General features: G+C 75.0%; 31 protein-coding genes (1 of these 31 only partly in view). 8 read left to right on the plus strand and 23 right to left on the minus strand.

Translation table 11 applies throughout. The features are described 5' to 3' along the window. Nucleotides 1-1498, minus strand: the 5' portion of a protein-coding gene (locus ACFYUZ_RS21725) for an ATP-binding protein (RefSeq protein ID WP_389311596.1). The gene continues 560 nt to the left of window position 1, outside the view; 1498 of the gene's 2058 nt are visible here — the first part of the coding sequence; it begins with the start codon at nt 1496-1498; its stop codon lies off the left edge, out of view. A gap of 415 nt (nt 1499-1913) precedes the next feature. On the opposite strand from ACFYUZ_RS21725, the gene ACFYUZ_RS21730 reads away from it, so the two are divergent. Beyond that, nucleotides 1914-2873: a terpene cyclase gene (locus ACFYUZ_RS21730; RefSeq protein ID WP_389311597.1), complete on the plus strand. Its 960-nt coding sequence runs from the start codon at nt 1914-1916 to the stop codon at nt 2871-2873. A gap of 110 nt (nt 2874-2983) precedes the next feature. On the opposite strand, the gene ACFYUZ_RS21735 is transcribed toward ACFYUZ_RS21730, so the two are convergent. After that, on the minus strand, nt 2984-3907 hold the full coding sequence (locus tag ACFYUZ_RS21735) for a zinc-binding alcohol dehydrogenase family protein (protein ID WP_389311599.1): 924 nt from the start codon (nt 3905-3907) through the stop codon (nt 2984-2986). Nucleotides 3908-4023: 116 nt separating this feature from the next. Between ACFYUZ_RS21735 and ACFYUZ_RS21740 the strand changes: the two genes are divergently transcribed. Continuing rightward, on the plus strand, nt 4024-4470 hold the full coding sequence (locus tag ACFYUZ_RS21740) for a MarR family winged helix-turn-helix transcriptional regulator (protein WP_389311601.1): 447 nt from the start codon (nt 4024-4026) through the stop codon (nt 4468-4470). A 33-nt stretch (nt 4471-4503) separates the two neighbouring features. Here ACFYUZ_RS21740 and ACFYUZ_RS21745 read toward each other — a convergent pair whose 3' ends face one another. Further along, nucleotides 4504-5076, minus strand: a complete 573-nt coding sequence (locus tag ACFYUZ_RS21745; protein WP_389311603.1) for a TetR/AcrR family transcriptional regulator — start codon at nt 5074-5076, stop codon at nt 4504-4506. Between the two features lie 91 nt (nt 5077-5167). On the opposite strand from ACFYUZ_RS21745, the gene ACFYUZ_RS21750 reads away from it, so the two are divergent. Together ACFYUZ_RS21750 and ACFYUZ_RS21755 are read left to right on the plus strand one after the other, a co-directional pair. Then, nucleotides 5168-5563, plus strand: a complete 396-nt coding sequence (locus ACFYUZ_RS21750) for a nuclear transport factor 2 family protein (protein WP_389311605.1) — start codon at nt 5168-5170, stop codon at nt 5561-5563. An 80-nt stretch (nt 5564-5643) separates the two neighbouring features. Then, nucleotides 5644-6654 (plus strand): NAD(P)-dependent alcohol dehydrogenase, encoded by a 1011-nt coding sequence (locus tag ACFYUZ_RS21755; protein WP_389311606.1) that lies wholly within the window; start codon nt 5644-5646, stop codon nt 6652-6654. Between the two features lie 22 nt (nt 6655-6676). On the opposite strand, the gene ACFYUZ_RS21760 is transcribed toward ACFYUZ_RS21755, so the two are convergent. Both ACFYUZ_RS21760 and ACFYUZ_RS21765 read right to left on the minus strand, forming a co-directional pair. Then, nucleotides 6677-7468: a hypothetical protein gene (locus ACFYUZ_RS21760; RefSeq protein ID WP_389311608.1), complete on the minus strand. Its 792-nt coding sequence runs from the start codon at nt 7466-7468 to the stop codon at nt 6677-6679. 183 nt (nt 7469-7651) lie between these two features. After that, complete coding sequence (locus tag ACFYUZ_RS21765) at nt 7652-7924, minus strand: hypothetical protein (protein WP_389311610.1); 273 nt, start codon at nt 7922-7924, stop codon at nt 7652-7654. Nucleotides 7925-8160: 236 nt separating this feature from the next. Here ACFYUZ_RS21765 and ACFYUZ_RS21770 point away from each other — a divergent pair, with 236 nt between their 5' ends. Both ACFYUZ_RS21770 and ACFYUZ_RS21775 read left to right on the plus strand, forming a co-directional pair. After that, nucleotides 8161-9090: a Rieske 2Fe-2S domain-containing protein gene (locus ACFYUZ_RS21770; protein WP_389311611.1), complete on the plus strand. Its 930-nt coding sequence runs from the start codon at nt 8161-8163 to the stop codon at nt 9088-9090. Between the two features lie 554 nt (nt 9091-9644). Then, on the plus strand, nt 9645-11108 hold the full coding sequence (locus tag ACFYUZ_RS21775; RefSeq protein WP_389311613.1) for an aminotransferase class I/II-fold pyridoxal phosphate-dependent enzyme: 1464 nt from the start codon (nt 9645-9647) through the stop codon (nt 11106-11108). Between the two features lie 269 nt (nt 11109-11377). Here the strand turns inward: ACFYUZ_RS21775 and ACFYUZ_RS21780 are convergent, their stop codons facing one another. From ACFYUZ_RS21780 to ACFYUZ_RS21790, 3 genes are all read right to left on the minus strand, one after another. Further along, nucleotides 11378-12109 (minus strand): GAF domain-containing protein, encoded by a 732-nt coding sequence (locus ACFYUZ_RS21780; RefSeq protein ID WP_389311615.1) that lies wholly within the window; start codon nt 12107-12109, stop codon nt 11378-11380. A 39-nt stretch (nt 12110-12148) separates the two neighbouring features. Continuing rightward, nucleotides 12149-12916, minus strand: coding sequence for a GAF and ANTAR domain-containing protein (locus tag ACFYUZ_RS21785; RefSeq protein ID WP_389311617.1), 768 nt, complete (start codon nt 12914-12916; stop codon nt 12149-12151). A gap of 85 nt (nt 12917-13001) precedes the next feature. Further along, entirely contained in the window at nt 13002-13415 is a 414-nt protein-coding gene (locus ACFYUZ_RS21790) for a hypothetical protein (protein WP_389311619.1), read from the minus strand. A 288-nt stretch (nt 13416-13703) separates the two neighbouring features. Here ACFYUZ_RS21790 and ACFYUZ_RS21795 point away from each other — a divergent pair, with 288 nt between their 5' ends. Then, nucleotides 13704-16148, plus strand: a complete 2445-nt coding sequence (locus ACFYUZ_RS21795; RefSeq protein WP_389311621.1) for a SpoIIE family protein phosphatase — start codon at nt 13704-13706, stop codon at nt 16146-16148. A gap of 112 nt (nt 16149-16260) precedes the next feature. Then, nucleotides 16261-17220, plus strand: coding sequence for an LLM class F420-dependent oxidoreductase (locus ACFYUZ_RS21800; RefSeq protein ID WP_389311623.1), 960 nt, complete (start codon nt 16261-16263; stop codon nt 17218-17220). A gap of 39 nt (nt 17221-17259) precedes the next feature. Here the strand turns inward: ACFYUZ_RS21800 and ACFYUZ_RS21805 are convergent, their stop codons facing one another. The 15 genes from ACFYUZ_RS21805 to ACFYUZ_RS21875 form a co-directional block, all read right to left on the minus strand. Beyond that, a complete protein-coding gene (locus ACFYUZ_RS21805) occupies nt 17260-18003 on the minus strand; it encodes a 4'-phosphopantetheinyl transferase family protein (RefSeq protein WP_389311625.1) in 744 nt (247 codons plus the stop codon). A 7-nt stretch (nt 18004-18010) separates the two neighbouring features. Then, nucleotides 18011-19303, minus strand: a complete 1293-nt coding sequence (locus tag ACFYUZ_RS21810) for an MFS transporter (protein ID WP_389311627.1) — start codon at nt 19301-19303, stop codon at nt 18011-18013. A gap of 69 nt (nt 19304-19372) precedes the next feature. Then, complete coding sequence (locus ACFYUZ_RS21815; RefSeq protein WP_389311629.1) at nt 19373-19726, minus strand: hypothetical protein; 354 nt, start codon at nt 19724-19726, stop codon at nt 19373-19375. Beyond that, entirely contained in the window at nt 19723-21033 is a 1311-nt protein-coding gene (locus tag ACFYUZ_RS21820; RefSeq protein WP_389311631.1) for a glutamate synthase-related protein, read from the minus strand. The genes ACFYUZ_RS21815 and ACFYUZ_RS21820 overlap by 4 nt, the downstream gene beginning before the upstream one ends. Next, nucleotides 21030-22034 carry an asparagine synthetase A gene (locus ACFYUZ_RS21825; protein WP_389311632.1) on the minus strand — a complete coding sequence of 335 codons (1005 nt, stop codon included), beginning with the start codon at nt 22032-22034 and terminating at the stop codon, nt 21030-21032. Before ACFYUZ_RS21825 ends, ACFYUZ_RS21820 begins: the two co-directional genes overlap by 4 nt. 174 nt (nt 22035-22208) lie before the next feature. Further along, nucleotides 22209-23477: a methylaspartate mutase gene (locus ACFYUZ_RS21830; protein ID WP_389311679.1), complete on the minus strand. Its 1269-nt coding sequence runs from the start codon at nt 23475-23477 to the stop codon at nt 22209-22211. Nucleotides 23478-23524: 47 nt separating this feature from the next. After that, on the minus strand, nt 23525-23935 hold the full coding sequence (locus tag ACFYUZ_RS21835; protein WP_389311634.1) for a cobalamin B12-binding domain-containing protein: 411 nt from the start codon (nt 23933-23935) through the stop codon (nt 23525-23527). A 163-nt stretch (nt 23936-24098) separates the two neighbouring features. Next, nucleotides 24099-24314, minus strand: a complete 216-nt coding sequence (locus tag ACFYUZ_RS21840; protein ID WP_389311636.1) for an MbtH family protein — start codon at nt 24312-24314, stop codon at nt 24099-24101. After that, complete coding sequence (locus ACFYUZ_RS21845) at nt 24311-31447, minus strand: amino acid adenylation domain-containing protein (RefSeq protein WP_389311638.1); 7137 nt, start codon at nt 31445-31447, stop codon at nt 24311-24313. Before ACFYUZ_RS21845 ends, ACFYUZ_RS21840 begins: the two co-directional genes overlap by 4 nt. A gap of 173 nt (nt 31448-31620) precedes the next feature. Continuing rightward, complete coding sequence (locus ACFYUZ_RS21850; RefSeq protein WP_389311640.1) at nt 31621-32838, minus strand: MFS transporter; 1218 nt, start codon at nt 32836-32838, stop codon at nt 31621-31623. 160 nt (nt 32839-32998) lie between these two features. Further along, nucleotides 32999-38509: a condensation domain-containing protein gene (locus ACFYUZ_RS21855; protein ID WP_389311642.1), complete on the minus strand. Its 5511-nt coding sequence runs from the start codon at nt 38507-38509 to the stop codon at nt 32999-33001. A 113-nt stretch (nt 38510-38622) separates the two neighbouring features. Continuing rightward, entirely contained in the window at nt 38623-40500 is a 1878-nt protein-coding gene (locus tag ACFYUZ_RS21860) for an amino acid adenylation domain-containing protein (protein WP_389311644.1), read from the minus strand. A gap of 8 nt (nt 40501-40508) precedes the next feature. Then, entirely contained in the window at nt 40509-41543 is a 1035-nt protein-coding gene (locus ACFYUZ_RS21865; protein ID WP_389311646.1) for a TauD/TfdA family dioxygenase, read from the minus strand. 48 nt (nt 41544-41591) lie between these two features. Then, the gene (locus tag ACFYUZ_RS21870; protein ID WP_389311648.1) at nt 41592-42377 is read right to left on the minus strand and encodes a thioesterase II family protein; all 786 of its coding nucleotides are present in this window, start codon (nt 42375-42377) and stop codon (nt 41592-41594) included. After that, nucleotides 42377-42972 (minus strand): phosphopantetheine-binding protein (locus ACFYUZ_RS21875; RefSeq protein WP_389311650.1); only part of this gene is annotated, 596 nt, incomplete at its 5' end. The genes ACFYUZ_RS21875 and ACFYUZ_RS21870, both read right to left, overlap by 1 nt.

A 42972-nucleotide genomic window follows, 5' to 3' on the forward strand; every position in this document is an offset into this window, starting at 1 on the left:
GGTGGTGCGCCGTGCCCGGGTCCCACGCCGAGCTGAGCCAGGCCGCGAGCCATCGGCCCCGCGCCACGAGCGGGCCGTCGGCGGGCAGCCGGGGCAGCAGTCCGAGCAGGCGGTCGCTGCCTTCTCGGGCGTGGTCGTGGACCGCCCACCAGAACCACAGGTGGAGCATGGTCTCCAGGGCCGTCTCGGCGTGGACGGTCCCGTCGCCGGCGCGGTGCACGAGGGCCATCAGGTCGTCGTGTTCGTCCTGGACGGTCTGGAGCGCCTGCCGCTGCAGACCGGTGTTCCACAGGGTCTCGGCGACGGCCGCCACACCACGGAAGTGGACGGCGTGCCGGTCCCGCGTCGCCGGCCGCTCGCCCGCCGCCGCGAGGCGTTCCGCACCGAAGTCGCGGGCGGCACGGGCCATGCGGTAGCGGGGCGGGCGCACCGCGCCCGCCTCCCCGAGCGTCTGGAGCACGCCCGTGGCGCTCAACGTCGCCAGGGCGGGGGGCACCTCGTGCGGTACGAGGTCGGAGCCCAGGCACACGAACACCGCCGCCGCCTCCGTGAAGGGCCCGGTGAAGACGCTGAGCCGACGCCAGACCTTGCGCTGGGCCGGTTCGCACAGGGCGTGGACGGCCCCGATGGAGGTGCGCAGCGTGCGGTGCCGCAGCAGGAGCGGATCCGGGTCGGACAGCCGGCACTGGCCGGTTTCGAGGTGGGCGGCCAGCTCCTCCATCGTCCACTCCCCCAGTCGGCCCGCGGCGAGTTCGAGGGCCAGGGGGACGCCTTCGAGCAGTCGGCACACCCGGGCCACGGCCGCCGGATCGGGTTCCTCGGTCCATCCGCGCTCCCGTGCGCGGGAGACGAGGAGCTCCGCGGCGGGGGACGCGCCCGGCCGGCCCGGCGCCGGCTCCACGGGCAGGGGCGCCAGTCGGACCACCTGTTCGTCCCCGAGGCCGAGCGGCCGCCGCGCGGTCACCAGGACGCGTACCGCCCGCTGGTCCATCAGCAGGGTCTGGACCAGGCCGATGCACTCCGTGTGGACGGGGTCGACGTCGTCCAGGAGCAGGAGCACCTCGCCCGCCGGGGCGGGCCGAGCGGGCGCGGCGGGCTCCTCGGGTGCCGGCTCCCGGGGCAGGCCGGCGCCGCTCAGGGCGCGGGCGACGTCCCGGGGCAGGCCCGCGCCGCTCAGGGCGCGGGCGACGTCCCGGGGCAGGCCCGCGCCGCTCAGGGCCCGGGCGACCCGCGCGGTCAGCGCCCGGCGTCCGACGGGGATCCCGTCGTGCCAGCGCACCCGCACCACCGTCCGCGCGGGGCCGCCGGGGGACGGCGCGAGGGCGGCCAGGGCCAGCCGGCTCTTGCCCGTCCCGGCCGCTCCGGTCACGGTGACAAGCCGGTGCCCGGACACGGCGGCCCGGAGCGCGGCGAGCTCCCCGTCGCGTCCGACCAGGGCGTGACCGTCCCGGAAGCGGTCCACGAACCGGGCGTCGCGCCCCTCGTCCCGATTCCACATCTCCGGCACCGCGCACCATCCAGATCTTCGCTCTCGCCATCGACCCACCGGGATCGGGAGTCGATACAGAACCCGCAGGTCCCGGATGCAGAACCGTCACTGCACCGGGCGTCACGGCAACCCCAACGCGCTCCCCCGTCCACGGGTGGCGCGAACAGGGGACGAACCACCCGTCGCAACGAACGGCGGAACACATGACCGACACGACGACCCCTCGCCCACCACGACGGCCCACAGGTGCCGACGGCCACGGACCCGACCGGAGATCTCTCTCCCTGCCCCGGCCGATCCGGACGCCGTACTTCCACTGGCTTGAAAGCGATCTGCTTGCCACTCCTGGCAGTTGATGATCGATTCAAGTAATCTTCGATCGCGCCGGGGGCGTCACGGGATGACCCGGGATCAGAACCTGGGGGTGCCAGTGTCCAACGCCACCACGCTCGACCTGCCTTTTCCGCCTCGCAGCAACCCGAACCAGGCATCCGTCGCGCAGCGCCACCGGGACTGGCTCCTCCACCACGAGGGCCTCGCCGTCACCATCGCCCTGTCGGCGTACGAGAAGTGGGACGTACCCCGTCTCGCCGCGTTCACCAGCCCGGACTCCGCCGCCGACGACCTCGTCCTCGCCGCGGACCTGCTCGGCTTCTACTTCCTCTTCGACGACCGGTTCGACTCCGGCCTCGGCCGGTCCCCGGCCCGAGTGGCCGAGATGTGCACCCGCCTGACGGGCCTTCTGCACGGGAACGGCCCCGAGCCCGGCGCCCGTACCGCCGTCGAGCAGGCCTTCGCCGACCTCTGGGAGCGCAGCGTGCGCGGCATGTCGGCCCGGTGGCTCGCCCGGTCCGCCTACAACTGGGAGTGGTACTTCGCCTGCCATCCCGCCGAGGCCGCCGGCCGGCTCACCGGGCGCCTCCCCGACCGGGAGAGCTATCTGGCGCTCCGCCGGGGCACGGCCGCCATGGAGACCCTCTTCGACATGGTCGAGCGGCTCAACCGGTTCGAGCTGCCGCAGGAGGTGCTGCACCATCCGGCCTTCCGGCGGATGCGCCAACTGGCGGCCGACATACCGTCGTTCACCAACGACGTGCACTCGTACGCGCAGGAACTCGCCCGTGGTGACGTCGCCAACATCGTGATGATCGTCCGCGAGGAGCTCGACAGCACCCCCGACGAGGCGGCCGTCGAAGTGATGCGCGAGGCACAGGCGATGGTCGACCGCTTCGTGGAGCTGTCCTCCGAAGTCCCCGAGATATGCGACCTCCTGGGCCTCGCCCCGGCCGCCCGGGAGGCGGCCCGTCGGTACGTCGACGGACTCGCCGCCTGGATAGCCGGCTACCACCGCTGGGAGATCGACACGGGTCGCTACGCCCACTGAGCCCGCCCCCCTTCGCCGCCGCACCCCGCCCCGCCCCCGTTCCCGCCGCCCTCCCCACTCCCACTCCCACTCCCGCTCCCAGGGGGTGAGGACGACCTCGGCTCCCGCGCTCAGGGGATGAGCACGACCTTGCCGAGATTGCGCCGGGACTCGACGAGTTCATGGGCGCGCGCCGCCTCGGCGAGCGGGATCTCGGCGGCGACGCGGGGGCGGAGCGTGCGGTCGCGGTGGAGTTCCCACAGCTCGTCGATCCGGCGCGCGTACGCCTCGGGCTCGGCCCGGGCGAGGGCCGCCATCTGGAAGCCGATGACCGAGGCGCTCCTGACCAGCAGTTCGTACGCGTCGATCGTGCCGCCGCCCGAGCTGAAGGCGACCAGACGGCCGCCGGGCGCGAGGGCCCGCACCGCGGGGCCCAGGAGCTCTCCACCGACCCCGTCGACGACGACGTCGACCGGTTCGCCCCAGGACCCGTCCCCGTAGAGCACGACCTCGTCGGCACCGAGGGAGCGCACGAACTCCGCCTTCTCCGCGCTGCCGACGGCCGCGACCACGCGGGAGGCCCCGCCCGCCCCGGCGCACTGCAGGGCGAGGGTGCCGACCGCACTGGCCGCCGCGGTGACCATGACGGCGTCGCCGGGACGGGGGCGGCCCGCCTCGTAGGCACCGCGCGCCACCAGTCCGCTGCGGACCAGGGCCACGGCGTCGACGGCCGTCGCCCGGTCGGGGATGCGGGAGGCCATCGCCTGGTGGACGACGGACAGTTCGGCGTAGGCGTGGGAGAAGCAGAGGCCGGTGACGCGGTCGCCCACGGAGAAGGCCGTGACGCCTTCCCCGACGGCGGCGACGACCCCGGCCACCTCGCCGCCGAGCGGACCGGGCTCGACGCCCTCGCGCACCTTCCGTACGGCGGGCAGCGTGACTCCGACCGCCTCGTTGCGGACCAGCAGTTCACCGGGGCCGGGATCCGGGACGGGGGCCTCCTCGACGAAGAGGACCTCGGGGCCGCCGGTCACCTCGTACCGGACACGACGCATGGACACCTCCAGGGCGACACGGGCAGGGCGTTTCGAATTCATTGGGATACCCAACGAATCTCACCGTAAGGGAGAGACCGTTGGGAGGTCCAATGAATTCGGGATAGCCTGGCCCCATGGCCCCCACGGAAGACCCGCAGCACGCCCTGGCGCACATCCAGTCCCTGCCGAGCTGGCTGCTCGGCCGCGTGGCGGCGCGCGGGCGGAGTCTGGTCGCCGAGGCGATCGCCGAGGAGGGGCTGAAGCTCCCGCAGCACGCCGTGCTCGCGGCGGTGGCGGCACACGGCCCGGTCGCCCAGGCGGACCTGGGGCGCAGCCTGGGCTTCGACGCGAAGGACGTGGTCCTCCTGCTCAACCACCTGGAGGAAGCCGGGCTCGCGCGGCGGCAGCCCGATCCGCGGGACCGCCGCAAGAACGCGGTGACGGTGACGCCGGAGGGCGTGCGGACCCTGGAGCGGTGCGCGGAACTGGCCGAGCGGGCCAACTCCGCGCTGCTGGCACCGCTCGGCGCGACAGAGGTCCGACAGCTGATGGAACTGCTGACCCGGGTGCACGAGGCGTAGCCCCGCCCCGGCGCCCGGCCCGGAGGACGCCCCCTACGCGAGGCCGGCGTCGATGACGTGCCCGGCCAGGGCGCGGGCCGCGGCGGCGGGCTCGACGTCGGGCCGGGTCGCACCGGCGGCGAGGAGGCCGTCGACGAGGATGAGCAGCTGGTCGGCGGCGAAGCCGGGCCGCGCGTGCCCGAGGGCGGTGAACTCGTCCGAGAACAGGCCCCGGAGGGTGCGCCGGTACTCCCTGGTGACCTCGTGGCCGGGGTGCTCCGGATCCGTGAGCGCGAGGTCGGCGGCGAGATAGCGGCAGCCGTGGAAGTCCGGGTCGGCGGCGATGCGGCCGAGCCGGTCGACGACCGCGAGGAGCCGGGCCCGGGGGTCGTCCCCCGCGGCGTCCATGGTGGCGCGGTAGCGCTCGACGTCCTCGGCGGTACTGCGGCGCAGCACCTCGGCGATGAGGCCGTCCTTGCCGCCGAAGTGCTCGTACAGCGAGCGGCGGGCGACACCGGCCTCCTTGAGCAGGGCGTCCACGCCGACGCCGACGCCCTGACGGTAGGTCAACTCCTGCGCGGCCAGCAGGAGTCGCTCGCGGGGGCCCGGCTTCACGGAAGTGCTCATGAGGTGATTCTGCGGCACTTGACACGGTAGATCAACCGGTCTATCTCTATGCCTCGTAGACCGAACGGTCTATCTCTTCTGAGGAGGCGTCATGTCCGTGCGCACCACCGCCGAAGTCATCGCCCGCTTCAACCGCGCGTTCACCGACCGCGAGGCCGGCCTCCTGGCCGATCTGATCGCCGAGGACTGCGTCATGGAGAGCGTCCGGCCCGCGCCGCGCGGGGAGCGGGTCGCCGGGCGCGAAGCCTGTACGGAGTGGTGGACCGCCCTCGTGGACGACGACACCGCGCGGTTCACCCCGCAGGAGGTCATCGTGGCCGGTGACCGCGCGACGATCGTGTGGACCTACCGCTTCGGCGACGGACCCGACCAGTGGGTGCAGGGCGTCAACGTGATGCGCGTGACGGACGGTCTGATCGTCGAGGCGCTCGGCTTCGGCAAGTCGGCCGGGGAGATGCGACCGGCCGCCGGGTCCGACGCCGCATGAGGCCCGGACCGGGCCGCCCGGCCCCTGCCGCGGTCACCCCCCTCCCCCACGCCACCCGCGTCTCACGAAGGGCACGCCCCATGCGGAGCTACCACCTCTCGCACAGCGGGGCCGGACTCTCCGGCCTCACCGTCCGCGAGCACGACGTCCCCGTGCCCGGCCCCGGCCAGGCCCTGGTGGCGGTGCGCGCGACGTCCCTGAGCTTCCGCGAGCTCATGGTGCTCGACGGGACCTACGTCCTCCCGGTCGAGCCGGACGTCGTCCCCCTCTCCGACGGGGCCGGCGAGGTGGTCGCGGCCGGCCCGGACACCGACGCGGTACGCGTCGGGGACCGCGTCGCCGCCACGCTCTTCCCGTCCTGGCAGGACGGCCCCTTCGCCGTCGAGCACCTCGCGCAGCGCGGCGGCTCCCTGGACGGCATGCTCACCGAGTACGCCCTGGTCGACGCGGACTCGCTCGTGACCGTGCCCGCCCACCTGACGTACGAGGAGGCCGCCACCCTCCCCTGTGTGGCGGTCACGGCGTGGAACGCGCTGACCGGCGGCGGCGCGGGGGTCCGGCCCGGCGACACCGTCGTCGTGCAGGGCTCCGGCGGCGTCTCCCTCTTCGCCCTCCAGTTCGCCAAGGCGCTCGGGGCGCGCGTGATCGCCACGACCGGCGGCCCCGCCAAGGCCGCGCGGCTGCGCGAGCTCGGCGCCGACGCCGTCGTCGACTACGCGGCCGAGCCCGACTGGGCCGCCGCGGTCCGCTCCCTCACCGGAGGGCGGGGAGCCGACCGCGTCGTCGACGTCGCCGGGCTCCTCCACGAGTCCGTCCGCGCCGTCGCCCTGGCGGGCACCATCGCGTGCGTCGGCTTCACGGGCAGGAGCGCCCCGCCGCTCGACCCGTACGCCCTCTTCGCCTCCGGCGCCACCCTCCGCAGCGTGGCGGTCGGCAGTCGCGCCCAGTTCACCGACATGAACGCCCTGATCGAGGCAGACGGACTGCGACCGGTCATCGACCGCGTCTTCCCCTTCGACGAGGCCGTCGACGCCTACCGCCACTACGCCGGCGGCACGGCCTTCGGCAAAGTGGTCATCAGCCACCCCTGACCCCGGCGCCGCGCCTCGCCGCTCACCGGTCCCAGTACTGGGCGAGCGCCCCCTCGCGGTACGGAGCGGGGCTCACGCTCAGGTCGCCCGCGAACGGGCGGTCGAGGACGAAGACCAGCAGCAGGCTGAAGCCGATGAGGCCGGCGACGGAGGCGACGAAGAGGAGCTGGATCCGGAGCTTGCGCATGCCGTAGAGGAAGGTGAGCGGGACGAGGACGACGGCGCCGCCGAAGGCCAGGACCTGGAGCAGGGGCGGGAGTTCCTGCTGGGCCATGTTCAGACGGGCGCGGCGCTGGGCGGCGACGTCGTTGAGATGGGTGACGGCCTGCTCGTAGAAGACCTCTTCGCGAGGGGAGGCCGGGTCGTACGCCTGGAGGACGCCGAAGGCGGTCCGGAGGTGCGTCTCCGTGGCGCCGTAGCTCGGCTCTCCGGCGCGCATGCGGGGCCACTGGTCCTCGACGACCGCGTGGACGTAGCCGCTGAGGGCCGCGTCGAGGTCGGCGCGGACCGCGGGCGGGAAGGCGGCGGCGTCACGGGCGATGAGCGCGGTGTCGGTGGCCTCGCTGGCGACGATGGTCTGCGTGCTGTCCAGCTGGGTCCAGAGAGTGACGATGACGAAGGCCAGGATGATCCCGTAGATCGCGCCGAACATCCCCAGCGTCACCCCGACCATGTCGTTGTGCTCCCCCCGGGCCAGCGACGGGTACCTGCGGCGGAGCAGCACGCTGCCGGCCACGGCGAGGACGACGGTCCCGCCGACGGTGACCACGGCGAGGGTGAAGGTGCTGAAGTGGTTGAGGAGCCAGAGCGACATGTGCGGGGAGTCTAGGTGCGGCGCGCGGTCGCCCCCGCCGCCCGAGGGCGATCGGAGCGAATGATCACTCGCCCGTGTCGGCGATGGAACACGCTGTCGCAACAGAGGTGCGGCACGGGGGACTTCACGCCGGCGGGGGCACGGGGCCCCGAACGGCACCGAGGGCGCCGCCGGCCCCGGGCGTCACACCGCGCCGGACGGACCGACGACCGGGGCCGGGCCGACGACCGTCAGGGGGATGCCCAGGCCCTCGCACATCCGCCGGGCGCGGGCGAGCGCGCTGAGCGACGCGGGCGAGGGATCGGCGGTGGGCAGCTGCATCCTGACCAGACGGGGGCGATGCGCCAGGAGGAGCGTCTCGATCTGCAGGGCCGCCGCGGCACGGCTGGGGACGTCCAGGTCGTGCAGGAGTGCCAGGTGCAGGACTCCGTCCTCGACCAGATGCCTGATGAGCATGGCTCCTCCTGCTCCGGATCCCGCTCCTCGCCGCAGGGCGCTCCGTTTCCCGAGAGCACGGCAGAGGGCGACACGAGCATTATCTGCACAAAGCGCCGTCATCGGCAGTCGCAGCGCACACGCCCGGTGGTTCCGGCGCGCCGGAGGGCGACGGCCCGCTCCTGCGGGCGCGCTCCCCCGCCGGATCCGTCCGCGCGGGCCCGTTTCCGGTCGACGCCACGGGTAACACGCCAGCCATGGTCACCCAAGACATTCCCCGCCGCACCCTCGCGCTCGCCCGAGCGGCGCTGCCTTCGGCCAAAGGGCCGGGGCGCGTCCTGGCGGTGATGGAGAGGGTCGAGAACTCCGCCCGGTGCGACCGGGTCGCCGACGTCCTGCGGCGTGCCGTGCACGGCCTCCCGCTCGGCCGGGCCCGGGACGTCCTCCACGGCCGCTGGCTCGGCCATCCGGTCCATCCGCTCCTCGTGCAGCTCCCCGTCGGGGCCTGGCTGTCGGCGGCCGTGCTCGACCTCCTCCCCGGCGAACGCCGGGCGGCGCGCTTCCTCATCGGCGCCGGCCTGGTGGGGGCGCTGCCGTCCGCCCTGTCGGGCTGGACCGACTGGGCGGAGCTGCGCCGCCCGCAGCTGCGGGTGGGGCTCGTCCACGCCGCCGCGAACATCACCGGCGTGGCCCTCTACGCGGCCTCCTTCTCGGCCCGGTGCCGGGGACGGCACTGGCGCGGGAAGGCGTGGGCGTTCTGCGGTCTCGCCGCGATCGGCACCGGTGGGGCGATCGGCGGCCATCTGGCGTACCGGCAGTCCGCGGGGGCGAACCACGCCGAGGAGGTCGCCGACCTGGTCGAGCCGGGCTGGCACGACCTCGGCGAGGTGGCCTCGCTGCCCGAGGGCCGGCCCCGGCGGGGCCGCATCGGCGAGGTGCCCGTCGTGATCGTGCGGGACGCGGACGGCGAGGTCCGGGTCCTGGCCGCCCGGTGCAGTCACATGGGCGGCCCGCTCGACGAGGGCGCCGTCGTCGACGGCTGCGTCCGCTGCCCCTGGCACGGCAGCACCTTCCGGCTGTCGGACGGCTGGAACGTGACCGGGCCCGCCACGGCGCCGCAGCCCGCCTTCGAGACGCGCACCGTCGAGGGCCGCCTCGAAGCCCGGCTCCGCACGCGCCTCGCCTAGGCCGTGTCCGGAAAGTCCCGCCTGGGCCGCGACGCCTGGCACGCACGGTCGGCGCGAGCGGGTCCCCGGGCCCGAGCGCCTGGTTCGGGTCGTCGACGCGAGCAGGGCGCCGAGGCCTGCGGTGTCCGCACGAGAGGGAATCCCGCCGGTGGAGGCTCCGGGGGCTCAGGGGGCCCGTGACCGGCGGAAGCCCCGAGGCCCGAGCCCTCCGTGGCCGAGCCCCGCGTGCCCGAGCCCCCGTGCGAGCGAAAGCTCCGGGTGCTTGGGCCGTTCGGGCTGTGCTCCCCCGGGTCCGGCGGCGTCGCTTCGCCGCCTCCACTCCCCGCGCCCCGGCCGCCACCCGGCCGTGGAGGGGAACCGGCGGGCGGCGGCTTCGGGGTACCCCACGCCGCACGTGCCCCGTCCGCGTCGCTTCATGCCGCCCTCGCGCGAGCGGCTGCCGGGCCCGCCCCCCTGGTCGCGTGCCCGTTTCCGGGAGGGGGTCCAGGGCAGACGCGCAGAGGCCACGGCAGTGTGCCCCCGCCGGAGGGCGGGCGGACCGAACCGGAGGAACCATGGACCACTCGCACGCACCCGTACTCGAGGCACTGCAGGACTTCCGGCGCCGGGGGGACGTCGTCTTCGGTCCGCCGGGACACAAGCAGGGCCGCGGGGTGGACCCCAGGGTGGCCGCCGTGGTCGGAGCCGACGTCTTCCGGTCGGACGTGCTGATGATGAACGGCCTGGACGACCGCAGGATGTCCCAGGGGGTGCTGGAGCAGGCCCAGGAGCTGATGGCCGACGCGGTCGGCGCGGAGAAGGCCTTCTTCTCGACCTGCGGGAGCTCGCTGTCGGTGAAGACCGCGATGCTCGCCGTCGCGGGGCCGGGCGAGAAGCTGCTCGTCTCCCGCAACGCGCACAAGTCCGTGATCGCGGCGGTGATCGTCAACGGGGTCGAGCCCGTCTGGGTGCACCCGAAGTTCGACGCCGACCGGCACATGGCCCATCCGCCCGAGCCCGACGACGTCCGCCGCAGGCTCGAGGAGCACCCGGACGCCAAGGGGATGCTGTTGATCACCCCCACCGACTGGGGGACCTGCGCCGACGTGCGGGGCGTGGCCGAGGTGTGTCACGCCGCCGGCGTGCCGCTGATCGTCGACGAGGCGTGGGGCGCGCACCTGCCGTTCCACCCCGACCTGCCGGTCTGGGGCATCGACGGGGGCGCCGATCTGGTGATCACCAGCGTGCACAAGATGGGCGGGGCGATCGAGCAGAGTTCCGTCTTCCACCTCCAGCACGACCGGGTGTCGCCCGAGGTGCTCAAGCAGCGGGAGGACCTGCTCGGGACGACGAGCGCCTCCACGCTGGTGTACGCGACGCTCGACGGCTGGCGGCGTCAGATGGCCGAGCACGGCAGGGAGCTGCTCGACGGCGCGCTGCGGCGGGCCCTGCGGGTGCGCGAGGCCGCCGCGGGGCTGCCGGGGCTGGAACCGATGGGTGCCGAGGTCGTGGAGGCGGGGCTCGCCGCCGACCACGACCCCCTCAAGATCGTCGTCGACGTCCGGGGCCTCGGCATCAGCGGGATGCAGGCGGCGGAGTGGCTGCGGGACAACTGCCGCGTCGACGTGGGCGGTTCCGACACGTGCCGGATCTCCGCGTCGATCACGCACGCGGACGACGACCGGACGGAACAGCGGCTGGTGGAGGCGCTGCGCGCCCTGGTGGACGGCGCCGACGGGATCACGCCGCGTCCGACCGTACGGCTGCCGGTGCCCGGAGCGCTGGAGCTGGAGCAGGTGTGCCTGCCGCGCGACGCCTTCTTCGGGCCCGCGGAGCACGTGGCGGCGGAGGACGCGGTCGGCCGGATCTCGGCGGAGACGCTCAGCCCGTATCCGCCGGGGGTGCCGGCGGTGGCGCCCGGCGAGCTGATCAACGCCGAGGTGGTGGACTACCTGCGCAGTGGGATCGAGCACGGTCTGCTCGTGCCCGACGCCGCCGACCCGTCGCTGAAGACGTTCCGGGTGGCGGCGCGAGGCTGACGGTGCGAGGCGCCGGCGCGTGAGCGGACGGCCGCCGTCCACCGGTGCGGCCCGGTCTCGCGAGGCCCCCGGGCGCCCGGCCCGGCGTGGACCGGGGCATCCGCACGGCCGAGGCGCCGGGCCGAGGCGCAGGACCGCCGGGTCCGCGACCCGTCAGGACCACGGCGCCATGGCCTCGGACCGCCGGGCCCACGACCCGTCGGACCGCCGGGTCCACGGCCGGACCGCCGGCCCCACCCCGTCAGACCGCCGGATCCCCCGTCAGCCCGTCAGCCCGCCGGGTTCATGACCGTGGCGACCTCCGTCCGGCGTCGTACGAGTTCTTCGGCGACGTCCGTGGGGCGTCGGTGGTGCAGGGCGGCGTAGGCCCGGAGGCGGCGGGCCGCCTCGCGCGGGGTGATGTCCTCGGTGGCGGCGATCATGCCCGCCGCGGTGTCGAGGAGGGCCTTCGCGGCGAGCGCGGCGTGGCTGCGGGTGGCGATGTCCGTGGGGCGGACGAGGTCGCGGCTCCAGGTGACGACCCCCGCCGAGGCGACGTTGGCGAGCCCGCGCAGGAGCGTCGTCTCCGACGGGGAGAGCGAGGTGGCGGTGTGGGAGAGGAGGTTGAGCGCGCCGATGCGCTGCCCGCGCACCTGCAGCGGCAGGGCGTGGACGCTCGCGTATCCGGCGGCGCGGGCGACGGGGACGAAGGACGGCCAGCGCTCCTCGTGCGCGGCGAGGTCGACCACGTGGACCGGGTCGCCCGTCGCGTACGCGTCGACGCAGGGGCCCTCGTCGATCTGGGCCTGGAAGAGCTCGGTGACCGCCGCGCGGTCGTCGGTGGCCACGACCGGCCGCAGCCTCCCCCGGGTGTTGGCGAGCATGACGCCGGCCGCGTCCACCGGGGTCAGCCGGACGCAGTGGTCGACGAGCCTGCGCAGCAGGGTGGGCGGGTCGACGTCCTCGGAGAGGGTGTCGGCGAGGCTCACGAACGCCTCGGTGAGTTGCTGTTCGCGATTCATGCCGAACCACCCCTTCGCTGCTCGGGCCGGCGCACGGACCTACTCATGGAACCTGATCCTTCCGGCGATGACGTCACGAGCCGCTTCGGTGACGCTCTGGGCATGGGCGAAGGCGTGGGCCCGGAGGCGGGCGAGGGCGTGCTCGGGACCGACCCCGAGGTGCACCATGATCATTCCCGTGGCCTGGTGGACCTCTTCGTGGTCGTTCTCCGCCCCGTCCAGCCAGGTCGGTGCGAAGGGGGCGTCCCGGTCGCCCTGCATGCCGTGCAGGGACAGCAGGGCGCTCGTGATGGCCTCCGACACGGGGAACGCGAAGGACTGGTCCTGCTCGGAGAGCGGACCGGGCGTGTCGCGGTAGAGGTCGAGCGTGCCGATGGCGAGGCCTCCCGCGCCGAGCGGGAGGGAGAAGACGGCCCGCACCCCCAGCTCGACGGCCTGCTGGGCGAAGACCGGCCACCGGCGGGCGTCCGTTCCCTCGGTCAGGTCGGCCGCGAGCACGGGGGCCGCCGCCCGGCTCGCGGTCTGGCAGGGACCGTCGCCCAGCGTGTACTGGGCTTCCGCGAGCCGTCCGGCCACCGGGTCGCTCGACCACCACAGCGCGCCCGTGTCGCCGCCTCCGTAGAGGGAGATCGAGGCGCCGGTGATGTCGAGCAGGTCCACACAGGCCCGGCAGAGGACCGCGGGGGCCTCGGCCGCGGACAGGCCCTCGACGGAGAAGAGGTCGACCAGGCGTTTCGCCCTCCCGGTGCCGGACCGCGCGCCGGCGTCGGCCTGTCGTCCCTCGTCCTCCGGCCTGCCCTGGTCCACGATCGTCACCTCCACCCGTCAGGCCCGTCCCGCATCTTCCCCCATACGGCGCCCGAAACCGGAACCGCCCTGTCGTGTCACGGTGTCAGGGGGGCGGGAGCCCGCCGCCGCGAGCCCGGCGGGCGCCCACCGCGCGCTGGAGCACCATCCTGCCGACGAGGGCGCGGCGGAAGTCCCCGGCCACGGGAACGGCCGTTTCCCGGTCGAGCTCCGCGGGGACCAGGAGCGGCGCCGGCGGCGAGCGCTGGGCGTGGACACCGCCGACGGTCGCGAGGTGCACGGACCGGTCCAGCGCCCAGCGGCGCACCTGGGCGACCAGATCCTCCGTCCGTACGAGGTCGACGTCGAGGAGGAGGTACTCGATGCCGTCCGGCAGCGCCTCCAGCTCCCGGGCCAGGAGGCGGCGGCCGTCGTCGGGCGTCATCTCCTGGGCGGGGCCGGCCGGCGTCACGACGGCGAGGGGACCGAAGGTCTGGATCTGTACGCGGTAGGACTTCATCGGGCTCCCCCTCGGGGGGTGGAGCCCAGGGCAGCTGCTGCACGGCTGTCCGGAGCACGGTGCATGCCGTGCGTGCTGCGGCTTCCAGAGCCGTCAGGCGCGCGACCGACGGGGGCGCGTCCCACGGGGAGGCGCCGGGGTTCTCAGAGCGACGGGACCGATCGGTTCCTCCCTTCCACCATCCCACACGGGGCGCGGTACGGAACGCGTCGTGGTCGAGGAATCACGGCGGGCCGTACCCGCCGAACAACGGGTGCGTTCCGGGCGGGGCGTGGCATGCTCAAACATATGGAGGGCGATTTCACGGCCCCCGACGCGGGCGAGGGGGCGGCACCCGAGGTGCGCGCGTTGGCGAAGGTCGTGGCACGGCTGCGCGCCGAGGTCGTGGACCTGGAGGGCGGCGCCTCGATGACGGCCGTCCTCGAACGGGCCAAGGGCGTGGTCATGGCCCAGGCCGGGGTGCCGGCGGAAGCCGCGTACCAGCTGCTGCTCGACCGCGCCGAGCAGCACCGCAGAACCCTCCTGGAAGAGTGCTGGATCACCCTGGGCCGCCTCGGGGAGGGGGGCGCGGCGACCTCCGTGCGGCCCGCGGCGCCCCCGGCCGGTCCGCATCGGGGGGAGGCCCCGTCGCCCTTCAGCACCCCTCGCTACGTCGTCGGCGGGGCCCGGCCGGCCGGTCACGGCAGGGTGCTGGCCCAGCTGGCCCGGGGACTGGCGGACGCACGGACCCCGGACGACGTCGCGGAGCTCCTCCTGACGGCCCTGGGCGAGCCCGAGGACGTGGCCGGGGTGATGGTCTACACCGTGGCGGCGGCCGGGAACCTGGAGCTGGTCGGCAGCGCAGGCGTCTCCGCCGAGCTCGCCGGGCAGTGGAGCAGCATCCCGCCCCTCAGCGGCGTCGCCGCGCTGGAGGCCGTCGACGCCCAGGAGGCGGTCTGGCTGGAGGACCTGCGGCGGGACGGCGACCGCTACCTCCTGATCGGGGACCCGCCCGGGCGATGGCCCTCCCGGGCCTGGCTCCCCGTCCCGGGCAGTCTGCCGATGACGACGGTCGTGGGCTTCTTCCGCACCCGCCCGGGGCCCTTCGACGGCCGGACCCGGACGCTGCTGCGGCGGGCCGTCAGACTCTGCGCCGGTCCCCTGCGGGAGGACCGGGGCCCGCTCGGAGGCGACACGTCCGGTGAGGACGTCGCCGCCGTCCAGGCGGTCCTGGACGCCCTGCCCGGCCCCGCGGTCCTCCTCGCCCCGCTGCGCTCGGAGACCGGTGACGTCGAGGACTACCTGATCGAGGCGGCGACGCCCGGGGCGGTCGACGTGGCCGGGCGGCGCGGCAAGGAGCTGGTGGGCCGGCGGATCCTGGAGACGTACCCCACGGTGGCGGGCACCGCCCTGTGGGACGGATACCTGGACACGCTGGTCACGGGGTCGGTCTACGAGGGCGATCCCTTCACGTACGAGGAGGTGACCGCCGGCGTCCAGCAGAGATCCGTGTACTCGGTCCGCGCCTCGCGGCTCGGCGGACGCCTCGTGGTCTCCTGGGTCCGCCACGACACCAGCGAGCGCGAGGCCCGCCTGCTGGCAGACATGCAGCGCCTGGGAAACCTGGGCTGGGCGGGCTGGAACCTGATCACGGACACGATCACCTGGTCGGATCAGGTGTACGTCGTCTTCGACCGCGACCCCGCCCTGGGGCCCATGCGGCTGGAGGAGCTGCCGGAGCACCTGGTGGCCGAGGACCTGCCGAGGCTCGGCGCGGCCGTCCAGCGGCTCCTCGGCGACGGCCGGGCCATCGACGAGCCCTTCCGCATCACCACCGCGCACGGCGTGCGGCACCTGCGGATCGTCGCGGAGGCGCAGCGGGACGCGGACGGCACGCCCGTCGAGGTGCACGGCTTCTTCCAGGACCTCAGCGCGCAGAAGGACGCCGAACTCGCCCTGCGCGACAGCGAGCGCGACAACCTCGTCCAGCGCGGCATGCTCAAGGCCGAGCGGGCCCTCGGCGCCCGGCTCCAGGAGACGCTGCTGCCGATCCCCGAGCAGTCGCTGGAGCTGGCGGGGCTGTGCGTCGACGTCGCCTACATGCCCGCCGACCGGGGCCTGAACGTCGGGGGCGACTGGTACTCGGCGATCGAACTGCCCGACCGGAGCGCGCTGTTCGTCGTGGGAGACGTCGCCGGCCACGGCCTGGCGGCCGTCGGCACCATGGCGCAGCTGCGGTTCACCGCCAAGGGCATGAGCATCACGGGGTCCGGTCTGCCCGACGTCCTCGGCAGGCTCAACGCCCTCCTGCTCCACACGACGGACGACGAGCGCGGCGCCACCGCGACCATGGTCATGGGCCGCTACCAGCCCTGGGACCACCGGCTGACCTGGGTCCGGGCGGGGCATCCGCCGCCGCTGCTGATCCGGGACGGGGAGGCGCGCTTCCTGCCCCAGCCCGAGGGTCCGCTGCTCGGCGCCCTGCACGGCTCCCGGTACGAGGAGGCCGTGGTCGACCTGCTGCCCGGGGACCACCTGCTGTTCTACACGGACGGTCTCGTGGAGGAGCCGGGCGAGGACATCACGATGGGCCTCGACCGCCTCGCCGCCGAGGCGCTGCGACTGGTGCGCGGGGGCCGTGACCTCATGGTCGCCCGGATCCTCGCCGGGACGGGCACGGGGAACCGGGACGACATCTGCGTCCTCGACATCCACCTGCCCCGGGGCCGGGACGGGGCGGCGGCCGGGGCCTGAGCCCGTCGCGCCGGGGCGGGCGCCCGGTGTTTTCCCCTCCGGTACCCGGGCAGCCGCACCGACGAGCCGTCTCCGCGGAGACCGGGGAACGCGCGCATCCACCGGAGGCGTCATGACCGAGTTCGGGTACTTCCTCTCCTGCGAGGAGTTCGGGCCCGCCGATCTGGTCGCCCAGGCCCGGATGGCACAGGACGCGGGCTTCCGGTCGCTGTGGATCTCCGACCACTTCCACCCCTGGAACGAGGCGCAGGGCCAGAGCCCCTTCGTGTGGTCCGTGATCGGGGCCCTGTCCCAGGCCGTGCGGCTTCCCGTCGAGACGGCCGTGACCTGTCCGACCGTACGTCTCCACCCCGCGCTGGTCGCGCAGGCCGCGGCCACCTCCCAGCTGTTGCTGGAGGGACGCTTCCGCCTCGGTCTCGGCAGCGGGGAGGCGCTCAACGAGCACGTCCTCGGCGACCCCTGGCCGTCCGCGGGCGTGCGCCTGGAGATGCTGGAAGAGGCGGTGGAGGTCATCCGGCTCCTCTTCACCGGCGAGACGGTCACCCACCGGGGCAGGTACTACACCGTCGAGAACGCCCGGATCTACAGCCTGCCCGACGCACCGCCGCCCCTCGACGTGTCCGCCTTCGGCCCCCGGGCCGTCGACCTCGCCTCGCAGATCGCCGACGGCCTCGTCACCACCGCCCCGGACGCGGACCTCGTCGCGCGGTTCCGGATCCGTGACCCCGCCCGGCCGGTGTACGCGGCGACGAAGGTGTGCTGGGCGGAGTCCCGCACCGAGGCGGTGCGTACGGCCCACCGGATCTGGCCGACCGAGCACCTGCCCGGCGAACTGAACCAGATCCTGCCGACCCCCGCCCACTTCGAGCAGGCCTCCACCCTGGTGACCGAGGAGACGGTCGCGGCGGCGGTGGCCTGCGGCCCCGACCCCGAGGAGCACGTCCGGCACCTCCGCCGCTTCGTGGACGCCGGCGTCGACCGGCTGCACATCGGCCAGATCGGCCCGGAACAGCGCGGCTTCTTCGACTTCTACCGCAGGGACGTGCTGCCCCTGCTCGACGGCGCGTCCTGAGGGGCACGGACAGGCCGGGACCGTCCGCCGGCGAGCTCGTCACCGGCGCAGGGCCACGGCGGCGTGGTGGCCGTCCGGGACCGTGACGTCGGCGAGGAGCCAGCCGGGCGGCGCGGACGGCACCGGTCCCGCGCCCACGTACTCGGCGGACGGATCGGCGCCCAGGCCGATGCCGAGCCCCTTCAGGTAGGCCTCCTTCCTGGTCCAGACGCGGGCGAACGCGGCGGGCCGGTGGGCGGGGGCGAGGACGGCGAGTTCCGCCGCCTCGGCGGGGTGGAGGACCTCCGAGGCCTCCGCCACGGTGTGCGCCGCCGGCACCCGCTCGATGTCCACGCCGACGGGGGTGGACGCGACGGCGATCAGGCTCAGCCCCTCGCAGTGGGAGAGCGAGAAGTGCGGGTGCCCGTCGGTCAGTACGGGGCGTCCGTGCGGCTCGCCGCAGCAGGGGCACGGCGCCCGCGCCACCGACACGGCGCGGGGCGCGACGCCCAGGTGGGCGCCGAGCAGGCGGCGCAGCCCGACGTGCGCGCACAGGTAGGTGGCGCGGTCGCCGGAGCGGCGGAACTCCTCGGCGCGGGCCAGTTCGCCGGCGTCCAGGACGAGGGGGGCGTACCGGGTGACGGTGTCCTGGTGGGCCTCGGTGGCCACCAGCCACAGCTGCGGCCGGACCGGACGGAGGCCGGGCAGCCGTGGCAGGGCCGTGGTCAGGGGCGGGAGCGTGGTCGGGATCAGCGGACCGGCCGGCGGGGCTGCCGGCGGCGGCGGGGAAACCAGCGGGATCATGTCTGCCTCACACGGAAGTGGCGGTGGGCTCCGGTGCGGTACGGGCACGGGCGTCGGCGCGCGGTGCGGCGGTGGACGCCCCGCCGCGCAGGGCGACGGCCGCGGCGACCGGGGAGAGGAGGGCGAGGCCCGCGCACAGCAGCCAGGTCCCGGTCACCCCGAGGTAGAGCGAGACGGGGCTGAACACGGCCAGAGACAGGGGTGCCGCGCCGATGCCGGAGAGCGCGAAGGTGGACATCGCGGCGCCCATCCGGCCCTCGGGGACGGCCTGTTGGTAGGCGGTGACCAGGGCCGGGCCGTTGAGGCCGGAGAGCAGGCCGACGGCTCCGGCCGTGCCGGCCAGGACGACCGGCGAGGGGACGAGGGCCATGGCGGCCATCCCGGCCGCGAGGCCGGCTCCCGTCACCACGAGCTTGGTGTGCGCCGGGATGCGGTGGGCGAGCGCCGCGCCCAGGGCGGCGGACGCCAGCGCGCCCGCGCCGAAGACGGACAGGACCATGGCGACGGCGCCGACCCCCCAGCCCTCGTCTGCGGCCCGCAGGGGCAGGGCGACCTCGGCCGGCCACAGGAAGGCCAGGTCCATGCAGAAGCAGGCGACGAACATCCACCGCAGCCGCGGGTGCGCGGCGAGGAGGCGGAAGCCGTCGCCGGAGCGGCGCAGCAGGGAGGGCCCCTGGGGGGCCCGCTCGGGCCGGGACATGCCGTGGGTGACGTGGGTGGCGCAGGCCAGCCAGACGGCGCAGCCGGCGGCCGCGGCCGTCATGGCCACGGGCAGTCCTCCGACGACGACCAGCCAGGCGCCGAGGGGCGAGCCGGCGATGGGGGCGAGCCTCAGCACCATGGAGAAGAGGGAGTTGGCCCGGCCGAGCTGGTCCTGCGGGGCGAGGCGGGGCAGCAGGACCCCGGAGGCGGGGCCCGTGAGACCGAGCAGGACGCCGTCGACGAGGGCGACGGCGATCAGCGGCCACAGGGACTCGGTGGTGGCGGTCACCAGTGTTCCGGCCGCGAGGACGAGGACGCGGACGCCGGTCGCGCGGAGCAGGACGGCGCGGGGCCCGAGCACGTCGGCGAGCGCTCCGCCGAAGAGGAGCAGCAGGGCGCGCGGCAGGGTGGCGGCGAGGGTGACGTACGTGACGGCTTCGCGGCCGCCGAGCTGGACCGCCGTCCAGCTCATGGCGATCAGGAGGGCGAAGCTGCCCGCCTGGACGGCGGCCTGGCCGATGACGAGACTGCTGACGCGACGCCAGTCGACGGTGGGCTCTCGGCCTGCCGGTGCGCTGGTCGTGGGGGTCGTTGCCATGGGGTCGGCTTTCTGTGGTCGAGGGACGGGGCCGGGACGGAGAGCGGGGCGCGGAGGCGACGGCCCCGCTCAGAGGGGCGGGCGGACGTGGATGCGGACGCCGTGGGCGTCGCCCCGGAGGCCGGCGGCGACGGCGAGGGCCACGGCGCGGTCGGCGGCCCGGCGCACGGCGCGCCGCCGACGCGTGCCGAGGGCGCTGGGCCGGGAGGTGGCCTGGGCGGGGGTCCGGGGCGTGCGCAGCTCGACGCGGCCGCCGAGGTAGCCGCGGCCGGCCTCGGCGAGGGCGCGCTGGGCCGTGTGCCGGGCCGTGGTGACGAGACCGGTCCCGTCGGGGGTGACCGTCACGCTGATGCCCGGGGCCTCCCTGACGGAGAAGCAGGCGTGGACGGCGCGGTCCCCGGCGCGCCGCCGGTGCGCGGTCACGGCGTCGCTCCCGCCGGGTCGGTGACGCCCGGGGGCGGTGCGTCGGCGGTGTGCCCGGCGTGGGAGGGGTGGCCGTCGGGCCACCACAGGTCCTCGGGGCCCAGGGCGGCGACGGTGTACTTGCCCAGGGCGCTGATGAGCAGCCGCAGTTCGAGGGCGATGCTGTCGACGAGGCGCTCCAGGCCGTGCTCGGGGTCCTCGTCGACGGCCACGAGGGCCGCGCGGCCGAGGCCGACGGCGGTGGCCCCCAGGGCCAGGGCGCGCACGGCGCGACCGCCCTCCCACATGCCGCCGGTGGCGAGCAGGCAGCCGTCGGGGCGGCCGATGCGGCGCAGGCATTCGGCGAGGGGCAGGCCGACGTGGTCGAGGAAGACGCCCGGGGCCCAGCCGGTGCCGCCTTCGGCGCCGTCGACGGTGACGGCGTCCGCCCCGGCGGACCAGGCGGTGCGGGCGGCGTGGGCGATGTCGCGGCCCGGGTGGAACTTCACCCAGGTGCGGGCCTTGGGGAAGTTGTTCCGCATGAAGCGCAGCTGCTGGCGGAGGATCTCGTCGGTGAACGTGCCGGGGGTGGCGCAGCGCAGCCGGCGCTCGCCGTCGGGGTCGAGGACATCGCTGACGGTGAAGCGGCGGGCGAGCAGCTCGGCCTCGGCGCGGTCGACGACCGTCATGCCGCCGAGGCCGGGTTTGGCGCCCTGGCCGGTCTTCAGCTCGAAGGCGAGCCGGCCGGTCTCCAGGAGGGGCCGGAAGGCGGGGTCGCTGTAGAGGAGGTTCCAGACCTCGGAGTCGGCGTCCTCGGTGGACTGCTGGACGACGACGCCGCCGACTCCGTCGGGCGCGGCGTCGAGGTAGGCCTCGACGCGGGCGAGGAGGGCGGAGCGGGTGGCGTCGCCGGCGCGGCGGTAGCCGTGCACGGGGATCATGTTCTCGCCGATGACCATGGGGATGCCGAGGCGGGCGGCCTGCCGGCCGGCGTGGACGGCGAGGTCGCCGCTGCCGGCGCGGGTGGAGCCGAAGGCGGACAGGTAGAGGGGCAGCCGGGTGGTGAAGCCGCCGACGCGGGAGCCGAGGTCGACGTCGGTGAACTCCGGTTCGCGGGCGAGGTCGACGAGCTTCTCCAGGCGCTGGGGCATGAAGACGGGCGGGACGATGCGCGCCCGGTCGAGGCCGTCGGCGGCGACGGACGCCGGGCCCGGTCCGTACAGCCGCGTGCCGTACGTGGCGGGGTCGGGGAAGACCTCGGCGGTGCCGTTGCGGGCGCGGGCGCGGATCTCCCGCTCGGGGAAGCCGGGGGCGCCGAGGGCGGTCACGGGGCCACCACCCCGGGGAGCTTCGGGTAGGCGCTGACCTGCCAGAGGGCGTCGAGGCCGGTGAGGAAGCGGACCAGTCGCTGGAGGCCCATGCCGAATCCGGCGCTGGCCGGCATGCCGTCGCGGGCCTCCTTGAGGTACCAGGCGTACTTGGCGGGGTTCTCCCCGCTCTCGCGCATGCGGGTGACGATGGTGGCGTAGTCGGCCTCGCGCTCGCTGCCGGAGACGAGCTCGCCGTATCCGTGCGGGGCGATGAGGTCGAAGTTGCGCAGGACGCCGGGGCGTTCGGGGTCCTCGCGGTCGTAGAAGCCGCGGGAGCCCTTGGGGTAGTCGTTGACGAAGAAGGGGCGGTCGCTCTCCAGGGAGAGGAGCCGTTCGCCGGCCCAGTCGATCTCGCCGTCGGGGTTCTGCGGGTGACCGGCGGCGAGGAGGCGGGCCACGGCGTCGTCGTGGGTGCAGACGTCGTACTTGCCGGCGCGGACGTCGGCGAAGTCGCCCTCCACCCGGCCGAGTTCACCGAGGATCTCGGGGACGGCGGTCCACACGTGCTCGGTGACGTGGGTGAGCAGGCCGGCGGCGATCTCCTGGGCGTCCTCGCGGCTCCCGTCGGCGATCTCCACGTCGATCTGGTGGAACTCGACGAGGTGGCGGCCGGTGGTGGCGGTCTCCTCGGGCTCGACGCGCACGTTGGGGGCGACGTAGAAGAGCCGGGGGAAGCCGCGGAGCGACGCCTGCTTGTAGAGGATGGCGCTGGTCATCAGCTTGTACGGGTGGCCGTAGTAGTCGACGTCGAGGGCCTTGGCGCCGCGGCCGCCGGGGTCGGTGACGGGGCCGACGAGCGGGGGCAGCAGCTCGGTGAAGCCCTCGCCGCGCAGGAACGCGCGGGCGGCGTGGAGGGCCTCCTGCTGGACGAGCATGGCGGCGCGCAGCCGGGGCGAGCGGAGGTGCTCGCCCAGCGGGGGCGGGGTGGCCGGTGTGCCGGCGGAGAGGGGCTGGTCCATGGCGGGGCTCCTGTCGGGGTGAGGCCCGTGTGGTCGGGCGGCAGGGGTGGTAGGTGCGTGTGGTGGGGCGGCAAGGGTGGCGGGCGTGGGCGGGCGGCGGCCGGTGCTGTCGGGTCGTGGCGGGGTGGGCGGGCGACGGGTGCCGTCGGGTCGTGAGCGGGGCGGGGACGTGGGTCAGACGGTGAGCGGGGTGGCCGGCGGGCGGTCGTGGTCGTCGCCGCCGTCGCGGTGCCGGGGGCTGTCGTAGCGGTCGGCGACGTGGTGGAGGGCGGCGAGCAGACCGGCCGAGGTGAGCGGGGCGGCGTCGGCGGCCGTGTCCGGGCGGATCGGCATGGCGCCGGTCCGGGCCCAGCGGAGCCGTCCCCCGGGGTCGACGAATCCCACGGAGCGGCCGGCGTTGTCGGGGTGGAGGCAGAACGGCACGTCGAGCAGGCCCCGTTCGAAGGCGGCCGGCAGCGCCCGGGAGAGGTCGGGGTGGAGGCCGAGGACGGCCTCGATCAGGGTGCGGGCCTCCTGGTACACCTCGCCGTCCCCTTCGCCCGTGGGGCCGGGGGCCGGGGGCCCGGCGAGCGCGGCGGCCGCGGCGGCGGTCTCCAGGGCGCGGACGTTCTCCTCGACGGTCGGGATGCGGTGGGCCTCCGCGGTGGTCTTGACGATGAGGCGGCCGGCTCCGGAGCGCACGGCGAGCCGGGCGGAGGCCTCCAGGAGACGGGTGGCGCCCTGCTCGGTGCGGGGGTAGACGCCCATGTAGGTGTAGAGGACGACGTGGTGGTCGACGTCGCCGGGAAGGAACTCGGCGGCGAGCCGGTGCAGGGCGCGCAGGGCCTCCTCGTCCTGCGCCGGGTCGGTCTGCTGGGCGTAGCTGAGGGAGACGCTGCGCAGTCCGAACCGGGCGAAGAACAGGCACTCCAGGACGCTCACGGCCACCAGCAGGCCCGGCGGGCAGAGCTGGCCGAGGAGGCAGCCGCCGAAGCTCTCCAGGTGGGGGACGGCGCCGGGCCGCGCCGCGGCGGCGAGGAGTTCGCAGGCGCGGGCCCAGGCGGTGACGGACTCCCGCAGGGGGGTGCGGCCGTAGGGCAGGCAGTAGGAGACGGGGCCGCCCTCGGTGGCGTCGAGGCCGGCCGCGGTGAGCGCCCGGACGATGGCCAGGGGGCGGGCGGAGCCGTGGCGGACCTGGACGGGGAAGTCGGCGTCGAACAGCCCGTCGAGGACGGTCCGGGTGGTGGCCGGGGAGTGCGCGGCGATCGGGTAGCCGTTGAGGCGGCTTCCGTCGGCCACGGCGGCGCGGGCGGCGGCGAGGTCGCCGACACGGGTGTAGCTGTCGACGGTCAGGGTGCCCGCGGTGTGGGCGGTGGCGGCCCTGGTCCGGGCGAGCCCGGCCCGCATGCGGCCGGGATCACCGAAGCCCATGCGGGGCTGGACGACGAGCCGGCCGGCGGTCATGGACGCCGCGACGAAGCTTCCGAAGCCGGGGAGGGGGCCGGGGGCGGTCAAGCCGGCACCTCCCTGCGGGCGCGCGCGGCGAGGAACTCGCGCAGGGCGTCCAGGTCTTCGCCGAGCACGGCGTCGCAACCGGCCTCGGTGAGCCGTGCCACGTCGTCTTCCTGGCGGTGCCCGGCGACGCCGAGCTTTCCTCCGAGCGCCACGGGAAGGCCGGCCAGGGCGGGGACCTCGCGCAGCCGGCGGACGGCGGCGAGTCCGTCGCGGTAGCCGTGTCCGTTGACGCTGCTGAGCACCACCGCGTCGGGCGCGTGCCGCAGACAGCCGGCGACCAGCAGCTCGGCGGGGGCGCAGGGACCGAGCCCGACGACCTCGTGGCCCTGTTCCTCGAGGAAGAGACGGAGGTACACGAGATTCCATGTGTGGGAATCCGATGCGGTTCCGCTCAGGAGTATCTTCATGTGTCGAGGATAGATTTCCGAGGATTCCGGAAGGGGAAGTACGACCGGCAGCAAGGACCGGCACTTTCGCTCGGAAATTCCCTTCCCTTTTCCGCCGTCGGGAACGGGGAAAGCGCCGTGCCCCGCATCGGCTGCGGGGCACGGCGCTTCGGCCGGGGGCGGGTCAGGCGTACTGGGCGACGAGGCTCCGGGGGCGGATGTCGGTCCAGTTGGCGGTGATGTACTCCAGGGCCCCGGCGCGGCCGCCGGCGCCCCAGACGCTGGTCCAGCCCGCCGGGACGTCCGCGAAGGCGGGCCACAGGGAGTGCTGTCCCTCGTCGTTCACGACGACGTGGAAGGTGCCCTCGGCGTTGTCGAACGGGTTGACGGACTCGCTCATGACTGGCTCCTCGTTTCTTCCTTCTGAAGCGCGGAGAGTTTCTCCGCGACTATTCTTCCGATGTTTTCGAGAGGTTCCGGTTCGGCCATTCGAAGGTGGTCGCATTCAAGGGTGTGATTGTCGATGACGCCCTCGGTGAAGGGAATCCAGGTGGCGGCGAGGGCGCCTTCGGGCTCCCCCGGCCGACGGGCGGTGAAGAACAGCGTGTCGGCGTCGGCGACGCCCGGCACGTGCCGGGCCATGAGGGCGGCGTGCGTCTCGGAGGCGCGGAGCACCGCCCGGAGCTCCGCGTCGGAGAAGCCGGCGAGGACGGGGTCCTCGCGGCGGACCTCCTCCAGCGCCGCGTCGAGGTCCCCGGCGTCCGCGGGCCGGGCCGGCGCCGTCCGCTCCTCGGGCGGGAGCACGGAGACGCTTCCGGGCCCGGTCTGGTGGACGTCCATCAGCGCGAGCAGTTCGACCCGTTCACCGGCCTCGCGGAGCCGTACGGCCATGGCGTGGGCGACGAGACCGCCGTACGACCAGCCGAGCAGCCGGTACGGGCCCCAGGGCTGGATCCGCCGGATCTGTTCCAGGTAGTCGTCGGCCATCGCCTCGACGCTGTCCGGCCGGTGGTCGGGCTCGCTCAGCGCGCGGGCCTGCAGGGCGTACAGCGGCTGGTCGTCGCCGAGATGGCGGGCGAGTCCGGCGTAGGCCCAGCCGACGCCGGTGCCGGGGTGGACGCAGAACAGCGGGCGGCGGGTGCCGCGGGTGCTGAGCGGGAGCAGGACGCCCAGGGCGGCGGCCGTGCCGTCGCCGTCGTCCTCCGGCAGGCCGAGGAGCCCGGCGGGGGTGGGCAGGCGGAACAGGTCGCGGACGGTGCGCTCGATGCCGAGGACGCCGCGGATCCGGTTGACCAGGCGGACGCCGAGCAGCGAATGGCCGCCCAGGGCGAAGAAGTTGTCGTCGATGCCGACCCGGGGCACGTCGAGGATCTCGGCGAACAGCGCGCACAGCACCTCCTCGCGGGCGTTGCGGGGCTGCCGGCCGCCCTCGGCGGCGGCGGGCCGGTGCGGTGCGGGGAGCGCCGTACGGTCGGGTTTGCCGTTGACGGTCAGCGGCAGGGCGTCGAGGACGACGACGGCGGACGGCACGAGGTGCTCGGGGAGCGCGGCGCGCGCCTCGGCGAGCAGTCCGGCCTCGGTGACCTGTGTGTCCGCGCGGGGGACGACGTAGCCGACGAGGCTCTTCTCGCCGGGCCGGTCCTCGCGGACCACGACGAGGGCCTGGCCGACCGAGGGGTGGGCGGCGAGGGCCCGCTCGACCTCTCCGGGTTCGATCCGCACGCCGCGCAGCTTGATCTGGCCGTCGGCCCTTCCGAGGAAGCGGAGTTCGCCCGCGGGGGTCCACAGCACGCGGTCGCCCGTGCGGTACATGCGGCTGCCGTCGCCCTCGAACGGGTCGGGGACGAACCGTTCGGCGGTCAGTCCGGCCCGGCCGACGTAGCCGCGGGCCACGTGCGAGCCGGCGATGTACAGCTCGCCGGGGACGCCCGGCGGGACGGGGCGCAGGGCGTCGTCGAGGACGTGGCTGCGGGTGTTGTCCATCGGCCGCCCCAGGTGGAGTCCGGCGCCCCGCAGGGTGCGTTCGCCGGTGCCGAACCACTGGTTGTGGGAGGCGAAGGTGGTCTCGGTGGGGCCGTAGGAGTGGACGAGGACGGTGTCCGGGCAGTGGGTGAGGACCTGCTGGACGGCGGCCGGGTTGGCGACGTCGCCGCCGGTCCACACCTCGCGCAGCAGCCGGAGGGTGTCCAGGCCCTCGTCGGCCATGACGTGGAAGAGGCCGACGGTGAAGTAGGCGGCGGTGACGCCGTGTTCGCGGACGGCGCGGGCGGTCTCGGCCAGGTCCGTGCCGTCGCCGCGGGTGAGGACGAGGCTGCCGCCGTTCAGGAGCGGCACCCAGATCTCGAAGACGGAGGCGTCGAATCCGGTCGCCGAGTGGACGAGCATCCGGGGCGCCCCGCCGGCGCGGACGTCACGGTCCCGGGCGAGCTCCACGACGTTGCGGTGGGTGACGCCGACGCCCTTCGGCCGGCCCGTCGACCCGGACGTGAACATCACGTACGCCAGGTCGTCCCCGGTGGCGCGGGGGTCCTCGCCGAGGGGCTCCCCGGCGGCACCGGGCGCGTCCACCACCAGCACCGTCGGGACGGCTCCGGCGGCGCCCCCGGCGTGGTCCGGGTCGGTCGCCACCGCGCGTACCCCTGCGTCCTCCAGCATCAGCCGGATCCTGGCCTCGGGAAGGCGCGGGTCCACCGGGAGGTAGGCGGCGCCGCACTTGAGGACCGCGAGGGCCGTCACCACCAGGGACACGCCCCGTTCGAGGAGGACGCCGACGGTGTCGCCGCGGCGCACGCCGGCGGTCCGGAGGCGGGCGGCCAGCGCGTCGGCGCGGGCGTCGAGCTCCCCGTAGCCGACGGTCTCCCCGTCGGTGATCAGCGCGGGCGCGTCGGGGGTGTGCGCGGCCCGGCGGCCGATCAGCCCGTGGATCGTCTCCGGCGCGCCGGGGGCCGCGGTGGCGGTGTCGTTGTATTCGTCGACCAGCCGGAACCGGTCGGCGGCGGTGAACAGGGCGACGTCCCCGATCCGTACGCCGGGATCGGCCGCGGCGGCCCGCAGGGTCTGCTCCAGGTGGGCGGCGAGCAGCGCGGCGGTGGGGGCGTCGAACAGGTCCGTGGCGTACTCCAGGCCGCCGGCCAGGCCGGCGGGCCGGCCTTCCGCGTCCCGCCGCTCGTCGAGGGCGAAGGTCAGGTCGAACTTGGTGGAGACGGTGTCGAGGAGCGCCGGTCCGCCCTCCTGGAAGAGGCTCCTGGCGGCGGCCGCGCCGGGGACGTCGCGGGTGTAGTCGTGGTGGAGCTGGACGACGATCTGGGCCAGCGGGTGGTGGGCGGTGGTGCGGACGGGGTTGAGGTGCTCCACGACCCGGTCGAAGGGGAGTTCCTGGTGCGCGTAGGCGGCGAGGTCGGTGCGCCGGACCCGTTCGAGGAGTTCGGCGAAGGTGGGGTCGCCGGAGGTGTCGGTGCGCAGCACCAGGGTGTTGACGAAGAAGCCGACCAGGTCGCCGAGCGTCTCGTCGTCGCGTCCGGCGGTCATGGTGGCGAGCGGCAGGTCGGTGCCCGCGCCGTGCCGGGTGAGGACGGCGGCCAGGGCCGCCTGGAGGACCATGAAGAGGGTGGCGCCGCCGCGCCGGGCGACGGCTTCGAGTGCCTGGTGGGTGGCGGCGTCGACGGTGACGGGGGCTCGTCCGCCGCGGTGGGTGGCTTCGGCGGGCCGGGGGCGGGCGGAGGGGAGTTCGAGCACGGCGGGGGCGCCGGCGAGGGTCTCCTCCCAGAAGCCGAGGTGGGCCTCGGCGGCCGGGCCGTCGAGGAGGTCGCGCTGCCAGAGGGTGTAGTCGGCGTACTGGACGGGCAGCGGCCGCCAGGTGGGGTCCTCGCCTTCGGCGCGGGCGCGGTAGGCGGTGGTGAGGTCGGCGAGGAGGGGGCCGGTGGACCAGCCGTCGGCGGCGATGTGGTGGACGAGCAGGACCAGGACCTGTCCGCCGCCGTCGTCGGGGGTGACGAGGGTGGCGCGCAGGGGCGTCTCCCCGTCGAGGTCGAAGACGTGTCCCGCGGCTTCGGCGACGGCGTCCGGGAGCCGGCCGGCGGGGACGGACCGGACGTCCAGAGGGGGCCGGACGCCGGTCAGGATCTCCTGGTGGGGTTCGCCGTCGACGCTGCGGTAGCGGGTGCGGAGCACCTCGTGGCGGTCGGAGAGGTCGGTGAGGGCCTCGGCGAGCGCGTCGGCGTCGAGGGGCCGTGCCGGCCGGAGGACGAGGGGGATGTTGTAGGAGGCGCTGGGGCCTTCGAGGGTGTCGATGAACCACAGCCTGCGCTGGGCGTACGACAGGGGGATGCGTTCCGGCCGGTCCGTGCGCGGCACGGGGCGGGGGCGGGCCGCCTCGGGCGTGCCGTCCGTCTCCGGGGCGGCGGACCGGGCGGCGATGCGGCGGGCGAGGGCGTCGGGGGTGGGGGCGAGCAGCAGGTCGCGGACCTGGACGTCGGCGCCGAGGCGGGCGCGGATCCGGTTGGCGAGGCGCACTCCGCTCATGGAGTGGCCGCCGATGGTGAAGAAGCCCTCGTGGGGGCCCACTCGGTCGAGGCCGAGGACCTCGGCGAAGAGTTCCCGCAGGGTGTCGGTGTACGGCGCGGGAGGCTCCGTGCCGATGGGCGCCGCCGCCTTCTCGGTGGTCTCGGCGGCGCGGGCGCGCCGTTCGTCCAGGGCGTGCCGGGTCGCGGGGTCGACGAGGCCGGTGTCCGGGACCGGGGCCCCGGGGCGCTCGGCGGCGGCGCGCAGGGCGCGCTCCAGGGCGGCGAGCAGGATGCGGGCGGTGTCCTCGTCGAGCACGTCGCGCGCGTACTCCAGGCCGAACCGCAGTCCGGCGGGGGCGCCGTCGGCGTCCCGGAGCTCCTCGAAGGCGGCCGTGAGGTCGAACTTGGTGGTGGCCGGTCCTTCGCCGGCGAAGCGGCCCTCGACGGCGCCGAGGCGGAAGGGCCCGGCGTCGGGACCCGTGGTCCGCAGGGTGAGCATCACCTGGAAGAGGGGGTGGACGCCGGGCGTGCGGGGCGGGTTGAGGTGCTCCACGAGGAGGTCGAAGGGCAGCCGCTGGTGGGCGAAGGCGGCGAGGTCGGTGTCGCGGACCCGGTGCAGGAGGTCGGTGAAGGCGGGGTCGCCGCTGGTGTCGGTGGGCAGGACCAGGGTGTTGACGAAGAAGCCGACCAGGTCGTCGAGGGCCTCGTCGTCGCGTCCGGCGACGGGGGTGCCGAGGACGGTGCGCTCCCCGGCGCCGGCGGCGCGCAGGGCGAGCGCGAGCGCGGACTGCAGCACCATGAGGAGGCTGGCGTCGTGCTCCTCGGCGAGGCGGGCGAGCCGTGCGTGGACGCCCGGTCCGGCGGTGGCGGTGACCAGGCCGCCGTCGTGGGCGCGGACGGCGGGGCGGGGCCGGTCGAGGGGCAGGTCGGTCACGGCGGGCAGGCCGTCCAGGGCGGCGCGCCCGTGGGCGAGGCCCCGGGCCGTGACGGAGTCGGGGTCGTCGGCGTCGCCGAGGAGGTCGTTCTGCCAGAGCGTGTAGTCGGCGTACTGGACGGGCAGCGGCTCCCGGTCGGGGGCGCGGCCCTCGGCGCGGGCGGCGTAGGCGTGGGCGAGGTCGGTCATCAGCGGTTCGAGGGACCAGCCGTCGCCGGCGACGTGGTGGAGCAGGACGGCCAGGGTGGCGCCGGGGCCCTCGTCCGGCAGGAACAGGGCGACGCGCAGGGGAAGTTCACGGGACAGGTCGAAGGTCTCCGCGGTGAACCGGGCGACCCGCTCGGCGCGCTCCCCCGCCGGGCACTCGACGGTGCGCAGCCGGACGGCGGTGGGGGCGAGGACGTGCTGGTACGGCTCGTCCTCGGGGGCGAGGAAGACGGTGCGCAGCACCTCGTGCCGTTCGGCGACGTCGGCCACGGCGGCGGCGAGCGCGGCCCGGTCGGGGGCCGTCTCCAGGTGGAGGACGATCGGCATGTTGTACGCGGCGGAGGGGCCGTCGAGCTGGCCGACCAGCCACAGCCGGCGCTGGGCGTGCGAGAGCGGGACCCGGTCCTCGACGGGGAGGGGCTCCTCGTCGACGACGGGCAGGCGCGGGTCCGCGGTGCGCAGCGCCTTGCGGTTGATCTTGCCCGAGCTGGTGCGGGGCAGGGCGACGACGATCGAGACGGCGGGCACGGCGGCCGCCGGCATGCGCGCGCGCACCCAGTCGCGCAGCTCCTCCGCCTCCACGCCGCCCTCGGTCACCACGAACGCGACGAGGCGCTTGACGCCGTCGCCGTCCTGCTGGGCGACGACGGCGGCCTCCCGGACCTTCGGGTGGCCGGCGAGGACGGAGTCGACGGCGGCGGGGTCGATGCGCTGGCCGCCGATCTTCACCTCGTCGTCGAGGCGGCCGTGGTAGAGGATCTGCCGGTCCTCGCCGATGGTGACGAGGTCACCGGTGCGGTAGGCGCGCTCGCCGTCGAGCGCGGTGAAGCGGCGCGCGTTCAGTTCGGGCCGGTGGAGGTAGCCGCGGGTCAGGCCGCCGCCGAGCAGCCACAGTTCGCCGTCGACGACGGCGGCGCGGACTCCGGGCAGCGGCCGGCCGATCGGGACGGGCCCGGCGTCGTGCCGGCTGAGGTCGGCGACGGTGGCCACGACGGTGGTCTCCGTGGGGCCGTAGCCGTTGAGGAGGCGGACCCGGTCGCCGACGAGGCCGCGCCACTGGGCGACGCGCTCGGGCAGGGCGGCCTCGCCGTAGATCATGACCGTGCGCAGGCGGTCGGGGAGACGGACGGAGCCGGTGGTGAGGACGTAGACGAGCTCGTGCCAGTAGGCGGCGGGCAGGTCGAGGTAGGTGACGCCGTGCCGGGCGCAGCCCGCGAGGAGTTCGGCGACGTCCAGCATGTCGTCGGTGCGCAGCACGAGGGTGCCGCCGGCGCCGAGGGTCGTGAAGATCTCCTGGATGCTGGCGTCGAAGTGGAGCGGGCTGAACTGGAGGACCGCGTCGTCGGGGCCGATGCCGTAGGCCGGGGTGGCGCCCGCGATGAAGTGGGCCAGCGAGTCGTGGGCGACGACCACGCCGTTGGGGGTGCCGGTCGATCCGGAGGTGTAGATGACGTAGGCCGCGCCCTCTCCGGCGCCGGGGCCGCCGAGGACGAGCTCGCCGTGCCGGGCGACGTCCGCGGGGGCCGGTGCCAGGTCGCCGCAGGCGTCCTTGAGGATCGCCTCGTTGCGGGCGTCGGGGGCCTGGACGTCGAGGGGCAGATAGGCGGCGCCGGTGGTGAGGACGGCGAGGAGCCCGACGATCGCGTCGATGCCGCGGGGCCGGTGCAGGGCGACGAGCCGGCCCGGTCCCGCGCCCCGCGCGGTGAGCTCCCGGGCCCGGTCCGCCACGGCGGCGGCGAGCTCGGCGTAGGTCAGGCGGGCGTCGGCGTGGACCAGGGCGGTGGCGTCGGGGCGGGTACGCGACTGGTGGGCGATCAGGTCGAGCACGGGCGGCGCGGGGGCGGGAGAGGGTCCGCCGTCGAGCAGGTCTTCCGTTCTGCTGGGGGGCATGCTGAGTTCCTCCGGTAAGGGGCCGAGAGACCGGGGCGAACGGTTCCTCTCGCCTCCGTGCCTCTCACGCTAGGTCCCGGGCGCCGCCGTCCTGGGCAGTCGGCCCGGCAGCTCGGATCGGCAGAAGTCCCCTGCCGGGAGCTGCCGGTGGCGGGCCGGCTCCCCCTGGTCGGCTACGAGGCCCGGGGCCACCAGAACCTTCCCGCCCGGTGGGCCCAGACGACCGGCACCGTCAGGACAGCCGCCATACCGCCCAGCACCATGACCGTCGGGGGAGAGGAGTGGTCGAGGACGGCCCCTCCGGCCAGGGCCCCGATGGAGATGGTGGCCTGGAAGGAGGCGGTGAAGAGGACGGAAGACGCCTCAGGGGCGTCGGGCGAGGCCTTGGCGAACCAGGTCTGCGAACAGGCCGGCACGGCTCCGTAGGCGACGCCCCAGACGATCAGCAGTGCCACTGCCCCCGGGTTCCACCGCCCGAGGACCGGAAGGAGCAGGGTCGCACCGCCGATCACCGCGGCGGCCGCGGCGGAGGTGGCCCGCGGATAGCGCCCTACGGCTGATCCACCGAGAAAGTTGCCGACGATCCCGGCTGCTCCGTAGAGCAGCAGACAGACCGTGACGAGCCCCGGACCCGCATGGGTCACCTGCTCCAGGAAGGGGGTGACGTACGTGTACGTACCGAAGTGAGCGAGCACGACGAGGAAGGTCATCGCCAGGGCGAAGCGGGTGTGGGCGCTCCGGAGCATGCCGCCGAGGACGTCGAGGCGCGTCGCCCGGTCGGAGGGGAGCGGCGGGACGACCAGGATCAGCAGGGCGAGGACGGCCAGCGTGAAGCCTCCCATGACCAGGAACGCCGTCCGCCAGCCGGCGATGTCGCCGATGAACGTGCCCAGCGGTACCCCGAGCACGGAGCCGAGCGGCACCCCCGAGAAGATCACCGAGGTCGCCCGGCCCACGGATCCCGCAGGCACCAGCCGGCCGGCGAGCCCGGCTCCGATGGACCAGAAGCCGCCGATGGTGACCCCCACCAAGACGCGGGAGACCAGGACCAGCCAATAGCTCGACGCGACGGCCGCCAGGAAATTGGCCAGCGCCAGCAAGAGGATGAACGCACCCAGCATGACCCGCCGGTCGATACGCCCCGTGGCCACCGTGACCAAGGGTGCCGAAACCGCGGCCAGGAATCCGGGCATGGTCATCATGAGACCGGCCATTCCGTCCGAGACGGTGAAACTCGATCCGATCGACGTCAGCAGGCCGATCGGCAGGATCTCGGTCGTGACGATCGAGAAGATCCCCAGCGTCACCGAGATCACGGCCAGCCAGGAGACGAAGGCCGAGCGATCCGGCGGTGCGGGAGCTTGGACAGAAGTGGTGGTTGCTGTGGACATGAGCCCCGTCCTGAATCGGCCGTCACATGCAGAGTGGGGCCATCAGTCCAGCAGGAACGGACTCCGCCGTCCGGCAGGTTCCCGACACCAACGACCGGCTCCCCGACCAGCGCGGGTGGCCTCGGACTGCGGATCCGCGCTGGTCGGTGTTCCCCGGACCTCAGCGGGGTCGGCGGGCTCCCGCTGCCGTGCGGCGGCGCAGGGTCGGGGCCGTGGGCGCCGCCCGGCCGGCGGGAGTGGGCGCGGCGGCCAGACGGCCGGCCAGGGCCGCCGCCGTCGGGTTGCGGAAGACGTCCCGCAGGGTGAGGTCCTGGCCGAACTCGGCACGGATCCGGTTGAGCAGCCTCACCGCGAGCAGGGAGTGTCCGCCCGACTTGAAGAAGTTGTCGTCCCGGCCGATGGGACGGCCGCCGAGGACGTCCCGGAAGATCCCGAGGAGACGTTCCTCCCTGGCGTCCGGGCCCGCCGCCGGGCCCGGCGTCTCGGGGAGGACGTCGGCGTGGGCGCCGGGTGCGGGCAGCCGGGGCACGACGACGACGCGGTCGGGCGCGAGGTACTCGGGCAGCCGCTCGGCGGCCCAGCGGCGCAGTGTCGCCTCGTCGGCGCCGCCGGGGAGGCGGGTGACGTAGGCGTACAGCCGGTCGTCGCGGACGGCGACGGCCGCCCCGGTCACGTGGGGGTGGCGGCCGAGCACCTCCTCGACGTGGCCGGGCTCCACCGGGTAGCCGCCGGCGGTGAGGGCGGCCACGGGCCGCAGGCTCCCGTCGGCACGGGCGTAGGCCCTGCGGCCGGTGGCGCGCAGACCGCCGCCGGGGGTCCGCTCGTGGACCTCGCCGGGCACCCGTGCGGGCGCGGGCAGTCCCCGCTCGTCCAGGACGGTTTCGCGGCCTGCCGGGGCCGGGGGGCCGTACGGCGTCGCGGAGAGCGCGGTGCCGTGGTCGGCGGCGAGCGCGTCGAGGGTCTCGGCGAGGCGGCGGCCCAGCAGGGCGGCGGTGTCCGCGTCGTAGAGGGCGGTGGCGTACTCCAGGGCGCCCCGCAGGCCGGCCGGCCGGCCGTCCGCGTCGACGAGTTCGGTGAGCGCGAAGGTGAGGTCGGACTTGGCGCCGACCGCGCTGAACGCGACCGGTTCGCCGTCGAGGACGGACGGGGCCCCGGTGCCGGTGGCCGCCGCGTGCACCTGGAGCATCACCTGGACGAGGGGGGCGTGGGCGGCGGAGCGGTGCGGGCTGAGGTGTTCGACGAGGCGGTCGAAGGGGAGGTCCTGGTGGCTGTAGGCGGCGAGTCCGGTCTCGCGGACCCTGCGCACCAGTTCGGTGAAGTCGGGGTCGCCGGAGGTGTCGGTGCGCAGCACCAGGGTGTTGACGAAGAAGCCGACGAGCGGGTGCAGGGCGTCGTCCGCGCGGCCGGCGACGGTGGTGCCGATCGCGATGTCGGTGCCCGCGCCGTGCCGGGTGAGGAGGGCGGCGAGGGCGGCCTGCACGACCATGAAGAGGGTGGCGCCGTTGCCCCGGGCGCAGCGCAGCAGGGCCCGGTGGGTGGCGGCCCCGACCTCGAAGGGGGTCAGGGCGCCGGCTCCGTCGCTCTCGGCGGGGCGCGGCCGGTCGGTGGGCAGGGCGAGGAGCGGCGGCAGTCCGTCGAGGGCCTCGCGCCAGTGGGCGAGTTGTTCGCCGGCGACGCCGTGTTCGCCGTCGAGGAGGTCGTGCTGCCAGAGGGTGTAGTCGGTGTACTGGACGGGCAGCGGCTCCCAGTCGGGGGCGCGGCCCTCGGCGCGGGCCCGGTAGGCGGTGTCCAGGTCGGCGAGCAGGCAGTTCGTCGACCAGCCGTCGCCGGCGATGTGGTGGACGAGGAGCACCACGGTCTGGCCGCCGTCGCCGTCCGTCACCAGCGTGGCCCGGAAGGGGATCTCGGCGGCGAGGTCGAAGACGTGTCCGGCGGCGGCGTCGACGGCCGCGCGCACGGCGCGGGGGTCGTCGGCCCCGACCTCCTGGAGTACGGGTGCCACACCGGTCAGCACCTGCTGGTACGGCTCGCCGTCCGCCGTCCGGTACACGGTGCGCAGCACCTCGTGCCGGTCGGCGACGTCCGCCAGGGCGGCGGACAGGACGGCCGGTTCGACGGGGCGGTGCAGCCGGGTCACCACGGGGATGTTGTACGTGGCGCCGGGGCCTTCGAGCCGGCCCAGGAACCAGAGGCGGAGCTGGGCGGCGGACAGGGGGACGCGTGCGGGGCGCAGCGCGTCCGGGACGGCCCGCAGCGGGGGGCGGGCGGGTCCGTCGCCCTGTTCGCCGAGGCGGCGGAGGAGCTGCCGGGGGGTGGGGGCGAGGAAGACGTCGCGGATGGCGGCCTGGAGGCCGAGGGCTCCGCGGACGCGGTTGGTGAGCTTGCCGGCGAGCAGGGAGTGCCCGCCGAGCTTGAAGAAGTTGTCGTCGGGCAGCACCTCGTCCCGGTCGAGGACTTCGGCGAAGAGGCCGCGGAGGATCTCCTCGCGGGGGTCCGTCGCGGTGTGGGTCCCCGTCCCCCGGCCGTCCCGGGAGGTGGTGCGCCCGTTCTCGGCGGGAGCGGGGGCGAGGGTGCGCGCGAGCTCGTCGTGCCGGCGGTCGAGGCCCCGGCGCTCTTCGGCGGTGAGCAGGTGGACCTCGCTCAGCGGCGTGTCGTCGGCCCGCTCGGCGAAGGCCGTGAGGGCGCGCTGGAACAGCGCCAGGAGGATCCGCGCGGTGTCCTCGTCGTACAGGTCCGTCGCGTACTGCAGTCCGAGGAGCACTCCCCCGGGTTCGCCGTCGGTGTCGTGGGTCTCCACGCAGTGGAAGGCGAGGTCGAACTTGGCTCCGGCGAGGTCGGCGCCGTCCGTCACGCCGGTGATGCCGCCGAGGCGGACGGTCGTGTCCCGCGTGGTCTGCGCGCTGACCATCACCTGGAAGAAGGGGTGCCTGCCGAGGGACCGTTCGGGGTTGAGGTCCTCGACCAGGAGGTCGAAGGGCAGGTCGTCGTGGGCGAAGGCCGCCAGGTCCCCGTCCCGGACGCGCCGCACGAGTTCGGCGAGGGTGGGGTCCCCGGACAGGTCGGTGCGCAGGGCCAGGGTGTTCACGAAGAAGCCGACGAGGTCGTGCAGGTCCTCCTCGGGGCGGCCGGCCACCGCCGTGCCGACGACCAGGTCGTCGCCCGCGCCCGCCGCCCGCAGGGCGAGGGCCAGGGCGGCCCGGACGACCATGAAGAACGTGACCCGGCGGCTGCGGGTGACACCGGCGAGCGCCTTGTGGGCGAGGGCGTCCAGCTCGGCCGTCACGACCGCTCCCCGGTGGCTGGGCTCGGTGGGCCGGGGCCGGTCGGCGGGCAGCCGCGTCTCGGCCGGGATCCCGTCCAGGGCCTTGCGCCAGTATGCCGACTGGCCTTCCCGGACGCCGTGTTCGCCGTCGAGGAGCTCGCGCTGCCAGAGGGTGTAGTCGGTGTACTGGACGGGCAGCGGCTCCCAGTCGGGGGCGCGGCCCTCGGCGCGGGCCCGGTAGGCGGCGTCCAGGTCGGCGAGCAGGGCGCCCACGGACCAGCCGTCCGTCGCGATGTGGTGGACCGAGAGGACGAGTACCGCCGTACCGTCCGCGACCGTGAACATCTTTGCCCGGATGGGCAGTTCGCGCGTCACGTCCAGCGGGATCCCGGCGAATCCGGTCGCCCGTGCCCGCGCGTCCCGCGGCGCGGCGCACTCCTCGACCTCGACCCGTATCTCCGGGGCGTCCAGGATCAGCTGGTACGGCTCTCCGTCCCGTACCGGGTAGATCGTCCGCAGCACCTCGTGACGGCGCATCACGTCCCGTACGGCCGCCTCCAGGACGGTCGTCTCGGGCTGGGCGTCCAGGGTGAGCACCATGGGCGCGTTGTACGCCGAGGAGGGGCCCTCCAGCCGGCCCAGGAACCACAGCCGGCGCTGGGCGTACGACAGGGGGAGCGGGTCGGGGCGCCGTCCGTCCGGCACCGGCCGCAGGGCCGGACGGCGGGGTCCGTCGCCGCGCGCGCCGAGGCGGCGGAGGAGTTGCCGGGGGGTGGGGGCGAGGAAGACGTCGCGGATGGCGGCCTGGAGGCCGAGGGCTCCGCGGATGCGGTTGGTGAGCTTGCCGGCGAGCAGGGAGTGCCCGCCGAGCTTGAAGAAGTTGTCACCGGGGCGCACGTCGTCCCGGTCGAGGATCTCGGCGAACAGGCCGTTCAGGATCTCCTCGCGGGGGTCGCCGACGGAGCGGGACCCGGCCCGCCCGCTCCCGGGCGCCTCCTGCCGGGGGGCGGTGCGGGTGCGTGCCGCCTCGGAGAGGGCCCGGTGCCGGCGGTCCAGGGCGGTGCGCTCGCCGTCCGTGAGGAGCTCGATCCGGCTGAGGGGGGTGCCGTCCCGCTCTTCGGCGAAGGCCGTCAGCGCGCGGCGGAACAGGTCGAGCAGGAGCCGCGCGGTGTCCTCGTCGTACAGGTCCTTCGCGTACTGCAGCCCGAGGAGCACCCCGCCCGGTTCGCCCCGGGCGTCGAGCGTCTCCTGGCAGTGGAAGCTCAGGTCGAACTTGGCGGTGGCCAGGTCCGCGTCGTCGAGGACGGCGGGGACGGTCCCGAGCCGGACGGTCTCGTCCCCCTGCCGGGTCTGCGCGCTCAGCATGACCTGGAAGAACGGGTGGCGGCCGAGGGAGCGTTCGGGGTTGAGGTCCTCGACGAGGAGGTCGAAGGGCAGGTCCTCGTGCGCGAACGCGATCAGGTCCGCCTCGCGGACGCGGTCCACGAGCGCGCCGAGGGCGGGGTCCCCCGAGAGGTCGGTGCGCAGGGCCAGGGTGTTCACGAAGAAGCCGACGAGGTCGTGCAGGTCCTCCTCGGGGCGGCCCGCCACCGGTGTGCCGACGACCACGTCGTCGCCCGCGCCCGCCGCCCGCAGGGCGAGGGCCAGGGCGGCCCGGGCCACCAGGAAGAACGTGCCGCGCCGGGAGCGCGCGAGGGAGGCGAGGGCCCGGTGGACGCCGGCGTCCAGCTCCGCCGAGACCACCGCTCCCCGGTGGCTGGGCTCCGTGGGCCGGGGCCGGTCGGCGGGCAGCCGCGTCTCGGCCGGGATCCCGTCCAGGGCCTTGCGCCAGTGGGCGAGCTGCTCGTGCGCGGTGCTGTCGGGGTCCTCGGGGTCACCCAGCATGTCCCGCTGCCACAGGGCGTAGTCCGCGTACTGGACGGGCAGCGGCTCCCGGTCGGGGGCGCGGCCCTCGACGCGGGCGCGGTAGGCGGCGTCGAGGTCGGCGAGCAGGCAGCCCACCGACCAGCCGTCCGTCGCGATGTGGTGCACGAGGAGCACCAGGACGGCCGTCCCGTCGTCGGCCTTGAAAAGCCTGACCCGGAGCGGCAGTTCGCGCGTCACGTCCAGGGGGAGCCGGGCGAACGCCGTCGTGCGGGCCGTCACGTCCTCGCCCGCCCCGCACTCCTCCACCTCGAAGCGCACGTCGGCGTCGTCGAGGATCTTCTGGTACGGCTCCTCGTCCAGGGCCGGGTACACGGTCCGGAGCACCTCGTGACGCTCCACCACGTCCCGTACGGCCGCCCGGAGCGCGGCCGGGTCGGGCATCGATCCCAGCCGGAGCACCACCGGCGCGTTGTAGGCCGAGGAGGAACCCTCCAGCCGGTTCAGGAACCACAGGCGGCGCTGGGCGTAGGACAGGGGGATCACGGTTGCTGCTCCTCGTGAGTGGCGGGGGCGGGCGGGTGGACCGGCGACGGGCGCCTCGGCGGCGGGACGGGCCGCGGTGCCGACGGGGACCGCGGTGCGGGGACGGACCGCGGTCAGGCATCCCGTGCGGCCAGCAGCTCCTCGATGTGGGCGGCGAGGTCGCGCAGCCTCGGGTGGGTGTACACGGCCTTGACGGGGAGCGCCACGGACAGCTCGATCCGCACGCGGGAGACCAGCTTGATGGCGAGCAGGGAGTGGCCGCCGAGCTTGAAGAAGTTGTCGTCCGGGCCGATGGACGCGGCGCCGAGGACCTGCGTCCACACGCGGGCGATCAGCTCCTCCGCGCGGCCGTTCAGACCGTCGGCGGCCCCGGGGCCGGCGGCCTCGGCGCCCGTCTCCGCCGGGGCTTCGAGGCGGGCGGGCAGGGCGGACCGGTCGAGCTTGCCGCTGGGCGTCGTGGCGAAGCGGTCCACCGCGACGAACGCGCTCGGCACCATGTAGGAGGGCAGGCCCTCCGCGAGCGCGGCACGCAGGGCGGTGGCGTCCCCGCCTCGGTGGTAGGCGATCAGGCAGGCGGTGCCGCCGGCGTCCTCGCCGAGGATCACGGCCGCCTCGGCGACACCGTCGGCCCGGGTGAGGGCGGCCTCGACCTCCGGGAGCTCGATGCGGTGTCCGCGCAGCTTGACCTGGCCGTCGGCGCGGCCGAGGTAGACGAGCCGGCCGTCCGGCAGCAGCCGGCAGCGGTCGCCGGTGCGGTACATGCGCCCGCCGGGGGCGTCGGCGTCCTCGGCGAGGTCGGCGACGAACCGCTCCGCCGTCAGTCCGGGCCGGCGCCGGTAGCCACGGCCCACGCGCGGGCCCGCGAGATACAGCTCGCCGGACTCCCCCGGCCCGACCGGGACGAGCTTCTCGTCGAGCAGGCGCATCCGGAGCCCCGGCAGGACGGCGCCGATGTGCGGCTCCCCCGGCCCGTCGATCCAGCCGGCGGTGGAGTCGACGGTGCACTCGGTCGGCCCGTACACGTTGAGCGCGCGCAGCAGTCCGGAGCGGTGGGCGGCGACCAGCCTGTCCCACAGCGCCGGGCTGATCGCCTCGCCGCCGACGAGGAGGGTCAGGGGACGCGGGCCGCCGTCCCCGGTGAGCAGGTCGAGGAGGGGGTCGGCGTGCGAGGGGGTGATGTCCAGGTCGGTGAGGGCCTGCTCGTCGACGAAGGCGGCGAGCAGGGCCGGGTCGCGGCGGGTCTCCTCGTCGATCATGACGAGGGTGTCGCCCCGGCAGAGCCGCGTCCACTGCTGCACGGAGGCGTCGAACGACGGGGAGGCGTTCCAGCCGACCCTGCCCCCCTCGCCGGTGGCGGCGCCCGCCGCCTCCAGCTCCTTCAGCAGCAGGGAGGCGGCGCCGCGGCCGATCTCCACGCCCTTCGGGCGGCCGGTGGAGCCGGAGGTGTAGATGACGTAGGCCAGGGTGTCCGCGGTGACGGGGACCGGCGCGTACGGGTCCGGGGCAAGGCCGTCGCCGGGGGCGGCCGTCAGCTCGGCGGCCGTCACGGCGCGGGGGCCGGGCGCCGGGGAGCCGTCCGTGCCGTCCACGACCACCAGGTCGGCGCCGGAGTCCTCGACGAGGTAGCGGCGGCGGTCGGCGGGCAGCGCCGGGTCGACCGGCAGGTAGGCGGCGCCGGCGGTGAGCGTGCCGATGATCGCGGTCACCAGGGCGGCGCCCCGGGGCAGGCAGAGCGCCACGACGCTCTCCGGGCCGATGCCGAGCGCGGCGAGCCGGGCGGCGGTCACGGCGGCCTCGGCGCGCAGCTCGTCGAAGGTGAGGCGGTCGTCGCCGGCGACGACGGCGGTGCGCCCGCCGGGAGCGGTGGCGAGCCTGGCGAGGAGGTCGGCCGCGCCGGTACCGGCGGCGGCGCAGGTGCCGCAGGCGCAGGGCCCCGTGACGGCCGGGACGTGAGTGACGGTGGCGGGGCGCTCGGGGAGGACGGCGGTCATGGCGGGGCTCACCTTCCGTACAGGGTGGTGGAGGGGGCGGTGGTCGGGGAGCAGTCGGACAGCCGTACCGGCTCCCCCATGGCGACGACGATCTTCCGGTCTCCGGTGTAGGACTCCCGGCCGTGCGCGCAGAGGATGTTGTCGACGAGCATCAGGTCGCCGGTCTGCCAGCTCTCCCGCACCGTGACCGCCTGGTAGACGTCGTTGATGGCGTCCACCTCGGCGTCGGTGAGGGCGGTGCCGTCGCCCAGGCGGGTGTCGAAGGGCAGACCGTCCTCGCCGAACGTCTCGGTGAGGACCTCGCGGACGTCCTCGTCGAGGCTGCGGGCGTTCCAGAACGCGAAGTGGTTGAACCAGGAGCGCTCACCGGTCACGGGGTGCGTGATGATCGCGGAGCGCCGCTGGCGGGTGCGCAGCGTGTCCTCGTCGAGCCACTCGTATCCGATCGCGTGGGCGTCGCAGTACTCCTCCGCGCCCGCGGGCGCGTCCGACGAGAACGCCTTGCGCCACGGCATGCCCGCCAGGTCGGAGTAGTTGCGGACCAGCAGCCAGCCGGCCTCGGCGAACCGGTCGACCAGGTCCTCCGGCAGCATCGCGAGGGCCTTGCGCATGTCGCCGACGGTGGTCGCGCCGCCGGTCTCGGGGGCGGTGACGCAGCCGAAGAGCAGCACGCCGGGGAAGTCCAGGGTGTAGCTGTTCTCGTTGTGCAGGCGGATCGCCTGGGCGGCCGGGAGGTCGGTGGAGGAGAAGACCCCTTCGCCGAAGTCGCTGCGGGGGGTCGCCTTCTCCTTGTAGCCGGCGCGCTGGGCGATCAGGGCGTCCCGCGCCTCGGCGAACGTCTCCGTGTCCGTCACCGGAAGTCCGCGCAGCATGACCGCGCCGGAGCGGTGCAGCTCGGCCTGGATGGCGGGGAGCTGGGCGGAGAGCCAGGCGGTGGCCTCGGCCATGGTGCCGAAGGCGGGGGTGTGGACGAGGGCCGGCTTGCCGGGCTCCCGGACGACGGTGATGCCGGTGGCGGCCGGGCTCTGGGCGTACGTGGTCATGGTGGTCTCCTCGTAAGGCCTGAGGCGGGAAGGGAAGTTGACGGCCGATCAGGCGTTGCTGGGGGCGGAGGCGTGCAGGGTCTCCAGGACCGGGTTCAGGCGGGCGAAGAAGCCGGGCAGGTCCTGCTGGAAGTAGAAGTGGTCGCCGGTCAGCACCTGGGGCACCACCTGGTGGCCGGCCACCAGGGCCCAGCCGTCGAGCATGTCGACCGGGACGATCGGGTCGGCGTCCCCGCCGAACACCGCCACCGGGCAGTCGAGCCGTACGGCCGGGGCGGTGCACCGGTAGGCGTCGTCGATGGCGAAGTCCGCGCGGATGGACGGCAGGACGATCTCGCGGAGCTCCTCGTCGTCGAGGATGCCGTCGTCGGTGCCGCCGCGCTCCTTGATGGCCGCGACCAGCTCGTCGTCGTCGAGCCGCTCCGGGTGCACCGGGCACTGGTTGGGCAGCACCGGCGCCCGGCAGGCGGAGGCGATCAGGCCCTGCGGGGTGCGGCCGACGGCCTGCAGGGCCCGGGTCACCTCGAAGGCGACCAGGGAGCCCATGCTGTGCCCGAGCACCACCAGGTCACCGGTGTCCGCGGGGAGCGCGTCGACCACGGGCAGCGCCAGGTCGTCGACGGACTCGGGCAGGTCCTCGCTGAAGCGGGCGCCGCGCCCCGGGTACTGGCCGATGAGCAGCCGCACGTCGGCCGGGAGGTGCTCACGCCAGACGCTGTACGCGTGCGCGTTGCCTCCGGCGTGCGGGAGCACGAGCAGCGACAGGCGGTGCGGCAGGTCGCCCGGCAGGTCCCAGACGACGTCCTCGGGGGCGGGGGTCGGGGAGGTGTTCATCAGCTGATCCGTTCTGTCGCGGTGGCGGTCTGGGCGGCGGTCTCGGTCGTGACCGCCTCGGTGCGGGCGCGGCGCCGGAGGGCGGGACGGGCCTTCCTCGCCGGCGCGGCCTTCAGGGATTCGATGTGCTCGGCGAGCCGGGCCGGGGTGGGGTGCTGGAAGACGTCGCGGATGGTGAGCCGGACGTCGAGGGCCCCGGCGATGTGGTTGGTGAGGCGGGCTCCCAGGAGGGAGTGGCCGCCGTGGTGGAAGAAGTCGTCGTCGACGGTGAGGTCGGCGGTGGTGTCGAGGGTGCGGGTGAAGAGGGCGAGCAGGGTCTCCTCCAGCGGGGTGCGCGGGGCGCGGCCGGTGGAGGCGACGGGGGCGGGCTCGGGCAGGGCGCGCTTGTCGACCTTTCCGTTGGGGGTCAGGGGCAGACGGTCGAGGATCACGAGGTGGGCGGGGACGAGGTGCTCGGGCAGCCGGCCGGCGACGTGCCGGCGGATCTCGTCGGAGTCCGGCCGGCCGTCGGCGACGACGTACGCGGCGAGCTGTTCGTGGTGGACGGTGACGACGGCCTGGGTGACGGCCGGATGGGTCAGGAGCGCGGCCTCGG

It is taken from the genome of Streptomyces sp. NPDC004266, from assembly GCF_042874095.1.
In the GTDB taxonomy this organism is placed as follows: domain Bacteria; phylum Actinomycetota; class Actinomycetes; order Streptomycetales; family Streptomycetaceae; genus Streptomyces.

Excerpts from the sequence above, each read along its gene's own strand:
- ACFYUZ_RS21810 (WP_389311627.1), bottom strand. The coding sequence starts at position 19,303 with ATGGCAACGACCCCCACGACCAGCGCACCGGCAGGCCGAGAGCCCACC.
- ACFYUZ_RS21770 (WP_389311611.1), top strand. The coding sequence starts at position 8,161 with ATGGTCACCCAAGACATTCCCCGCCGCACCCTCGCGCTCGCCCGAGCG.
- ACFYUZ_RS21755 (WP_389311606.1), top strand. The coding sequence starts at position 5,644 with ATGCGGAGCTACCACCTCTCGCACAGCGGGGCCGGACTCTCCGGCCTC.
- ACFYUZ_RS21800 (WP_389311623.1), top strand. The coding sequence starts at position 16,261 with ATGACCGAGTTCGGGTACTTCCTCTCCTGCGAGGAGTTCGGGCCCGCC.
- ACFYUZ_RS21865 (WP_389311646.1), bottom strand. The coding sequence starts at position 41,543 with ATGACCACGTACGCCCAGAGCCCGGCCGCCACCGGCATCACCGTCGTC.
- ACFYUZ_RS21790 (WP_389311619.1), bottom strand. The coding sequence starts at position 13,415 with ATGAAGTCCTACCGCGTACAGATCCAGACCTTCGGTCCCCTCGCCGTC.
- ACFYUZ_RS21740 (WP_389311601.1), top strand. The coding sequence starts at position 4,024 with ATGGCCCCCACGGAAGACCCGCAGCACGCCCTGGCGCACATCCAGTCC.
- ACFYUZ_RS21780 (WP_389311615.1), bottom strand. The coding sequence starts at position 12,109 with ATGAATCGCGAACAGCAACTCACCGAGGCGTTCGTGAGCCTCGCCGAC.
- ACFYUZ_RS21840 (WP_389311636.1), bottom strand. The coding sequence starts at position 24,314 with ATGAGCGAGTCCGTCAACCCGTTCGACAACGCCGAGGGCACCTTCCAC.
- ACFYUZ_RS21860 (WP_389311644.1), bottom strand. The coding sequence starts at position 40,500 with ATGACCGCCGTCCTCCCCGAGCGCCCCGCCACCGTCACTCACGTCCCG.
- ACFYUZ_RS21760 (WP_389311608.1), bottom strand. The coding sequence starts at position 7,468 with ATGTCGCTCTGGCTCCTCAACCACTTCAGCACCTTCACCCTCGCCGTG.
- ACFYUZ_RS21805 (WP_389311625.1), bottom strand. The coding sequence starts at position 18,003 with ATGATCCCGCTGGTTTCCCCGCCGCCGCCGGCAGCCCCGCCGGCCGGT.
- ACFYUZ_RS21845 (WP_389311638.1), bottom strand. The coding sequence starts at position 31,447 with ATGCCCCCCAGCAGAACGGAAGACCTGCTCGACGGCGGACCCTCTCCC.
- ACFYUZ_RS21750 (WP_389311605.1), top strand. The coding sequence starts at position 5,168 with ATGTCCGTGCGCACCACCGCCGAAGTCATCGCCCGCTTCAACCGCGCG.
- ACFYUZ_RS21745 (WP_389311603.1), bottom strand. The coding sequence starts at position 5,076 with ATGAGCACTTCCGTGAAGCCGGGCCCCCGCGAGCGACTCCTGCTGGCC.
- ACFYUZ_RS21765 (WP_389311610.1), bottom strand. The coding sequence starts at position 7,924 with ATGCTCATCAGGCATCTGGTCGAGGACGGAGTCCTGCACCTGGCACTC.
- ACFYUZ_RS21825 (WP_389311632.1), bottom strand. The coding sequence starts at position 22,034 with ATGGACCAGCCCCTCTCCGCCGGCACACCGGCCACCCCGCCCCCGCTG.
- ACFYUZ_RS21795 (WP_389311621.1), top strand. The coding sequence starts at position 13,704 with ATGGAGGGCGATTTCACGGCCCCCGACGCGGGCGAGGGGGCGGCACCC.
- ACFYUZ_RS21835 (WP_389311634.1), bottom strand. The coding sequence starts at position 23,935 with ATGAAGATACTCCTGAGCGGAACCGCATCGGATTCCCACACATGGAAT.
- ACFYUZ_RS21775 (WP_389311613.1), top strand. The coding sequence starts at position 9,645 with ATGGACCACTCGCACGCACCCGTACTCGAGGCACTGCAGGACTTCCGG.
- ACFYUZ_RS21850 (WP_389311640.1), bottom strand. The coding sequence starts at position 32,838 with ATGTCCACAGCAACCACCACTTCTGTCCAAGCTCCCGCACCGCCGGAT.
- ACFYUZ_RS21735 (WP_389311599.1), bottom strand. The coding sequence starts at position 3,907 with ATGCGTCGTGTCCGGTACGAGGTGACCGGCGGCCCCGAGGTCCTCTTC.
- ACFYUZ_RS21870 (WP_389311648.1), bottom strand. The coding sequence starts at position 42,377 with ATGAACACCTCCCCGACCCCCGCCCCCGAGGACGTCGTCTGGGACCTG.
- ACFYUZ_RS21830 (WP_389311679.1), bottom strand. The coding sequence starts at position 23,477 with ATGACCGCCGGCCGGCTCGTCGTCCAGCCCCGCATGGGCTTCGGTGAT.